This is a genomic window from Vibrio sp. 10N.222.52.B12 (assembly GCF_002875385.1).
Lineage (GTDB): Bacteria > Pseudomonadota > Gammaproteobacteria > Enterobacterales > Vibrionaceae > Vibrio > Vibrio jasicida.
Map to the genome: position 1 here is coordinate 1 of NZ_MDAW01000112.1, position 57,671 is coordinate 57,671.

The 57,671-nt window shown below is 44.6% G+C and carries 47 protein-coding genes and 1 riboswitch (1 of these 48 running past the window's edge); of the genes, 27 read left to right on the forward strand and 20 right to left on the reverse strand.

Annotated elements, in window-relative coordinates; all coding sequences use genetic code 11:
• Positions 1–50: 50 nt before the first annotated feature.
• Together aroA and BCT11_RS09920 are read right to left on the reverse strand one after the other, a co-directional pair.
• The gene (aroA, locus tag BCT11_RS09915) at positions 51–1,331 is read right to left on the reverse strand and encodes a 3-phosphoshikimate 1-carboxyvinyltransferase (protein WP_102388257.1); all 1,281 of its coding nucleotides are present in this window, start codon (positions 1,329–1,331) and stop codon (positions 51–53) included.
• Between the two features lie 160 nt (positions 1,332–1,491).
• The gene (locus BCT11_RS09920; RefSeq protein WP_038866750.1) at positions 1,492–1,968 is read right to left on the reverse strand and encodes a glycine zipper 2TM domain-containing protein; all 477 of its coding nucleotides are present in this window, start codon (positions 1,966–1,968) and stop codon (positions 1,492–1,494) included.
• Between the two features lie 41 nt (positions 1,969–2,009).
• Between BCT11_RS09920 and aat the strand changes: the two genes are divergently transcribed.
• From aat to infA, 3 genes are all read left to right on the forward strand, one after another.
• Positions 2,010–2,720, forward strand: a complete 711-nt coding sequence (gene aat, locus BCT11_RS09925; RefSeq protein ID WP_102388258.1) for a leucyl/phenylalanyl-tRNA--protein transferase — start codon at positions 2,010–2,012, stop codon at positions 2,718–2,720.
• Positions 2,717–3,418: an arginyltransferase gene (locus BCT11_RS09930; RefSeq protein ID WP_038866745.1), complete on the forward strand. Its 702-nt coding sequence runs from the start codon at positions 2,717–2,719 to the stop codon at positions 3,416–3,418. The genes aat and BCT11_RS09930 overlap by 4 nt, the downstream gene beginning before the upstream one ends.
• A gap of 80 nt (positions 3,419–3,498) precedes the next feature.
• Complete coding sequence (gene infA / locus BCT11_RS09935) at positions 3,499–3,717, forward strand: translation initiation factor IF-1 (protein WP_001040192.1); 219 nt, start codon at positions 3,499–3,501, stop codon at positions 3,715–3,717.
• Between the two features lie 186 nt (positions 3,718–3,903).
• Here the strand turns inward: infA and clpA are convergent, their stop codons facing one another.
• Both clpA and clpS read right to left on the reverse strand, forming a co-directional pair.
• On the reverse strand, positions 3,904–6,174 hold the full coding sequence (gene clpA, locus BCT11_RS09940; RefSeq protein WP_038866743.1) for an ATP-dependent Clp protease ATP-binding subunit ClpA: 2,271 nt from the start codon (positions 6,172–6,174) through the stop codon (positions 3,904–3,906).
• 48 nt (positions 6,175–6,222) lie between these two features.
• Complete coding sequence (gene clpS / locus BCT11_RS09945; protein ID WP_005427554.1) at positions 6,223–6,543, reverse strand: ATP-dependent Clp protease adapter ClpS; 321 nt, start codon at positions 6,541–6,543, stop codon at positions 6,223–6,225.
• A gap of 698 nt (positions 6,544–7,241) precedes the next feature.
• Between clpS and cspD the strand changes: the two genes are divergently transcribed.
• The gene (gene cspD, locus BCT11_RS09950) at positions 7,242–7,460 is read left to right on the forward strand and encodes a cold shock domain-containing protein CspD (RefSeq protein WP_038866741.1); all 219 of its coding nucleotides are present in this window, start codon (positions 7,242–7,244) and stop codon (positions 7,458–7,460) included.
• Positions 7,461–7,629: 169 nt separating this feature from the next.
• Here cspD and BCT11_RS09955 read toward each other — a convergent pair whose 3' ends face one another.
• Positions 7,630–9,855: an NADP-dependent isocitrate dehydrogenase gene (locus BCT11_RS09955; RefSeq protein ID WP_102388259.1), complete on the reverse strand. Its 2,226-nt coding sequence runs from the start codon at positions 9,853–9,855 to the stop codon at positions 7,630–7,632.
• A 370-nt stretch (positions 9,856–10,225) separates the two neighbouring features.
• Here BCT11_RS09955 and BCT11_RS09960 point away from each other — a divergent pair, with 370 nt between their 5' ends.
• Positions 10,226–10,936, forward strand: a complete 711-nt coding sequence (locus tag BCT11_RS09960) for a pseudouridine synthase (RefSeq protein ID WP_042603725.1) — start codon at positions 10,226–10,228, stop codon at positions 10,934–10,936.
• A gap of 64 nt (positions 10,937–11,000) precedes the next feature.
• Here BCT11_RS09960 and BCT11_RS09965 read toward each other — a convergent pair whose 3' ends face one another.
• Positions 11,001–11,678, reverse strand: coding sequence for a DUF2057 family protein (locus BCT11_RS09965; protein WP_102388260.1), 678 nt, complete (start codon positions 11,676–11,678; stop codon positions 11,001–11,003).
• A gap of 76 nt (positions 11,679–11,754) precedes the next feature.
• Positions 11,755–12,780 carry a porin gene (locus tag BCT11_RS09970; RefSeq protein WP_020195015.1) on the reverse strand — a complete coding sequence of 342 codons (1,026 nt, stop codon included), beginning with the start codon at positions 12,778–12,780 and terminating at the stop codon, positions 11,755–11,757.
• A gap of 516 nt (positions 12,781–13,296) precedes the next feature.
• Between BCT11_RS09970 and dinG the strand changes: the two genes are divergently transcribed.
• The 8 genes from dinG (at position 13,297) to BCT11_RS10010 (ending at position 24,068) form a co-directional block, all read left to right on the forward strand.
• Positions 13,297–15,372: an ATP-dependent DNA helicase DinG gene (gene dinG, locus BCT11_RS09975; protein WP_102388261.1), complete on the forward strand. Its 2,076-nt coding sequence runs from the start codon at positions 13,297–13,299 to the stop codon at positions 15,370–15,372.
• 14 nt (positions 15,373–15,386) lie between these two features.
• Entirely contained in the window at positions 15,387–16,172 is a 786-nt protein-coding gene (locus tag BCT11_RS09980; protein ID WP_038866730.1) for a TSUP family transporter, read from the forward strand.
• Entirely contained in the window at positions 16,169–16,714 is a 546-nt protein-coding gene (locus tag BCT11_RS09985; protein WP_038866728.1) for a primosomal replication protein, read from the forward strand. The genes BCT11_RS09980 and BCT11_RS09985 overlap by 4 nt, the downstream gene beginning before the upstream one ends.
• On the forward strand, positions 16,714–16,878 hold the full coding sequence (rsmS, locus tag BCT11_RS09990) for a pleiotropic regulatory protein RsmS (protein ID WP_102388262.1): 165 nt from the start codon (positions 16,714–16,716) through the stop codon (positions 16,876–16,878). The genes BCT11_RS09985 and rsmS overlap by 1 nt, the downstream gene beginning before the upstream one ends.
• 84 nt (positions 16,879–16,962) lie before the next feature.
• Entirely contained in the window at positions 16,963–17,769 is an 807-nt protein-coding gene (gene xthA, locus BCT11_RS09995; RefSeq protein WP_038875944.1) for an exodeoxyribonuclease III, read from the forward strand.
• Between the two features lie 168 nt (positions 17,770–17,937).
• Positions 17,938–19,638, forward strand: a complete 1,701-nt coding sequence (locus tag BCT11_RS10000) for an ATP-binding cassette domain-containing protein (RefSeq protein WP_054755738.1) — start codon at positions 17,938–17,940, stop codon at positions 19,636–19,638.
• Positions 19,631–20,974: an HlyD family type I secretion periplasmic adaptor subunit gene (locus tag BCT11_RS10005; protein WP_061035602.1), complete on the forward strand. Its 1,344-nt coding sequence runs from the start codon at positions 19,631–19,633 to the stop codon at positions 20,972–20,974. The genes BCT11_RS10000 and BCT11_RS10005 overlap by 8 nt, the downstream gene beginning before the upstream one ends.
• Before the next feature lie 63 nt (positions 20,975–21,037).
• Positions 21,038–21,119, forward strand: a riboswitch (cyclic di-GMP riboswitch).
• Between the two features lie 30 nt (positions 21,120–21,149).
• Complete coding sequence (locus tag BCT11_RS10010; RefSeq protein ID WP_102388263.1) at positions 21,150–24,068, forward strand: hypothetical protein; 2,919 nt, start codon at positions 21,150–21,152, stop codon at positions 24,066–24,068.
• 77 nt (positions 24,069–24,145) lie between these two features.
• Here the strand turns inward: BCT11_RS10010 and BCT11_RS10015 are convergent, their stop codons facing one another.
• The 5 genes from BCT11_RS10015 to BCT11_RS10035 form a co-directional block, all read right to left on the reverse strand.
• Positions 24,146–24,823, reverse strand: coding sequence for an ABC transporter permease (locus BCT11_RS10015; RefSeq protein WP_038866714.1), 678 nt, complete (start codon positions 24,821–24,823; stop codon positions 24,146–24,148).
• A gap of 3 nt (positions 24,824–24,826) precedes the next feature.
• Positions 24,827–25,567 (reverse strand): ABC transporter permease, encoded by a 741-nt coding sequence (locus tag BCT11_RS10020; RefSeq protein WP_038866711.1) that lies wholly within the window; start codon positions 25,565–25,567, stop codon positions 24,827–24,829.
• Positions 25,568–25,648: 81 nt separating this feature from the next.
• Complete coding sequence (locus tag BCT11_RS10025; RefSeq protein ID WP_038866708.1) at positions 25,649–26,419, reverse strand: ABC transporter substrate-binding protein; 771 nt, start codon at positions 26,417–26,419, stop codon at positions 25,649–25,651.
• 84 nt (positions 26,420–26,503) lie between these two features.
• Positions 26,504–27,274, reverse strand: a complete 771-nt coding sequence (locus BCT11_RS10030) for an ABC transporter ATP-binding protein (protein ID WP_038866706.1) — start codon at positions 27,272–27,274, stop codon at positions 26,504–26,506.
• Between the two features lie 233 nt (positions 27,275–27,507).
• Positions 27,508–28,962, reverse strand: a complete 1,455-nt coding sequence (locus tag BCT11_RS10035) for a flagellar sheath protein A (RefSeq protein ID WP_102388264.1) — start codon at positions 28,960–28,962, stop codon at positions 27,508–27,510.
• A 457-nt stretch (positions 28,963–29,419) separates the two neighbouring features.
• On the opposite strand from BCT11_RS10035, the gene BCT11_RS10040 reads away from it, so the two are divergent.
• The 9 genes from BCT11_RS10040 to BCT11_RS10085 all read left to right on the forward strand — a co-directional run bounded on the left by BCT11_RS10040 (position 29,420) and on the right by BCT11_RS10085 (position 42,396).
• The gene (locus BCT11_RS10040) at positions 29,420–30,967 is read left to right on the forward strand and encodes a DUF3360 family protein (RefSeq protein ID WP_038866702.1); all 1,548 of its coding nucleotides are present in this window, start codon (positions 29,420–29,422) and stop codon (positions 30,965–30,967) included.
• A 306-nt stretch (positions 30,968–31,273) separates the two neighbouring features.
• Positions 31,274–33,550 carry a formate C-acetyltransferase gene (gene pflB / locus BCT11_RS10045; protein WP_038866700.1) on the forward strand — a complete coding sequence of 759 codons (2,277 nt, stop codon included), beginning with the start codon at positions 31,274–31,276 and terminating at the stop codon, positions 33,548–33,550.
• 152 nt (positions 33,551–33,702) lie between these two features.
• Positions 33,703–34,680, forward strand: a complete 978-nt coding sequence (locus tag BCT11_RS10050) for a lipid A deacylase LpxR family protein (protein ID WP_038866698.1) — start codon at positions 33,703–33,705, stop codon at positions 34,678–34,680.
• A 144-nt stretch (positions 34,681–34,824) separates the two neighbouring features.
• A complete protein-coding gene (pflA, locus tag BCT11_RS10055) occupies positions 34,825–35,565 on the forward strand; it encodes a pyruvate formate lyase 1-activating protein (protein WP_038866696.1) in 741 nt (246 codons plus the stop codon).
• Between the two features lie 195 nt (positions 35,566–35,760).
• Entirely contained in the window at positions 35,761–36,426 is a 666-nt protein-coding gene (locus tag BCT11_RS10060; protein WP_042603732.1) for an energy-coupling factor ABC transporter permease, read from the forward strand.
• Positions 36,427–36,584: 158 nt separating this feature from the next.
• Entirely contained in the window at positions 36,585–37,085 is a 501-nt protein-coding gene (locus BCT11_RS10065; RefSeq protein ID WP_038866692.1) for a YfbU family protein, read from the forward strand.
• 488 nt (positions 37,086–37,573) lie between these two features.
• The gene (locus BCT11_RS10075) at positions 37,574–39,508 is read left to right on the forward strand and encodes a PrkA family serine protein kinase (protein ID WP_102388265.1); all 1,935 of its coding nucleotides are present in this window, start codon (positions 37,574–37,576) and stop codon (positions 39,506–39,508) included.
• Positions 39,509–39,553: 45 nt separating this feature from the next.
• A complete protein-coding gene (locus BCT11_RS10080) occupies positions 39,554–40,825 on the forward strand; it encodes a YeaH/YhbH family protein (protein ID WP_038866690.1) in 1,272 nt (423 codons plus the stop codon).
• A gap of 11 nt (positions 40,826–40,836) precedes the next feature.
• The gene (locus BCT11_RS10085; RefSeq protein WP_038866687.1) at positions 40,837–42,396 is read left to right on the forward strand and encodes a SpoVR family protein; all 1,560 of its coding nucleotides are present in this window, start codon (positions 40,837–40,839) and stop codon (positions 42,394–42,396) included.
• A gap of 81 nt (positions 42,397–42,477) precedes the next feature.
• On the opposite strand, the gene kdsB is transcribed toward BCT11_RS10085, so the two are convergent.
• Genes kdsB through BCT11_RS10110 form a run of 5 tightly spaced genes read right to left on the reverse strand, consistent with a single transcriptional unit; the run spans position 42,478 to position 48,444 of the window.
• Positions 42,478–43,233 carry a 3-deoxy-manno-octulosonate cytidylyltransferase gene (gene kdsB / locus BCT11_RS10090; protein ID WP_045424747.1) on the reverse strand — a complete coding sequence of 252 codons (756 nt, stop codon included), beginning with the start codon at positions 43,231–43,233 and terminating at the stop codon, positions 42,478–42,480.
• Positions 43,233–43,412, reverse strand: a complete 180-nt coding sequence (locus BCT11_RS10095; protein ID WP_005378451.1) for a Trm112 family protein — start codon at positions 43,410–43,412, stop codon at positions 43,233–43,235. The genes kdsB and BCT11_RS10095 overlap by 1 nt, the downstream gene beginning before the upstream one ends.
• On the reverse strand, positions 43,393–44,400 hold the full coding sequence (gene lpxK / locus BCT11_RS10100; protein WP_102388266.1) for a tetraacyldisaccharide 4'-kinase: 1,008 nt from the start codon (positions 44,398–44,400) through the stop codon (positions 43,393–43,395). The genes BCT11_RS10095 and lpxK overlap by 20 nt, the downstream gene beginning before the upstream one ends.
• Before the next feature lie 5 nt (positions 44,401–44,405).
• Positions 44,406–46,154 (reverse strand): lipid A ABC transporter ATP-binding protein/permease MsbA, encoded by a 1,749-nt coding sequence (gene msbA, locus BCT11_RS10105; protein WP_038866683.1) that lies wholly within the window; start codon positions 46,152–46,154, stop codon positions 44,406–44,408.
• Positions 46,155–46,185: 31 nt separating this feature from the next.
• Positions 46,186–48,444 carry a DNA internalization-related competence protein ComEC/Rec2 gene (locus tag BCT11_RS10110; protein ID WP_039976264.1) on the reverse strand — a complete coding sequence of 753 codons (2,259 nt, stop codon included), beginning with the start codon at positions 48,442–48,444 and terminating at the stop codon, positions 46,186–46,188.
• An 8-nt stretch (positions 48,445–48,452) separates the two neighbouring features.
• On the opposite strand from BCT11_RS10110, the gene BCT11_RS10115 reads away from it, so the two are divergent.
• Positions 48,453–48,962, forward strand: coding sequence for a DUF2062 domain-containing protein (locus tag BCT11_RS10115; protein ID WP_005431694.1), 510 nt, complete (start codon positions 48,453–48,455; stop codon positions 48,960–48,962).
• A 199-nt stretch (positions 48,963–49,161) separates the two neighbouring features.
• Here the strand turns inward: BCT11_RS10115 and lolE are convergent, their stop codons facing one another.
• From lolE to lolC, 3 genes are read right to left on the reverse strand one after another with little or no spacing between them, the layout of a single operon-like run.
• Positions 49,162–50,406 (reverse strand): lipoprotein-releasing ABC transporter permease subunit LolE, encoded by a 1,245-nt coding sequence (gene lolE / locus BCT11_RS10120; protein ID WP_038866676.1) that lies wholly within the window; start codon positions 50,404–50,406, stop codon positions 49,162–49,164.
• Positions 50,407–50,408: 2 nt separating this feature from the next.
• Complete coding sequence (gene lolD / locus BCT11_RS10125) at positions 50,409–51,116, reverse strand: lipoprotein-releasing ABC transporter ATP-binding protein LolD (RefSeq protein WP_038875924.1); 708 nt, start codon at positions 51,114–51,116, stop codon at positions 50,409–50,411.
• On the reverse strand, positions 51,109–52,317 hold the full coding sequence (gene lolC, locus BCT11_RS10130) for a lipoprotein-releasing ABC transporter permease subunit LolC (protein ID WP_038875923.1): 1,209 nt from the start codon (positions 52,315–52,317) through the stop codon (positions 51,109–51,111). Before lolC ends, lolD begins: the two co-directional genes overlap by 8 nt.
• 251 nt (positions 52,318–52,568) lie before the next feature.
• Between lolC and BCT11_RS10135 the strand changes: the two genes are divergently transcribed.
• The 4 genes from BCT11_RS10135 to BCT11_RS10150 form a co-directional block, all read left to right on the forward strand.
• Positions 52,569–53,138 carry a PilZ domain-containing protein gene (locus BCT11_RS10135; protein WP_038866671.1) on the forward strand — a complete coding sequence of 190 codons (570 nt, stop codon included), beginning with the start codon at positions 52,569–52,571 and terminating at the stop codon, positions 53,136–53,138.
• 5 nt (positions 53,139–53,143) lie between these two features.
• Entirely contained in the window at positions 53,144–56,605 is a 3,462-nt protein-coding gene (gene mfd, locus BCT11_RS10140; protein WP_102388267.1) for a transcription-repair coupling factor, read from the forward strand.
• Positions 56,606–56,612: 7 nt separating this feature from the next.
• Positions 56,613–57,383, forward strand: a complete 771-nt coding sequence (locus tag BCT11_RS10145; protein WP_082037695.1) for a peptidoglycan binding protein CsiV — start codon at positions 56,613–56,615, stop codon at positions 57,381–57,383.
• Positions 57,384–57,461: 78 nt separating this feature from the next.
• Positions 57,462–57,671, forward strand: partial view of a GNAT family protein gene (locus tag BCT11_RS10150; protein WP_038875917.1) — the 5' portion only. 336 nt of this gene lie beyond the right edge of the window; 210 of the gene's 546 nt are visible here — the first part of the coding sequence; the start codon lies at positions 57,462–57,464; its stop codon lies off the right edge, out of view.

The following is a 57,671-nucleotide window of genomic DNA, read 5'->3' on the forward strand; positions in this document are numbered from 1 at the left end:
AACTTTACGGGGTCACTTCACACTCTGGCTTTTTTCTTTCAATAAGTGAGTTAACAACTCAGTGCTTTCAACTTATCAAAGTAGTCAGGGAATGTCTTTGACGTACACTTAGGATCGTTAATCGTCACAGGTGTATCGCTTAGCGCCACCAGAGAAAAACACATCGCCATACGGTGATCATCGTAGGTGTCAATCGCCGCATGCGTAAGCTGTGGTACGGGCTTAACGATGATGTAATCCTCACCCTCTTCCACTTCTGCACCGACTTTACGAAGTTCAGTTGCCATTGCAGATAGACGGTCAGTTTCTTTTACGCGCCAGTTGTACACGTTACGAATCGCGGTTGTACCTTCAGCGAATAATGCAGTCGTTGCGATTGTCATTGCTGCATCTGGGATATGATTGTAGTCCATATCGATGCCTTTCAATTGACCAACACGAGAAATGACGTAGTCTTCACCCCACTCGACTTCAGCACCCATTTTCTCCAGTGCGTCAGCGAATTGGATATCGCCTTGAATGCTGTTTTTACCAATGCCAGTGACTTTGACCTCACCACCTTTTATCGCTGCTGCAGCCAAGAAATAAGAAGCCGATGATGCATCACCTTCTACCAAAAAGTCACCCGGCGCAATGTATTGCTGACCAGCAGGAATAACAAACTCTTGGTAGTCGTTATTGATCACTTCTACACCAAACTGCTTCATGATATGCAGCGTGATATCGATGTAAGGCTTTGAAACCAATTCGCCTTCAATATTGATGCGAATTTCGCCCTCAGCCAAAGGCGCTGACATTAAAAATGCCGTTAAAAATTGGCTAGAAATCGAACCATCAATCGATACAGAACCAGATTTAAGACCAGTGCCGACGATTTTCAATGGTGGGTAGTTTTCGTTTTCTAGGTAAGTAACGTCTGCACCAGCCGTTTGAAGGGCTGTCACTAGGTGACCGATCGGACGCTCTTTCATACGAGGTTCACCAGTCAGAATATACTCACCATGTCCAAGGCACAATGCTGCGGCAAGCGGGCGCATCGCTGTCCCCGCGTTACCAAGAAATAGCTCTACTGGTTCAGAAACTGAAAATGGACGACCAAGACCTTCTACAACACATTCTGTTTTGTCTTCAGACAGTTGGTACTGCACACCAAGCTTGGTCAGCGCATTCAACATATGGCGAATATCATCGCTATCTAGAAGGTTGGTCAAACGAGTCGTGCCTTTTGCAAGGGCAGCGAGAAGCAGAGCTCGGTTAGAAACGCTTTTCGATCCAGGAAGATTCACTTCCCCTTGAATTTTGTTGATAGGTTGTAACGTTAGGCTTTCCATTGAAAGTAGATAATCCTTTGTGCCCTCTTTCGATTTTATTAGAGAGCTAAACAATTCTTCGTGAATTCAGACTAACGAAAAAACCAACACAAAACCAGAGTAAATCCATGCTAATTTTTGAATAATTAGTCAGCTCAAAAATTAGTATGCTAACGTCAGCTTAATAAGCGATATCGACCCTTACACCGTCGTCAAAATATAGGATTCGCACATCGTCACCACGGTTAAACAACATACTATTGTCCACATCTTGAATCACATTAATTAGCTTGTTGCCGTCTACCTTGACCAGTAATTCAACCAATTTATATTCAACCGTATATTCGTAGTTATTACGGTTTTTGACCACGGCCGCACCTGCCAACGCGCCAACTGCGGTTGCGACTTCTTTACCTGTACCACCACCAAACTGGTTACCAACTAAGCCACCAATGGTCGCACCGAGTAGTGTTTCCCAACCGTTGCTTTGCGACTGTTTAACTTCTTGTTGAGTAATGTATCGCACAGAATCAACCTTGCCATACACCACTTGATTCACTGGTTTTGCGACATTTCTTTCATAAGCTGCATTGGCGAAAAATGGTAAAAACAGTATGATCCATGCCCATCGTTTTGCGCTAAGTATTGCTCTGCTCATATTTCATTCCTATAGGCTTTGATGTTGGTAAACTCTTCTTTATGGCTATTTATTTAACTGAACTTGATGACTCTTTTGCCTTCCCTTCTCCCTATGAGGCCCTACACGACCCAAATGGCTTGTTAGCATTTGGGGGCGATCTCAATCCTCAAAGGATCCTAACGGGTTACCATCAAGGAATCTTCCCTTGGTATGGGCCTGGAGAACCAATCTTATGGTGGAGTCCATCTCCGAGAGCGGTTTTTGACCCAGCAACTTTCACTCCATCAAAGAGCCTTAAAAAGTTTCAGCGTAAACAACAGTATAAAGTAACGCTAAACAATGCAACCGAGCACGTAATTGAATTGTGCGCTTCTACCCGTCCAGCGGAAGAAACATGGCTCAATCCGGAGATGCAAGCTTCCTATATTGCGCTTGCCAAGCAAGGACACTGCCACTCAGTAGAAGTATGGCACGATGATCAATTGGTCGGGGGGTTGTATGGTATCAGCGTCGGCCAACTTTTCTGTGGTGAGTCGATGTTCAGTCTCAAAGACAACGCTTCTAAAGTTGCATTGTGGTATTTATGCGAACATTTGGCGTCAAACCAAGGCCAATTAATCGATTGTCAGGTGATGAACCCTCACCTGCGATCCCTTGGAGCCTTTGAACTTGAGCGTGACGATTTCGTACAAAAACTACTATATTTAAGGGATAAGAAAATTAATTTGGAAACGTTCGAACCACAAACTTTGCAAGGCGCTGAATCATGAGCACGGATCTTCAACAAATTCGTATCGGGTTGACCAACAATCACCCATGCAGCTACCTACCGGAGCGCCAAGAGCGCGTCGCAGTTGCGCTAGATCCTAGTTTGCACAGCGCCCAGAACTACCAAATACTCATGGCCAATGGGTTTCGTCGCAGTGGCGACACGATTTACAAACCTCACTGTGAGCAGTGTAATGCTTGTCAGCCGATAAGGATTGCTGTGCCCGATTTCATCCATTCTAAAAGCCAAAAGCGTTTATTGAACAAAGCGAAGACCATTCAATGGGAAATGAAATCTGAGCTCGATGATGCATGGTTCGATTTATACAGTCGATATATTTGTAAACGCCACAAAGATGGCACTATGTATCCACCGAAAGAAGATGAGTTCGCAAGATTTGCGCAAACGACTTGGTTGAAGACGGGTTTTCTCCATTTATACACGGATTCTGGGCAATTAATCGCCGTCGCAGTTACCGACATAATGGAGAATTGTTCAAGCGCCTTTTACACCTTCTATGACCCTGATTTTTCCTTATCTCTCGGTACGTTAGCTGTGTTGTATCAAATTGAGTTTTGCCAGCAACAGAACAAACATTGGCTTTATTTGGGCTATCAAATCGATGAATGTCCGGCAATGAACTACAAAACTCGCTTTCAACGACACCAAAGGCTAGTAAATCAGCGTTGGCAAGGGTAGAATACGCCCCAACTTTACATAATTACTGTTTAGCGGCAAAATAAGCGCGCTAATACCGCCTAATTTCTAAAGAGGATTAAATGGCTAAAGAAGACGTAATTGAGATGCAAGGCACTGTGCTTGACACTCTACCAAACACTATGTTCCGCGTTGAACTTGAAAACGGTCACGTTGTGACTGCACATATCTCTGGCAAGATGCGTAAGAACTACATCCGTATCCTTACTGGTGATAAAGTAACTGTAGAGATGACTCCATACGACCTATCTAAAGGCCGCATCGTCTTCCGTGCTCGTTAATCTCTGATTTTCGAATACAATAAAAAACGGAGCTCAAGGCTCCGTTTTTTATTGTCTGTTTTTTTGCTCTCAATACCAAGCTTACTTTTGGGAGTTTCAATACACTCCACAGGCTTACTCCATTCTTGCAAACACAAAAAAGCGCACACCTAGGTGCACGCTTTTAAAATAGATTTCAACAGAGAATTAGTGAAGTGCTGCTTCTTTCTCGCTTAGGTATTCAAACTTAAGTTCGTCTTTCACAAGCGTTACTCTCACTGTTCCGCCATCTACAAGTGAACCAAACAACAGTTCATTTGCCAGAGGTTTCTTAAGCTGCTCTTGGATAACACGCCCCATAGGACGAGCTCCCATCGCTTTGTCATAACCTCTATCCGCCAACCAATGGCGAGCGTCTTGAGACACTTCCATTGATACGCCGCGAGCATCCAATTGTACTTGAAGCTCAACAATGAACTTATCAACAACTTGATGGATGACTGTTTCGTCCAGGCTATTGAACCAAATGATATTATCTAGACGGTTACGGAATTCAGGTGTGAACACCTTCTTAATTTCCGCCATCGCGTCATGACTGTGGTCCTGTTGGATCAGACCGATCGATTTCTTCTCAGTTTCAGCTACACCAGCATTGGTTGTCATAACAAGGATCACGTTACGGAAATCCGCTTTGCGACCGTTATTATCCGTTAGCGTACCGTTATCCATGACTTGCAGCAGCAAATTAAAGATATCTGGGTGTGCTTTTTCGATTTCATCAAGCAGAACCACTGAGTGCGGGTGTTTTAGCACCGCATCAGTCAGCAAACCACCTTGATCGTAACCAACATAACCTGGGGGTGCACCAATCAGACGACTCACAGAATGACGTTCACCATACTCAGACATATCAAAACGAAGAAGCTCAATGCCTAATAGTTTAGAAAGCTGAACCGTCACTTCTGTTTTACCTACCCCAGTTGGACCGGCAAACAAGAATGAACCAACAGGCTTGTTATCAACGCCTAAACCAGCACGAGATAGCTTGATCGCCTCTGACAGTGCGTCAATCGCATTGTCTTGGCCAAAGACCAGCATCTTCATCTTGTCATCAAGGTTCTTCAGAATGTCTTTGTCAGACGACGACACAGATTTCTCTGGAATACGCGCCATCTTCGCAACCATGGATTCGATGTCTGCAACGCCAACCGTCTTCTTACGACGACTCGCCGGCGCTAAACGGCTGCGTGCACCCGCTTCATCAATCACGTCGATCGCTTTATCTGGCAAATGACGTTCATTGATGTATTTTGCCGATAACTCAACCGCTGCACGTAGCGCTTTGTTGGTGTAACGGACTTCATGGTGCGCTTCGTATTTTGGTTTCAAACCAATTAGGATCTTCGTCGTATCGTCCAGCGATGGCTCTACGACATCTATCTTTTGGAAACGGCGAGACAACGCGCGCTCTTTTTCAAAGATGTTGCTGTACTCTTGGTAAGTTGTCGAACCGATACAACGCAGTTTACCGCTACTCAGCAGAGGTTTGATTAGGTTCGCTGCATCAACTTGACCACCAGAAGCTGCACCTGCACCAATGATGGTGTGAATTTCATCAATAAACAGAATCGCGTCTTCTTCTTTCTCAAGCTGCTTCAAGACTGACTTAAAGCGTTTCTCGAAATCACCACGATATTTTGTACCAGCAAGCAAAGAGCCGATATCTAGAGAATAGATAACACTGTTTTGAATCACTTCTGGTACTTGGCCTTCAACAATTCTCCAAGCTAGACCCTCAGCGATTGCTGTTTTACCAACGCCTGCTTCACCAACTAGCAACGGGTTGTTTTTACGTCGGCGACAAAGAACTTGAATAGTACGTTCTAGCTCTTTATCTCGCCCGATGAGTGGATCGATATTACCAGCTTTCGCGACTTGGTTTAGGTTAGTCGCAAAGCTTTCCAATCGTTCTTCTGGATTCGTTTCTTCTGGCGCTTCTGAGCCAAAGGAGTCAGACGAAGATGGGTCTTCATTAGAACCCGAAGCTTTTGTGATGCCGTGGGAAATGAAGTTAACGATGTCTAAACGAGAGATGTCGTTCTTCTTCAATAGATAAGCAGCGTGAGATTCTTGCTCACTAAAGATAGCAACAAGTACATTTGCACCGGTTACTTCACTACGACCAGACGACTGTACATGGAAAACGGCGCGCTGAAGTACACGCTGAAAGCTCAATGTCGGCTGGGTTTCGCGCGTCTCGTCACTTTCTGGGATGAGTGGCGTTGTTTGGTCGATAAAAATATCGAGTTCATTGCGCAAAGCATCAAGATCCGCTTTGCAGGCTAGTAGGGCTTCCTTAGCTGCATCATTCTCCAATAATGCAAGTAGGAGGTGTTCGACAGTCATAAACTCGTGGCGTTTATCACGTGCACGAGCGAATGCACCGTTAAGGCTTGATTCTAGTTCTTTATTTAGCATAAGTACCTCCCGAAAGAACAACTTTGGTTGCTCGAGCAAGTCTTCTTATTACGCTTGCTCCATAGTACATAGTAGCGGATGCTCATTTTCCCTTGAGTACATCGTCACTTGCGCTACTTTTGTCTCAGCAATCTCTGCGCTATATGTGCCACAGATTGCCTTTCCTTCATAGTGGATCTTGAGCATGATTTGCGTTGCTTTATCAATATCATGCGAGAAGAATCGCTCAAGTACCTCTATGACGAAATCCATAGGTGTGTAGTCATCATTGTTTAGAACTACGTTGTACAGCTTAGGTGGCTGAACTTTCGTACTTTCTCGCTCCAGAAGATCAGAGTCTGGAGTCACCCATTCAAAATTTTTACTCATGGCAATTCAAAGATATCGTATCAAAGGGTTGATGTTTTTAACCTATAAAAACAATCTACCATAAGCATGCCATGCGGTGTAGTGAGATGTGGCACCTAATTGGACTTTGATAGATAAAATTTGTGTCCTTACATAGAGACTAATGCACCTCTGGCAGGGGCGCAAATAAAAGATTTTTATCCCAACACATGCTTATTTTTGCGGTTGTGTTTACCAAATTTCGACTCACTTCACTTATATTAATTAGTGCTCCGATAAGAAAGAAGATCACATTTAATGGTTGATAATCGGTTATTTATCACGAAAACGTCATTTTTTATTCATTCGGTAGAATCTTCTAATGTAATCAACTTGGTTAGTATGCCTCCCCCCTATATCAACACCTTGCAGTCCTTTTAACTAAAAGCTTACGCATGCGGCAGAAACACTTTGCAAAATTGTTAATCTCAAAAGTGATTTGTTTTCAATAATGTTTCCGATTGTTGCCTTTGACTATTGACTGTCAGAATTCATTGACTACAGTGGAAAGTGTTGATGCATAAATCCTCATTTTGAATTTGTTGGATTTCTAACAATTTGATGAATATGGAAGTGCCCAACTCGACGTGTGTTAGTGAACGCTAGCAATGAGACCAAGCTAAAGGTATGGCTTGGTGTTGTAACAACATCAGTAAAAAATGCATGAGGGATGTAAAAGCATGGCTACAGGTACAGTAAAGTGGTTTAACAATGCCAAAGGATTTGGGTTTATCTGTTCAGATGAAGAGGAAGGAGACATCTTTGCCCACTACTCAACTATCCAAATGGACGGTTATCGTACACTGAAAGCAGGCCAACAAGTCTCATACGAGATTGAAAAAGGTCCAAAGGGCTCACACGCTAGCAGCGTTGTTCCAATAGAAGCCCAAGCTAAATAACTAGAGCGCTGTCGGAAAGACAAAACCATTTGCTCTCATAACACTGGCTTTACCTTCTAGTGTTATGAAGAGAAAAATAAACCCGCCTATGAGCGGGTTTATTACGTTTGCAAGAGCACTAAACTAAGTAACATACAAACGCGCTACCGAAATAGCGCGAAATCAATGCTTACTTGTTAATGATGCCGTTCAACGTCGTACTTGGACGCATTAGTGTTGATGCAAGAGCATCATCTAGCGCGTAGTAACCACCGAGTTCACCTCTTACACCTTGTGCGTTGTTCAGCTCAGCAACAATCGCTTCTTCTTGTTCTGCAAGGGCTTTAGCAACTGGTGCGAATTCAGCAGCCAGTTCTGCATCTGCACTTTGTTCAGCCAAAGCTTTCGCCCAATACGTCGCAAGGTAGTAGTGGCTGCCGCGGTTATCCAACTCACCCACTTTACGTGACGGTGATTTATTCTCGTCTAGGAATTCACCTGTCGCTTTGTCCAATGCCTCAGCCAGAACCTGAGCTTTCGCATTACCAGCAACTGTACTTAGGTGCTCCAATGATGCAGCTAGAGCAAGGAACTCACCCAGAGAATCCCAACGCAAGTGGTTTTCTTTCTCAACTTGTTGGACGTGTTTTGGCGCAGAGCCACCAGCACCAGTTTCAAATAAACCACCGCCGTTCATTAGTGGAACAATTGACAGCATTTTCGCAGAAGTACCCAGTTCCAAAATCGGGAATAGATCCGTTAGGTAGTCACGAAGTACGTTACCTGTTACAGAAATGGTGTCTAGCCCCTCTTTAATGCGCTCTAGAGAGAATTGACATGCATCGATTGGCGCTAGAACCTTGATCTCTAAACCTGAAGTGTCGTGCTCAGGAAGGTATGCATTCACTTTCTTGATCAGTTCAGCATCGTGTGCACGCGCTTCGTCTAACCAAAACACCGCTGGTACACCTGTTGCACGTGCGCGACTGACGGCAAGTTTCACCCAATCTTGGATTGGCGCGTCTTTCACCTGACACATACGGAAGATGTCACCTGCTTCGACAGTTTGCTCAAGAAGAACCGCACCAGAAGTGTCGACAACACGTACAGTACCAGCAGCGTCTAGGATAAATGTCTTATCATGCGAGCCGTATTCTTCTGCTTTCTGAGCCATTAGACCCACGTTTGGCACGCTGCCCATTGTAGTTGGGTCAAATGCACCGTGTTCTTTACAGAAATCGATAACCGCTTGGTAGATACCCGCATAGCTACGATCTGGGATCATCGCTTTCGTGTCTTTTTGCTTACCATCTGGTCCCCACATCTGGCCAGAAGCACGAAGCATTGCTGGCATAGAAGCATCAACGATAATGTCACTCGGTACGTGGAGATTAGTAATACCACGATCAGAGTCAACCATCGCAAGCGCTGGTTGAGTCTCGTATACCGCTAAAATAGCTGCTTCAATTTCTGCTTTTTGTTCAGCAGGTAGAGATTCAATCTTAGTATAAACATCACCAAGACCGTTGTTTACATCTACACCAAGTTCTTCAAATAGCTTGCCGTATTTTGCGAAAACGTCTTTGTAGTACACTTTAACTGCATGGCCAAAGATAACTGGGTCCGATACCTTCATCATGGTTGCTTTCATGTGAAGAGACAGAAGGACGTCTTGCTGTTTTGCTTCTGCAATTTCTTTCTCGAAGAACTCAACAAGCGCTTTCTTGTTCATGACTGAACAATCGATCACTTCTTTGTCTTGCAGAGGGAATGCTGATTTAAGTTCTTTTGCCGAACCGTCAGCAGCGACGAATTCAATTTTAACGTCGGTAGCACCAGTAATGGTCGTCGATTTTTCGCTACCGAAGAAGTCATCTCCTGTCATGCTTGATACATGAGATTGAGACTCAGCTGACCATGCACCCATTGAGTGTGGGTTTTTCTTCGCGTAATTCTTAACTGATAATGGAGCACGACGGTCAGAGTTACCTTCACGAAGCACCGGGTTTACCGCACTACCTTTGATTTTGTCGTAAGTCGCTTTAATTGCTTCTTCTTCGTAAGTGGTCGGTTCTTCAGGGTAGTTTGGAAGCGCATACCCTTTCGCTTGCAACTCTTTGATTGCGGCTTTTAGTTGAGGAATTGAAGCCGAAATGTTTGGAAGCTTAATGATGTTCGCTTCCGGTGTTTTCGCTAACTCGCCAAGTTCTGCTAGAGCATCACCAATACGTTGTTCTTCTTTTAAATGCTCTGGGAAGTTAGCGATAATGCGTCCCGCTAGCGAAATATCACGAGTGTCTACGTTGATGCCAGACGATGCGGTAAACGATTGAATGATTGGTAGTAATGAATAGGTTGCTAACGCCGGGGCTTCATCAGTGATTGTGTAGATAATTGTAGGTTTTTCTGTAGGCATGAAATTTCCCTATTTTTTACTCAACTTAGCTGAACTTCTCAGCAACTGAGTTCGTTGAATTGACGCATTGCTTAACGTTAGTAGTGCATTCCTCCTCACCAACGCGACATGCGGTTTGCACTCTTTCTTATAGTTTGAAGCTCTATGGCTCTATATCCATGAGTGCACTTGGTGCCAAGCTTACTTTGGTGTCCATTTCCGTTAGAAATGTCTCACTAAAGCAACTTAGCTATATCATTAAACAAATAACACGAAATAGTCTATTATTCTCTGCGCTTTTGTTAGTTTTAGGCGCGCAAATGATAGCCGATAACAAGAAAACATAAAACTTTCAAACACAGTTCATTTACATTTTTGCAAGGTAGTTAACATGTCATCTCGCTCGGGTCATGAAAAAGGTCGCGGTACTCACCAATCAAAAACAAGTCATTTTAAACGCTCTGGAAAAGCAAACCACTCAAATGGACAAGCGAAAAATCGAAAAAGTCGCCCTGCCCGCGCTTCAAAAACATCTAAGCCACGCATTGCCCTAGAAGATCGCAAAGTGATCATTTTTAATAAGCCGTATGACACGTTGAGCCAGTTCACTGATGGAGATGGTCGCAAAACGCTAGCCGACTTTATTCCAGTGAAAGATGTGTATGCCGCAGGCCGCTTAGATCGAGACAGCGAAGGATTGATGGTCTTAACAAACGATGGCATTTTGCAAGCGAAGTTGACGCAGCCCCAATCAAAATCACCAAAAAGTTACTGGGTACAAGTGGATGGAGCCCCTAAAGAAGAAGACTTGGAGATGCTACGTAAAGGCGTAGAGCTAAAAGATGGCGTAACCTTACCAGCAAAAGTAGAAGTGATGCCTGAACCAGAGATCTGGGATAGGACTCCACCTGTCCGATTCCGAGCAAACATTCCAACAACGTGGTTAGCGATTACTATCATAGAAGGAAGAAACCGTCAGGTAAGACGTATGACTGCACATATCGGTTTTCCGACACTGCGACTCGTACGCTACTCGATGGGAGGGATTGAGTTACACAACCTCAAACCTGGCGAGTGGAAAGAAATAACGCTCCAACAATAAACATCAAAAAACATAAAAGCAGACTTTCGTCTGCTTTTTTAGTTTTTATCGTCACTAATAACGATTATTGTTGAGCAACCCACTTTTTAAAGGTTTCTTTTTCTTGTGGAGTGGCCTTTTGGTACATCGTCTTAAGTAGATCAACCATTTGGCTGTCTTGTGCAGTCGCAGATTTCGTGTCGACTACCGCAACCGCTTTAGGCTCTACGCCTGTAACAGCTTGGCTGTGTTGGTTTACTGTCACATATGTCACAGCAACCCCAGCGACACCGCCTGCAATATTATAGTTGCGAGCTTCCTGAGCATAGTTACGACCAATTTGAACGCCATCGGACTCAAGAACGTCTTCAACAAGGTCGATTGGCTGGCCTTTAGAGTCTAGTAGTTGCCACTCTAAAGGAGAGATGTTGGTTTGTGCTTGGCGGTAGGTTTTGAACTTTGGTAGTTCAAATTTCAGTTCTTCGTCTTTTACATCAAACTTGGCAATAATGGCGTCGCCATAAACCCCTTTGATATCATCACCAATCTTAAATTCTGGTTGATACTTGAAGACAATTTGGTTGGTACCGTCAGGAATCTCTATTGTTTTCTCATCCGAAAACAAACCACCCTCCAACTTTGGCTTCTCCATATTTACCGCAAGTAATTTTACGTCTTCAGGAACCACCAAGGTCGTTGCAGCATATAAGTTTGTACTGGCTAGAACAGAAAGTGTGATTGCCACTTTTAATGATAACTGCATAGAAATTAAATCCTTATCTCCAATAGTAAAAGACCCAGCATAAAGCTGGGTCTTACAATATCAAACTGGGTTTTGATTACCAGTAGAAACGTGCACCAACACCGAAGTCAGTTTTGCTGTCTGTCTTCACGTTGTCAGTTGAAGTTTCTTCAAATACGTATGCGCCTTCAACGAATACGCGAGCCCATTTAGAGAACTTGTACTCAACACCAGCGTAGAAACGTGAATCATCACCGTCTACAGTACCAGCTTGGTCAGAAGAAGACATTACTAGCTCGTAACCAGAGTAAAGAGTTGTCTTAGGAGCTACTGCAAACATACCTGCTAGAGAGATACCGTGAGAATCAACAGTCTCGTCTGAGATCTTGTTCTCGTCTTCGTTGTAGTAGTATGTTGCACCAAGAGTGTGCTCACCTAGAGCGTACTCACCAGTTACTTCAAAAGATAGGTTTTCTGAATCGTGAGCAACCTTGTTTACCGCAATCTTGTTTACAGAAGAAAGGATACCAGCGTGCATAGATAGGTCACCGAAAGACTTACCTACGAATACTTCACGAACTTCTTCGTTCTTGTCTTTCTCGCCTAGAGCGTAACCCGCTTTTAGCCAGAATGCGTCGTTTTCGAATGCGTATTTAATTTGAGAGTCGTTGTTCCACTCGTGTCCGTAAAGTAGAGCAGAGCCACCGAAGAAGTAAGAGTAATCCGCACCGTAAACGTCATCTGCGAAAGTACCTTCTTTACCGAAGCGGATAGTACCCATTTCGCCCATGTCGAAACCGAAGATGTGGCGACGAACGAATACAGTGTCGTCAGTACGCTCACTTGAATCAGCACCAGCGCCGTAGTTATCACCTAGAGCTACACCGATTTCAACTTCACCTAGAACTTTTAGGCTATCGTTTACAACGTAAACACCGTTTACACCCATACGTGAAGAGCTAGTGTTTAGCTCTGCAGTGTGGTCTGTGCTGTCTAGGAATAGAAGAGTTGGACGTAGCTGACCGTAGAAATCTACAGAACCTTCGTCAGATTTGAATACTTCAGCCGCATTCACAGTAGTTGCTGTAGCAGCAACCGCTAGTGCTAAAAGAGTCTTTTTCATATTTAATCCACTGCCTTTTCTTAGTTCGGGATATCCTTGTCCGATTCCCTTTTTTTATATTTTTGAGGTAGCTTGTTATCGAAACGTAACAATGCTTTACCTACAAAATCTGGGCACTAGAGTGCAAAAGATTATTCTGACTGTCAAATTTTCTAAATAGTTTTATCAAAAAACAAAAATAACCTTTAAATACAAAGTCTTGTGCATTTACATTTAAAATATTCGATGAAGTTCTAAACAATGAACTTGATTTTTCTTAATTTAGTAATTCATTAATAACAAATAGAAAACACCTTTCAATTGCCATGCAACAATAAACTTTAGAATAAAACACTACAAAGGTATCATTTTTGAAGTTTTATATTTTTCGACTAATGAAATTATTTTCATTTAGTTTAGGTTCAATATTTTTTTGTGAACAAGATCGATATTTATCATAAAAGCATTCCGTTTTGTGAACTACAGTACAACTAGTGATGTGTGCTACTATGCGCCTCCAACGCATTTGAGGCCCGTATGCTAACCAGTAACATTCAAAAATCGATTCGCACCAGTTACCAAAACTTACAAGCGCAGCTTGATAATTTTGTTCCACGAAGAGCACAAAACTACTTAGTTGCAGAAATTGCGAAAACACTATGCGGGCAATACCACAAGTCAAATCGCATGTTGATTGCAGAAGCTGGTACTGGCATCGGTAAATCACTCTCTTATCTGATGGCAGCGATTCCTGTGGCGGTTTATAACAATCGTAAAGTAGTGATCTCAACAGCCACCGTCGCTCTACAAGAACAGTTGGTGAATAAAGACCTGCCTCTTTTTCGTCGTATCACCGATCGAGAGTTTTCTTTTATTCTTGCAAAAGGCCGACAGCGTTATTGTTGTGCTGAAAAACTCGCGACGGCAAGTGGTGTCGATGGCGGCCAGTTAGCGATGTTTGAAACTAAACCGAAGAAGAAAGATATTGAGCTACTGGAAACCATGTATCGCTCCCTCGCTCAAGGGAAGTGGGATGGCGACCGAGACTCTTGGCCGAAACCAATAGATGATCAGTTATGGCAACTTATTGTCAGTGATAAGCACAGCTGTAACAACAGCTTACCAGCACACCGAGGCTGCCCTTTTCAAAAAGCTCGAACAGAGTTGGATAAAAATGACGTCATTATCGCCAATCATTCACTCGTAATGGCCGATGCAGATTTGGGTGGTGGAGTGATCCTCCCTGAGCCAGAAAACACAATTTACGTGTTTGACGAAGCTCATCATCTACCTCATGTCGCTCGCGATCACGCTTCTGCGTCAGCCAGTTTAAAAGGTGCAGCTGCTTGGTTAGAAAAGCTCAACCAGTCAATCACCAAATTTTCTTCGTTAACAGATGAAAAACGTGTTGGTCGATTCCGTAATGATCTACAAGAATCCGTACAGGAACTGATTCCTGCGTTGACCCAACTGACTAAACAGTTTGATCCAGCCCAGTTTGAGGAAGGGATATACCGTTTTGAACATGGTGAGCTACCGACTTGGTTGGAAAATCAATCAAAAGATTTAAAACAACTAAGCAAAAAGGCAAACCAAAGCGTCGCAAAGATCGCCGATCTAATAGCTGAGCGCGTTAAAGATGGCGAACTTTCATCAAGATTGGCGGAACCAGCTTTGGCTGAGTTAGGGTTTTACATCCAACGTTTGGAAAACCTAGCTCAAGTCTGGCGTTTAATGGCCGAGCCAAGCCGAGACAAAGGTGCACCTCTTGCGCGCTGGTTAGAAAAACACCCAGATCGTGAAGGCGATTTTATTGTCAGCGTTTCCCCGTTGGAAATTGGATGGCAACTAGACCAACAAATCTGGAGTCGTTGCATCGGCGCCGTATTGGTTTCTGCCACTATGCGAGCACTAAACTCATTTAATTACTTTTGCCATCAAGTGGGCGTTGACGCCAAACCGGACTCAGGAACACAGTTTTTGGCACTAGCGTCTCCTTTCGATTATCAAAATCAAGCCGAACTGCTGATACCAGCAATGAAGTATGAACCGCAGGCACCGCAGTTTACTGAATATCTTATTGAAATTTTGCCTAAGTATTTAGAAGACAATAAAGCGAACTTGGTATTATTCTCCTCTTATTGGCAGATGAACCAAGTTGCTGATGCACTCAATGCTGGTTTCATAAAACGAGGTTGGGCGTTGCAAGTTCAAGGCGAAAGTTCACGAACAGAAATTCTAAAAAAACATAAAAGGCTCATTGATAAGCAGAAAACCAGCATCCTTTTTGGTACAGGCAGCTTTTCTGAAGGCCTTGATTTACCTGGAGAACTATTGGAAAACCTCATTATCACAAAAATTCCATTTGGGGTCCCTACTTCTCCAGTTGAACAAGCACACTCGGAGTACATCGAGAAAAAGGGTGGTAACCCGTTTATGCAAATCACGGTTCCAGATGCAAGTAAAAAGCTGATCCAAAGCGTTGGTCGATTACTGCGCAAAGAACGAGATTCTGGTAGAGTGACCATCCTCGACAGACGCTTGATAACAAAACGCTACGGACAAGCTCTGATTGATTCGCTTCCTCCGTTTAAACGCAAAATAGAATATTAAAAGAATAACTATTTATGGAAATGATTGAGCCAACCATGCTGTTGGTGTTGGCGCTAGTCGCTTTTGTTGCTGGATTTATCGATGCTGTTGCTGGCGGTGGTGGTATGCTGACTGTTCCCGCGTTACTGTCGTTAGGGCTTCCTCCCCACATCGCATTGGGCACCAATAAGTTAGCTGCCTCTTTTGCCTCTTCGACGGCGGCCTATACTTACTATAAGAAACGTCTTTTTAAGCCCCAGTGCTGGGGCAGAGCGTTTGTTGCCACTCTTGTTGGTGCAACACTAGGAACGCTATTTGTTGATGCAATTAGTACAGAATGGTTAGAGAAAGCGCTGCCGCTGATCATTCTCGCTGCTGCGATGTATACTGTTTTCCATAAACCACCACAGTCGACTCATCAAAGCCCAACTCCCGAACCTTGTCCGATGCTAAATAAAAAGCAGTATATGCAAGGCTTATCGATAGGCTTTTATGATGGTTTAGCGGGGCCAGGAACTGGGGCTTTTTGGACGGTGAGTTCCATGGCCTTATACCGACTCAATATCTTGCTTGCGTCTGGTTTGGCTAAAGCAATGAACTTTACCAGTAACTTTACTTCATTGGTTACATTTGCCGTATTAGGACACATCAACTGGGTACTAGGCTTAACAATGGGCGTCTGTTTAATGGCTGGTGCTTTTGTTGGCGCGCATTCAGCAATCCACTTTGGTGCTAAGTTCATACGTCCGGTCTTTGTTACCGTTGTTAGCGTGCTTGCCATTAAACTCGCTTACGATGCATGGTTTGTAGGATTAACATGAACATCAGCCAGCTTTCAGAACATCTAGAACAAATGTCTAAACAGGCTGCAATGCTTGACCGTCAGCGTGGAGAACACCATGTTCCTTTGTTTGATGAGCGTTTGTTCCACTGCCGCTCTCGGCTACTCGTACCCTGTGTAAAAGAAGCAACAGCAACACTTGATTCGATTGTACGCGAGCAAAAGGAGCAAAAGCTCACGGCATTACGAGCAGAGTACTTAACTGAAAGATTAGTCGCGCAAATTGGCGCAATTCAGCGTGAAATTTCCACCACAAAAATTCGCAAAAACGAAGTAAAACACAGCAGTCACTTTAGAAAGCCAATTAATGTCTTGTATCAAGAACTAGCTCAACACCAAGAGTGGGCTCGTCGATTACGAGAAATGGTGCTGGAGAAAGAGAGAGCTGTTGAGTTTTCCCCAAGCTTTGCTCGTGCTGAAGCGCAGAAAGTACTTTTAGCAACAGAACAACGATTAGAACGATGCGAAGCAGCGCTGCTTAAGTTAGAAAATCAAATCACTCACAGGGAAAAGAACCAGTAATGACTGACCAACCAAAATCTCCGCTCGATGATGCCCCAGAAGAGGTGAAGTTAGCCGTCGATTTGATTTACTTGTTAGAGTCGAATGAAATCAAACCTGAAACTGCATTAAAAGCAATTAAAATCGTACAGAATGACCTAGAGAACAAACTCAGTAACAAATAACTGTTCTTATTTACTTTCGACGTTTCCAGCCTATACCGCCAATGGTAAAATCAAGCACAAATACGCCCTTCAGAAGGATAGAAAATGAAAGTAATTAGCTTTAACATCAATGGACTTCGTGCTCGTCTGCATCAGCTCCAAGCCATTATCGATAAGCACCAACCCGATGTCATTGGTCTTCAAGAAATCAAAGTGCACGACGAAGCTTTTCCAATCGAAGATGTCGAAGCCATGGGTTATAAAGTTTACTTTCATGGGCAAAAAGCACACTACGGTGTCGCGATGCTATGTAAACAAGAACCAATCAATGTGCAAAAAGGGTTCCCTACCGATAACGAAGAACACCAAAAGCGCATGATCATGGCGACGTTTGAAGATGAGAGTGGTGAAAAGGTCACTGTGTTAAACGGTTACTTCCCTCAAGGCGACAACATCGCTCATGAGACCAAATATCCATACAAACGCCAGTTCTACAAAGATCTGATGACCTACCTAAATGATCACCATACAAATGATGAACAACTGATTGTAATGGGAGACATCAACATCAGTCCGATTGATGCAGATATCGGCATCGGCGAACCAAACCGTAAACGCTGGTTGAAGACTGGTAAATGCTCATTCCAACCGGAAGAACGCGAGTGGTTGAAGACGCTAATGGATTGGGGATTCGAAGATACTTTCCGTAACCTGCACCCAGAAGTGGATGACCGTTTCTCTTGGTTTGATTATCGATCTCGCGGCTTTGACGATAATCGAGGTCTACGTATTGATGTGATTCTTGCGACGCCATCACTTGCACAAAAATGTGTTGAGTCCGATGTTGATTACGAACTGCGTGGCATCGAGAAACCGTCAGACCATGCTCCTATTTGGTCTACTTTCAAATAGATAGCTTTAAAGGGCTAATCATCTTGCCAACTTATCGTGATTAGCCCCGACTTACCCTCCTCTTAGTTCATTTTTCGCTTTCCTTCCTCGTCTCAATTTTGAGGCATTTCTCGAACATTCACTTTCTATACTCATTACTACTTCTTTAGTTCATGGAGTAAGGGAAGTATGGTTCAAAAAAGTTGGAGCAACTTGTCTCCTTTTACATTTAAAGCATTAGGCCCAATGACACTAGTGAGCGCCGTAATTAATGCTTTGATGCTAGTTGTTCCAATCTACAGTCTTCAATTGTTCGACCGTGTATTGTCGAGTAGAAGTACAGATACACTATTGCTACTTACTGCTATCGCTCTGTTTCTGTTGATTTCACAGGCATTGCTTGAAACCTTAAGACAAAAATACACCCAAAGAAAAGCCCTTCAGTTTGAATCGGAAAGTGCTCAATGGTTATACCAACTGTGCGGTCAACATTACGACACGAAGACACGTTACGTGTTTAACGACATAAATGAGATACGAGCTCTTCTCATGTCACCCGGTTTTTTTGTTGCTTTCGATCTGCCTTGGACGCCATTGTTCCTTCTGGTCATGTTTATGCTCCACCCTATTATCGGATTGGTTGGTTTGATTGCTGTTATCTGTGTATTAATGGTCGCACTACTCTCTTTCTACGCGAAAAAGAAATCATTTGAAGCATCTTACGCTACCCAAATTGCTGCAAATCGAAAAGTCGATGAGCTATTCAACAAACAAGAAACCCTGTTCTCTCAGCAAGCAGCCGATGGAACATTTAACAAATTTCAGCCTGTCCTTGCTGAAAAGTTGTGGTTCAGAAACAAAGTAGACCTCGCATCTATTAACCTGACGTCTCTCGCCAAACTTGTCCGCATGACGCTACAAATTGGCATTATGGGAACAGGCGCGTTTCTTGTGATTCAAAATTCAATGAGTGCGGGCGGAATGATTGCTGGGTCAATTCTTATGGCGAGAGCGCTCCAACCAATAGAGCAGCTAACCTCTGGGTTTCAAGGCTGGAAGACGGGGTTAGCCGCAGCCAAGCGCATAAAAGCGGTTGTCAGCCAATCAAAAATAGAGCTTGAACGTACAACGCTCCCCCAAATCACCGGTGAATTACGCTTTGAAAACGTGACTTGGTCACCTGAGAATCACAAAAGCGAAGCTATCCTCAAACAGCTGAAACTTAGGCTAGAGGCTGGAAACCGTGTTGCAATCATCGGGGCAAGTGGCTCTGGAAAAACCAGCCTTTGCAAATTAATAATGGGAATACACAAACCGACATCAGGCAAGGTGTCTATCGATGGCTTAGATGTCACCCACTGGGAGAAGACACAATTCAAACATACCGTAGGTTACCTCCCACAGAATATTCAGTTTGTCCAAGGCAGCGTGAAAGAAAATATTGCCCATTTCGACACTGAGATCAGTGACTCTCAAATCATTAAAGCCGCCATTCGCGCTGGTGTACACGAGACGATTCTTCAATTTCCAAACAGTTATGAAACCTTGATTGGTGATGGTGGACATCAATTATCTGGCGGGCAAGCCCAAAAGCTCGCCTTAGCACGAGCATTGTGCTTTAAACCCAAACTCTTGGTCTTAGACGAACCCAACTCTCACATGGATAAAGAAGGGGAAGAGTACCTCACAACCCTCCTCGCAACATGCAGAGAAGAAGGCATTTCCGTCGTAATGATCACCCACCAGCCACACTTGCTGCGCCATGTCGATTGGGTGGTTGAAATCAATAAAGGTCAGATTGCGAGAGCCGGAGAAGCAAGCAAGGTTCTCCGCTCGATGATGGATGTGCGTTCAAGAACGCAAACTCAATCAGAGGCTTCCAATGAGTAAGACCACACTTAACGAACATGGCATCGATTTCGAAGATGGTCGTAAACTCTCTTTTACTACCAAGCCCGTGGTCATCACTTCTCTGCTCGTATTACTCATCATGATCGGCGGCTTCATTGCATGGGCAAGTTTGTCACCTCTGAGTTCGGCAGCGATAGCTCCCGGCGTTGTTATCGTCGAATCAAAGCGAAAACCCGTTCAGCACCTAGAAGGTGGGATTATCGAGAGCGTTCATGTAAAAGATGGGGATAAGGTCAGAACAAATGATTTGTTGATTACTTTGAGTGCGACACAGGCTCAAGCCAGCTTGAATCGACTAAGAGCTCAGTGGGAAAGCGATCTTGCTCGCTTAAACCGACTTCAGTCCGAGCTCGCTGATCATCCTGAAATTCAATTCGATACACGCTTACTTTCTCGAAATCACTCCAAAGAAATTCAATCAATCATTCGTACTCAGCAAGCTTTATACGAAAAACGCCGCTCATTAAGGGATGGAGAAAATAACATTCTGGCAGAAAAGATTGAGCAAGCTAGATTAGACATGTTCGGCCTACAAAAGCGATATCAAGCCGGCAAAGAAAGTTTGCGCTATCTTGCAGAACAGGTCGCTATGCATAAAAAGCTGCTCACCTCCGGCAATACATCAAAATCACGTTACCTCGATCTCCAACGAGAGCACTCACAACTTGAAGGACAAATTGCCGACCTCAGTGCCCAAATTGGACGAGCAAAAGGCTTTGTTGCGGAAGCGAAAATGGAATTAGCCAATGCGGAGTTCAATTACGCCAAAACCTTAGGCGAAGAAGTTCAGGAGCTTGAACGAAAACTCAATGAGACAAGAGAGGCAATGATAAACGCGAATGATGTACTCAAACGTGTCGAAATCAGAGCGCCACAAGGCGGTGTTGTCGTTGGCCTCAATGTTGTCGGTCAACATGCGATTATTGCTCCAGGCGACACGCTCATGGAAATCGTCCCACAAGAGGACGAACTCATTGTGGAAGCCTTGGTAAAACCCGAAGATATTGAAGCGCTTCATATTGGACAAGCGACTCAAGTACGCTTAACCGCATTCAGCTTTAGAAAAACGCCACCTATAGAAGGCAAGCTTATACATATTTCTGCTGACCGCATCAGCGACCAAGCAACAGGCTCTTCAGCCTACCTCGCTCGCGTGTCACTAGATGCAAACATGTTAGCTGAATTAGGGGAATCAGTTTCGCTTTACCCAGGCATGCCTGCGGAAGTCATGATTCTAATTGATGAACAAACCCCACTCGATTATTTGCTCAATCCTCTCGCCATTGCCTCATATAAGGCAATGCGAGAAATGTAAGACTTATTTATAAAATCATAATCCCTCGACGTTACTGGCTAATTAATTGATTAATAACATAACGGATGACAAAGCCAAACCCACTGCGAAGTGGGGACGGAAAGCTACAGATCTCAAACGGGACTGAGATGGCTGGGCTGCCTCTATGTATCTCGCGATATATGAGGATGAAACAATGGCGGAAGAAGTTTCTGTAACAGAGACCAATGCACAGGTTGGTACCTTAGTTGATGGCCCTACTCAAGATGGAGTGTCAAGGGATGTAGATAATCACCTTGAAGACAATTCAGGTGCAGACCTAGAAGTGCGTGCAGGTAAAGGTGATGATATCGTTAAAACGGGTGATGGTGATGACTTTATCGCTGGTGGTAGAGGTTCAGAGGCGATCAAATCTGGAGATGGCAATGATGTCATTGAATCGTGGAATCACACCATAAATGCAAAAGACGAAGCCGGAGAAAACCCTAACATTAACTTAGCGCGCGAAGGCGATGTTGAAAAAGTGGGCTGCGTTGACGACATCATTGTTGCTGGTTCTGGTAACGACTATGTCGAAGGCGGTGGCAACAACGATATTATTTATGGTGATCGTCGAGCTAAAACGGATGATACCAATTTATTAGCCGATGGCAATTTTGATGATGATGTAGGTGATAGTCCTGTCGTCGATCATGGCGGCTGGCAAACCTACTCTAGCTACGGTGGATGGGAAGCGACCGAAGGTCTAATCGAAATCCAAAATGGTGGTGGCTACGGAGATAACAAAGATCCCGCACGAGGAAACGTGTTAGAACTTGATTCTCACAAAGACGGGGACAATACCGTTACCAACTCTACCGTTAGTCAAACCTTCACTGTTGATACTGCAGGTACATTCAAACTCTCTTTTGATCACACCAACCGTACTGATAATACAGATACAAATGGGCTAAAAGTCCTCATTGACGGTGAAGTTGTTGGAACATACAACAACGATGGCTGGGAAACGGTCAATCTAGATCTAGATCTAGGCGCTGGCGAGCATACCATTTCGTTTATGGCCGATGGTAATGAAGATTCTCTTGGTTCCCTGCTCGATAACGTCGCTCTTCATCAATACCAGGCCAACGATGTGTTGATTGGTGATGGTACTCCTAGAGACGGAGACAACGTCGATAATAGCTCGATGCCGGGAGATGATCTTATTCGCGGTAACAAAGGGGCTGATGTGCTCATTGGTGACAATTTCGATGCCCTCTCTTTCAATGAGCAAACAGGTAACTTTGAACTCGATCTTGACTCAGCACAGACTCCTGAGGGAGAGGATTTAGGTCTTGATAACGCCACAGCATACAACCCTGATGGCTCTGAAGGAAACACGACCCAACAAGGCAGTAAGTATGGAGTCGAAGGCACGGATGAAAGTGGTAAAGATGCACAAATTGGGTATAGCTACGATGACGGAGATTCGGAACCTGGCGATGCAGTTGGCTCCGAAATGCTTTCTGTTTGCTTAGATGAACATACTATGGCCGCCACCGTCGGGATCTCAAATCTTTATGCCAATGAAGGTCGTGGAGAAGATGATGATGTGGACGAAATTGGTATCTGGACTGCATTTCGAGATGGCATTGAAGTCGCAAGTGGATTTTTTAGCGCAAATGAACCTGACGCAGATACCCTAGCCCACTACGCCGCTGCGGGCATGACACTAGAAAATACTAAAGTGCTTTCTACTGATAGCAACAATAGCGGTGAGTTTAGTATTGGTCCAAACGATACTGGCTTCAAAGCCTTTGATGAAATTCAGTTCTCTGCCGCAGGTGAACAATTCAGTAAAGGGGGAGAGAAAGAAGACTCAAGTGACTATTTTGTCACATCAGTAGAAACACTTGGGCTCACTGGCGACGGTACCGACATGCTATATGGCGGGCGTGGTGATGATGTCTTACTCGGCGGTGACAATAACGAAATACTGCCGACGCCATCTGATGGTATGTATGATATCAGCCAGTTCAACGGAACGTTCGACGTTGAACTCATCGGGTCCAATGCAGGGTTCAATAACTCCCTTGGTTTCTACACCGCAGACTCAAGCGGTGAAGTCGTGAATGTCGGCATTCTTTGGTCAAATGTAAAACAGCCTGATGAAATGAACACCTCAATATCGAAAGAAATGATGGGTGGAGATGCTTGTAAGCTGGGGTTCTTCGTGGTCCCTGACGGTGCCGATAACGGCATTGAATCTGAGGGATTTATTGATGTTTCAGAATTCGATCTAGATGCGCAATTACTCGGTGAAGCTGCATTTGAATTGGGTCTCCCAGTCCATGCGCAAGTCACTCCTATGGGGGATGGAACCTCCTTATTCGAATGGAATGATAACACTGACCTTTCAACTAACGATGATGACTTCAACGACGTGATCCATAACGTCACTACCATAGCAGAACCTGAACTTCTCAAAGGCGGTCGTGGTGACGACTGGCTAGACGGTGGTGCAGGCGTTGATGCACTTAAAGGCGGCAAAGGCGATGATGTGATCATCGGTGGTAGTGGTGCCGACGAAGTTCGAGGTGGTAAAGGCAACGATACGATCGCTTACGACGCAGATGATACACTAATCAGAGGCGGAAAAGGGTTCGATGTTCTTGTCGCCAATGAGAAAGACGGCCCTATCGATATCGATATGTCTAAAGGTCAAGATGCAGACAACATTAAAGGTATTGAAGCGGTAATAGGTACAAGTAGTGACCAAGATTCTGTTACCTTGACCCTTGGCAAGGCGTACCATCAAGGTGGAGCTAGCGACAATAGTAAGAGTAAAGATGATGGTCAATCAGAGTTCTTTGCCCTTGGCGTTGAAAACATCAAGTTGGACGAAAGCAATAATTGGAGCCTAGAAAGCGATACTCAAGGCGATCCCGATGATGGTGTGACTATGACGGTGGCGGACCTTATGGCGTCATCAGATTACAAGCTAGACCAAGGCATGATTGATTCCTTAGGGTTATCAGGCTCAGATGTCTTAACGGCCTATACCTTTACAAAAGGAGGTAAAGAAGTCGTCATTTATACCGACGCAGCCTTTGACGGTGATTTCCAATTTGTATAGGTAAACTCACTCGCCCTTCATCTACCCAAAAAGAGCGCCAATCGGCGCTCTTTCTTTTAAATATCTATAAAAATGCCTTAGCTCAATGGCCTTAGATATGCCAAGAAGCGCTTCTCTGCGATTTTGAAACACCACAAAATAATGAACGTTAATCCCATGTAGAAGAGACCAGCCGTCAGGAATGACTCAAATGGTGCATAGTAACGAGAGTTCACAAGGCGAGCTGCGCCTGTCAAATCCATAATAGTGATGATCCCAGCGACTGCACTGCCGTGCAGCATAAAGATCACTTCATTCGAATATGCAGGTAAAGCACGGCGTAATGCGCTTGGCAAGATGATGCGACGATAAGTCATAAACTTGCTCATGCCGTATGCTTTTGCTGCTTCTACTTCGCCCTTTGGTAAACCATTGATCGCACCACGAATAATTTCCGCCGTGTAAGCCGAAGTATTAAGAACGAAAGCCACCAAGGCACAGAACCAAGCATGTTCCCAAAGTGTGTCTTTCACAGGAAAGAATTGGTCCATGCCGTAGTAAATGAGATAAAGCTGCACCAACAACGGCGTACCGCGGAAAAAGTAAATGAACGCCCATGACGGCAAACTTAATGCGTAATTCGTGCTATTGCGCGCTATAGCTAAGGGAATCGATACACAGAGCCCGATCACCAGAGCTAATGCAACCAGCCATACCGTTGTCCACAATCCATCTAAGTAGACAGGGAAGCTTTCAATGATCAATGAAAAGTCCATTATCTACCTCGCATGAATACTGAATTTGCGTTCAACAAGCTTAAGTAGACCGGTTGATACACTGGTGAAGAATAAGAAGATGATCGCGACAGCCATGTAAAAAGTGAATGGCATCTTTGTTGTACCAGCGGCAAGTGAACTAATACGCACCATATCTTCCAATCCAATGATTGAAACAAGAGCGGTAGTCTTGAGTAATACCAACCAGTTATTACCAAACCCGGGTAACGCGTGTCGAATCATTTGAGGTAATAGAATTCTTCTAAACGACATAAAAGAACTCATTCCGTAGGCTTTTGCCGCTTCCAACTCACCTTTATCGACGGCCATGATCGCACCACGGAAAGTTTCCGCCATATACGCACCAAAGATAAAACCGATGGTCAGTACACCAGCAATAAATGGGCTCACATCGATGTAATCAGGGAGGTAAGCAGTCCATTCATGTTCAGGGTTGCTTGCGGTAAACCACTCGTTGAGCGTTTCATTGATCGAATAAAGGCTGTTATTCAGTAGAATTTGGCCACCAAAGAAGATAAGCATCATCAAGACTAAGTCAGGAATGCCACGAATAATGGTGGTGTAGAGTGTTGCAATAGCTCTTGCCCATTTATAGGGCGCTAATTTCGCAAGTGCCCCAAGCATGCCTAAAATGACAGCAAGCAACAATGAGAGTATTGCGACTTCGATGGTTACTAGAGCCCCTTTTAGTATCGAGGCTTCATATCCTTGTAAATCCAGCATAGGTGAGTTCCTAATCCCTAAACTCAAAAAATCGGCCGTTGGTTACTTCTAGGAACAAGCCAACGGCCGCTTAGTTACGGCTTATTTACCGTAAACATCGTAGTTGAAGTACTTACCTGCGATTTCTTGATAAACACCTTTTTCACGCAGAGATAAGATTGCCGCATCTAACTTTTTAGTGAGATCTTTGTCTTGCTTACGAACCGCAATCCCAAAGCCATCACCAAACCATTTAGGGTCAGTTAGAGAAGGACCAACAAACTCGTAAGCCTCACCACCCGCCTTGTTTAGTACACCTTCTTCAAGAGCTGAAGCATCACCAAGTACTGCAGCGACACGGCCATTTGCAAGATCTAGGTATGCTTCATCAAACGAACCGTAACGTACGATTTCAACTTTATCGCCGTAGTTATCTGTCAGATACTTGTCATGCGTTGTCGCGCGTTGTACCGCAATTTTTTGACCATCAAGGTTGTCGAAGTCTAAACCCGCACCTTTTTTAGCAATGAATTTGTTTGGAATGAGTGCGTACTTACCCGTAAAGTCGACTTTCTTCTTACGCTCTTCGGTGATAGACATTGCAGCAATGATCGCGTCGTACTTACGAGCAAGTAACGAAGGAATGATGCCATCCCAATCTTGAGCAACGATTTGACACTTCACTTGCATCTCTTCACAAAGCGCATTCGCCATATCAACATCGAACCCCTTTAAGGAGCCATCCGTTTCAGTCCAGCTAAACGGAGGATAAGCACCCTCAATCCCAAAACGAACTGTTTTCCATTCTTTCGCTTGGGCGACACCAGACACTGCTGTTGCAGCAAGCGTTGCTGCCAATAACCACTTTTTCATTTCCATACTCCTGTGATTGCTATTTTATTTGGTTTTGTTTGTTGTGCTTGTTTAGGAGGCAAAAAGCTGCCACCCAAAGAAATATTAGTAGATAGAAGAGATAAATTGCTGTAATCGCTCCGAATCTGGATTCGTAAAAAGCTTAGCTGGATCTCCCTGTTCTTCCACTAAACCTTGATGCAAAAACATCACATGGTTAGATACATCACGCGCAAAAGCCATTTCATGCGTGACAACTAACATGGTGCGTCCTTCCTCGGCCAAGTCTCTCATTACCCCTAACACTTCACCAACGAGTTCAGGGTCAAGTGCAGAGGTAGGTTCATCAAACAACATAACCTCTGGATCAACGGCCAAAGCACGAGCGATTGCAGCGCGTTGTTGCTGACCTCCGGACAGGTGTCCTGGGTAGTAGTCTTTGCGTTCGTATAACCCAACTTTCTTCAACAGTACTTCCGCATTTTCAATCGCTTGCGCCTTAGGTACACCAAGTACGTGCACGGGCGCTTCAATCACATTTTCTAAAACCGTTAAATGCGACCATAAGTTAAAGCCCTGAAATACCATAGCTAAACGTGAACGAATACGCTGAACTTGCTTTTCATTTGCTGGGACAGACTCCCCTGCGCGGTTGTTCTTCATTTGGATAAGTTCGCCGTTTACCCAAATTTCACCCGCAGTTGGTGTCTCTAATAAGTTGATACATCTTAGGAAGGTACTCTTACCTGAACCGGAAGAGCCAATGATGGAGATAACATCGCCTTTATGGGCAGAAAGTGAAATGCCCTTTAATACTTCATTTTGTCCGAAGGTTTTGTGCAGGTCTTTAATATCTAGCGCTGGTACATCATTCATGCGCCCTACTCCCTGTGTTTTAGTCACTGCAATAAAGGGACTCCGCCCTCTTTGAATTGGAACAAACTATCACCACCCAAGAGAAGTTGCAACAAATTATTAACCTAAATAAATCGAATAGATAGATACAACAATCAAATGAATATGCACTTTCTAGCAATATATTCTTTTAATGCTGAATAACTGACATAAAAAAGCCCCTCAAGAGAGGGGCTCATTAAGATACAAAAGTGTTAATTAGTTCTCTCTAAAAGCAGAGTCTTCGTTTGGGCTACTCGATTCGCCATATCGCGGACTTGCTTCTCATTCATAACAATACCGAGCACATCTTCTTTAGTGTCTGTACCATTGCCATTAGCAAAAGCTGTCAAGAAGTCTGCAACTTCTACATCACCTTCATCTTGGGTGAAAACATAGCTTTGTGTAATCTGGGAGCTATCAGAGATCACAAGGTCACCTTCAGCACCTGCCGGTACACTTGAGTAGTCCAAGTCTGGTACAACAATACTGCGTTCGATCAGAGAGTAAACAGAGTGTCTTACCACGTATGGCGTAGACCCTACGATTGTACCTTCTTGGTAGCTGACTCGTTGTAATCCGTTTTCGCTACCTAGACCAATGCTATCTGATAGATCAACAACGCTATTCGATACACCTGGTTTAGTATTCTCTGTGTTGTTTACAGCGAACAGTGAAGCATCATCGACTACGATACTAAAGTTGTCAGAAACTTTGTCCGTGTATGCAGCTTCCCACCCCGGAGTTGCGATAGTGCCATCAACGCTGAATGTCCACACATCACCTTTTAAAGCATCAGGGTGATAAAAAGCACTCGTTTTAGGCACTTCAGCTAGACGATAAGAGAAGTTTTTATAAATTGTATCAATATCAATAGTAGAAAAATTGATACCGGAAGAACTCACCATTGGAGTAGAAGGTGTACCAGCAAATACCATGCGATCGTCCGCCCAATCCTCAAAACCATATTGGTATAGGGAAGAACGAGTATCTGTACGGTACTGGGCAATCATTGTTCTTTCTGTATTCACTGCTGGCAACACTTCACCCTTAGTGAAGCGTGATTCATTCGCCGTTACCGTTTCTAGCTGAGAGTCAAAGTAGAACGTTGAATATGGATTACCTACGGCATCTTCGGCCGCTTTGTAATCAAGGTTTGCTTTATTAACGATCGAATCATTGTTTCCTGTTAAACAAGTCGTGTTACTCACATTAGCATCGGCTGAAAGGTAGACATTTCGTAGCGAAGAATCAGCTTCCAACAAATCTTTTGAGAATGTGATTGCATTAATGATGGTGCCATTCACTTCTTGCACCGTCACACTGCCGTCATCAGGAATCGACTGAAGAATGATAGTCAATTTGTCGTTACTCGCGGTTACTAAGTCACCTTTGCGGTTTCCTGCAGCGTCTGAGTAATAAGCGGTTAGCTGTGTATCAAGAACACCACCCAGACGATGGTAGTTCAATACTTGTTCTTCATTGTTCGAGTCAAAACGATCATAAATCGTACACGAGCCATTACTTGCCAGCGCTTGCGTCTTCGCTGCAACAAATGTGAAGTTAAAAGGGGTTTTCGGGGCACCGCCACCACCGCCACCACCGCCGCCACAACCGACCATTAATCCCGAAATAATTGCCACTAGCGGCAGTACTTTAAGCTGTTTCATGTCTTCTTCCTAAACTGAGCGGCAATGATTAGCCAAAAAATCGTCTCTGCTCGGTACTAAGCAAGAATGAAGCCAGCTTTATATACAATTCATGAATGACGTAAATAAATCGCATTGGACATTATTTCTGCAAAATAACGTCTAATTTTATGCAACTTGTGTAATCGAATTACACACTAAACAACCAAGTCATTCGCATGCCAGACACTTTCTGTAGTTTTCTTTCACATCTATTCTTAAAGTGATCTAAATCAATCACCCCAAAGGGCTATCTTGCTAGACTCCGCCACAATGATGAGGAATTTTTTGTGCCTCAACACAATGAGTTATTAGCTATGCTTAGGCACGTGGTATTCGTGCAACAAAATCTAATAATAGCTAGCATAGGAAGTGCCGCAGGAAGCGGAAAAACACAATTCAATTTAGAATTCATAACTTTTAAATATATGAGGAATCTATGTCAGACGCAGTGAATAAAGCGCACTCTGATTCGGATATCGAGACTAAAAGCTACCGCGAGCTTCATCGTCCATCATCTGAGTTCGCAAGCCGTTCAGACTACCTAGACCACGAACTACAAATCATGAAGCCACGCCGTTTTGGCTTAAACTTGCCAGGTCGTGACTTCCGCTTTGAGCTTGAAGACCTTGTTCCAGCGCTTGCTGGTACGATCGGTATTATCGCAATGTACTCTGCGGTAATGATGTCTTGGGCTGAAGGTCTTACTGCTGCATGGGACCACGTTAACTTAGGCAAAGATTTTGCTATCGAAGTTGCTCGTGTAGAAATGCTAATCCCTGCACTCCTTTTCTGTATTCTTGCTTCTGGCTTTATTAACCCTAAAGCCAACCTAGCAGGTAACCACGGTCCAATGATCCCTCTTATTGGTACCATCGCTCTTGCGGGTGCCCATCCTCTTGCATTGGCAATCCTAATTGGTGTGTTTGGTTTGATTTTGAGCTTACTAAAAGGTGGTTCAAAACTCGTAAACCTCACTTCAGAGGGCACAGCTGGGGGCCTACTCATCTTCTTAGGCCTAACTGGTACCATGAGCCAAATCAACTCAATCCAAGCTTGGGCAGTTGGTTTGCAATCGGACACGGTTGCCGCTGGCAGCATGGGTTACATTGGCCTAATCGTTCTCGCGGTTACTATCGGCCTATATGCTTTCCTTGCTAAAGTGAATAAACGTTGGCTAGCCATCCCAGTATGTGCTTTCACGGGTCTCGTCATTGCACTTGTACTTGGTGCTGGCTTCGACATCAAATTCGTTACTGAAACAGGTCTTCCGAACCTAAACCCAATCTACTGGTGGGGTAGCACAGAAGAAGGTTGGATGCTTGGTCTACCAAATGTAGAACACTTCATTGCTTCACTACCGTTTGCAATTCTTGCTGTAGCTATGTGGTCTCCAGACTTCCTTGGTCACCGTATTTTCCAAGAACTGAACTACCCTAAAAAGACTGAAAAAGTTCTGATGGACGTTGATGACACAATGACTATGTGTTCGGTTCGTCAAATGGTTGGTACTGCTGTAGGTGGTGGTAACATTACGTCATCTTGGGGTACGTACATGATCCCAGCAGCAATTGCGAAACGCCCTATCCCTGGCGGTGCAATCCTGCTCGGCTCTCTATGTATCATCGTCGCGATTCTTGGCTTCCCAATGGATGTAGCAGTATGGCCACCAGTAATGCGTGTTGCTCTTCTAGTAGGCGTATCTCTACCTCTACTTGAAGCAGGTATGCAGATGGTGAAAGACTCTAAAGACTCTCAAGCAGCAGGTATCTGTATCTTCGGTTCTGCTGTAGTTAACCCAGTACTGGCTTGGGCATTGACTATGCTTCTAGACAACAACGGTCTGATTGGTGACAAAGAGCGTGCATCACGTCTGTCATTTGTAGATAAGATTGTGATCCCTGTAGGTGTACTTGTCGTCTGTTTAGTCGCTATGCTTGCAGTTGGTATGCTAGAAGGACAATATGGCATTAAAGCTTGGCTATAATGACATTCGTTCAAAAATTGTGTGGGTAGCGCTCGTCGCTACCCCATTTTTATCGCTATTTTTTAGTATTTATTGATTTAGTTTAAGGTTTGCAAAAATTTTTTAGTGTAGCCTTGAATTGTGGTTGGGAAGAACCCACATTAGTAACAGTGACAATATTTATAGTTTTATCGCCCTATTCTTCTTATTTAAGACTATAAATATTGTTATTCATTAAGAGTGTACTGTTCTCCATGTGGAAGTGGAGATAGCTGGCTCAACGGCGAACCAGTACGTATTTTTTTCTACTACAAAGGTAGGTATGTCATGGCAGAGCAATTTGCTAAAGCTTGGGAAGGTTTTGCTGCAGGCGACTGGCAAAACGAAGTAAACGTTCGTGATTTCATTCAGAAGAACTACACTCCGTACGAAGGCGACGAATCTTTCCTAGTTTCTGAAGGTACTGAAGCGACTAACAAGCTTTGGGCTAAAGTAATGGAAGGTATCAAGCAGGAAAACGCGACTCACGCACCTGTTGATTTCGATACTTCTGTTATCTCTACCATCACTTCACATGATGCTGGTTACATTAACAAAGACCTAGAAACTATCGTAGGCCTACAAACTGAAGCTCCGCTTAAGCGTGCAATCATGCCTAACGGCGGCGTACGTATGATCGAAGGTTCTTGTAAAGCATACGGCCGTACGCTTGATCCACAAGTTTCTAAAATCTACTCTGAGTACCGCAAAACACACAACCAAGGTGTTTTCGATGTTTACTCTCCTGACATCCTGAAATGTCGTAAGTCTGGTGTTCTAACTGGTCTTCCAGATGCATACGGTCGTGGTCGTATCATCGGTGACTACCGTCGTGTAGCTCTATACGGTGTAGATTTCCTAATCAAAGACAAAGTAGCTCAATTCCACTCTACTCAAGAGAAGCTAGAGTCTGGTGAAGATCTACAAATGACGATGCAACTTCGTGAAGAGATTCAAGAACAGCACCGTGCACTAGGTCAAATGAAAGAAATGGCAGCATCTTACGGCTACGACATTTCTGCTCCTGCGACTACAGCTCAAGAAGCTATCCAATGGACTTACTTCGGCTACCTAGCTGCTGTTAAATCTCAAAACGGCGCAGCAATGTCTCTAGGTCGTACTTCGACTTTCCTTGACGTATACGTTGAGCGTGACATCGCAGCTGGCATCATCACTGAAGAACAAGCTCAGGAAATGATCGACCACTTCGTAATGAAACTACGCATGGTTCGCTTCCTACGTACTCCTGAGTACGATGAGCTATTCTCTGGCGACCCAATCTGGGCAACAGAATCTATGGGTGGTATGGGTGTTGACGGTCGTACACTAGTTACACGTACTAACTTCCGTTTCCTAAACACACTATACACAATGGGTCCTTCTCCAGAGCCAAACATCACTGTACTTTGGTCTGAGCAGCTACCTGACGGCTTCAAGAAGTTCTGTGCGAAAGTATCTATCGATACTTCTTCTATCCAGTACGAAAACGACGACCTAATGCGTCCAGATTTCGACAACGATGACTACGCTATCGCTTGTTGTGTATCGCCAATGGTTATCGGTAAGCACATGCAATTCTTCGGCGCTCGTGCAAACCTAGCGAAAACTCTACTTTACGTTATCAACGGCGGTGTAGATGAGAAGCTTAAAATGCAAGTGGGTCCTAAGACTGCACCAATGACTGACGAAGTTCTAGACTTCGACAAAGTTTGGGCTGGCCTAGACAACCTAATGGATTGGCTAGCTAAGCAGTACGTAACTGCACTAAACGCTATCCACTACTCACACGACAAATACAGCTACGAAGCAGCTCTAATGGCTCTTCATGATCGTGACGTTCGTCGTACTATGGCTTGTGGTATCGCTGGTCTTTCTGTTGCAGCTGATTCTCTATCTGCAATCAAATACGGTAAAGTTAAACCAATCCGTGACGAAGATGGCATTGCAATCGACTTCGAAATCGAAGGTGATTACCCTAAATTTGGTAACAACGATGCACGTGTTGATGACATGGCATGTGAACTTGTTTCTAACTTCATGGCTAAAATCCGTAAGCTTAAGACTTACCGTGATGCAATCCCAACTCAGTCTATTCTTACTATCACTTCAAACGTGGTATACGGTAAGAAAACTGGTACTACACCAGATGGTCGTAAAGCAGGCGCTCCTTTTGCACCTGGTGCTAACCCAATGCACGGCCGCGATGAGAAAGGTGCGGTAGCATCTCTAACATCTGTAGGTAAACTACCGTTTGCTGATGCAAAAGATGGTATCTCTTACACCTTCTCTATCGTGCCAAACGCACTAGGTAAAGAAGAAGTTAGCCAACGTGCTAACCTAGCGGGTCTGATGGATGGTTACTTCCACCACGAAGCTGGCATTGAAGGTGGTCAACACCTTAACGTGAACGTACTTAACCGCGAAACTCTAGAAGACGCTGTTAAGCACCCAGAGAAATACCCTCAGCTAACAATCCGTGTATCTGGTTACGCTGTACGCTTCAACTCTCTAACTGCAGAGCAACAAGCTGACGTAATCGCACGTACATTCACTGAGTCTCTATAAGACTGATTGAATTAGCACTTTGAGTGATGAAATAGAGGCCGATGCTGTAAAGCATCGGCCTTTTTTTGTGTCTTGAACTAAAGTTGTGACATTGCCTAAGACTTTGTTCTCGATCTTACGTATGATGCCGAAAACGCTAGCAAACGAAGTATATGAAACTCAGTAAATTATTTATCCTTGCCTTGTTGTCGCCTGCTGCGATTGCATCAACAAAATCTACCGTCTCTTTCACTTTAGATAACGATGGCATATTTGGTGTCGACCAAGACTACACCAACGGTATTTTCCTTTCTTACGCGACCGATAAACTGCGTGAAGACAGCGAATGGAAATGGTTCAGTTTAAACGGTAATGGGCAAGCCAACGTCGATAAAGTAGAACTTGTACTAGGCCACAAAATGTGGACGCCGAGTGATATTGAAGCCGACTACCCTCTTGTTAATGATCGTCCTTACGCAGGCTACCTACATACCGAAATCAACTATATCTCGATCACAGCAGACCAAGCCGTTCGATACAATTTTACTATCGGGGCAACAGGTGAAAGCTCACTATCAGATAAAGCCCAAGATATCGTTCACGGCATCACTGGCTCAACCGACCCACAAGGTTGGGAATACCAAATTGATGACGAAGTCGCATTCAGTGTTGGTTACCGAGCATTCAACAAACTGATGCGCAGCGAAGGTAAAAGCACACAATGGGAAATTACTAACGTAAACGACATCAACGCAGGTAACTTCCGTAGTGATGTATCTCAAGGTGTCATGTTCCGTTGGGGTACCAACTTAGCGAACAGTATCGGTGCGGCAAACATCAGTGTTGAAAGCCCATTCCACGCGAGTATGCTAGCGCAAAGTACATCCAGTTGGTTCTTGTTCACCGGCTTTGAAGGACGTTACCGCTTTAACGACATTACCATCGAAGGCGATCGTTCAGGCATTCCTGAGCCATCCGATCAATACGATGTTACGTTACAAAACTGGCAAGCAAGTGCGGTTGCTGGTGCAGCTTGGTATAACCGAAACTACGGCGCGAGCTTAACCTTTACCGTTAAAACGCCGGATTATGAAGAAGCACAAACTGATGTTTATGGTACAGGCTCTCTGTCACTGTTTGCGTTCTTCTAAATATAAGTCCCTGTGCGGCGTGTGAGTTTTCATTCGCCGCTTTCTTTGCTTAATATCTCGCCAACGTCCCTCTCCAAGACTGTTTTAACCCTGCAATTTGTAATAAAATAACGGGTAGAATTTATTAAAAAATGAGAGCAAAAGATGTCAACAGCTGGTCGTATTCACTCGTTTGAGTCATGTGGTACCGTAGACGGACCCGGTATTCGATTTATCGTCTTCTTGCAAGGTTGTTTAATGCGTTGTAAGTATTGCCATAACCGCGATACTTGGGATACGCATGACGGCAAAGAAGTGACGGTTGAAGAAATTATTGCTGAAGCAAAAACCTACCGTCATTTCATGAATGCATCAGGTGGTGGCATTACTTGTTCTGGTGGCGAAGCGATGCTTCAACCAGAATTTGTGCGAGACTTCTTCCGCGCAGCTCAAGCGGAAGGTATTCATACTTGTCTTGATACCAATGGTTACATCCGTAAACATACCGATGTTATCGATGAAGTGCTTGAAGCGACAGACCTTGTAATGCTTGACCTTAAGCACATGAAAGACGAAATTCACCAAGATTTCATCGGCGTTTCGAACCGTCGAGTTTTAGACTTCGCTCGCTATCTACATAAAATCGGTCAAAAAACGTGGATCCGCTACGTGGTTGTTCCGGGCTATACAGATGAACCTGAAGCGGCACATATGCTTGGTGAATTCATCAAAGATATGGACAACATTGAGAAAGTGGAACTTCTTCCGTACCACAAACTTGGTGCGCATAAATGGGAAGCATTAGGGCTTGATTACCCATTAGATGGTGTAAACCCTCCATCGAAAGAAACGATGGATGAAATCCAATCGATCCTTTCCCAATACCATCCAAATGTGAAATACTAAGTCATATTAGGTTATTGAATAAATTAAAAATACCAGCAATTCGCTGGTATTTTTTTACTCATATTACCGTCGAGAGTACCAAACAAATCAAAACATTTGGTGCCCTATCCTCGACACATTAAACGTATACAAACCTACTACACACTTAAAACGGTAAGTAAAGCTCGTAAGGAATCAAAAGTCAGGATATCAAACATGGATTGGTTTAATTTCGTATCGGTCATTATTGTTGGTTGGGTTGTAATCATACATTGCCTACCCGATTGGCGATCAGTCGTTTGGCCTAAAATGGAACAAGAAAAACCATTTCAACATTTGATCTTCGCAACGCTCTTCTTGCTTAGCATTTTGTGGTCTGCACAGGCCGGTGTGAAAGAAGGGTTGCAAATCCACTTTCTTGCTTTGACAACGCTAACCATGATGTTCGGCTGGCGAATGGCTTTTCTGCTCTGTATCCCTGCCATGATCATCAATCACTTGATTCACGGTATTCCTCTATTAATGCTGCCAAGTGCGCTCGTACTTTCTGCACTGGTACCAATACTAATAAGCTACCTCGTTTTTCTACTCAGCTATCAATATTTGCCACGCAATATTTTTGTCTTCATTTTTGTGGCGGGATTCTTCAATGGAGCACTAACCGGTAGCTTACACCTACTCATTAACTCGGTTTATCATCTATCAGTCGGTCATTACGACTGGCAAACCATCCAGCACAACTACTTTGTTTTTGTACCATTACTCGCTTTCCCCGAGGGGCTTCTTAATGGGATGTCATTGGCGGTCCTAACCGTATTCAAACCAGAATGGTTAAGAGTATTCTCGGATCGAGATTACATATACAACCACTACCACAAATAGCATGTCACAACGCATTCATACGCTGTTTGTAAACTGGCTAAATTTGATAATTCTTGCCATTTTTCATATTAAATATGTGTTGAGATCATGTTTCAGTAACGTCTGAAACGTTAACCTAAGCACATTAAAAATGTATTAGATTATTTAGTGAGGTCATCATGGAAATGTCAAACGCTCAACGTTTGATCTTATCAAACCAGTACAACCTAATGTCTCAGATGGACCCTAGCAGCGCAGCAAAATACAAGCGTCTACAGACCATCGTAGAACGTGGTTACGAGCTGCAAATGCGCGAACTGAACAAAGATTTTGGCTGCATTACTGAATCTGAATGTCGTGAAATCATCGACATCATGGAGATGTACCATGCGATGCAAGAATCCAACAAGATGCTGGATGACGAAGAGCGCAGCAAAGTCGATCAACGCCGTCTGCAATTCCTTGGTTTTGATATCGCAACAGAAGCCCAACAAGTGCATTACGTTCGTTTCCTTGTGGATTCTGAAGGTCTATATCCGCAATTTGATAAGGCTGATCACCACTTCAACAGCCAAATGCCAATGCAGGAAAAATACCAGCGCATGTTGAAAACATGGCGCAACTGCCCTCGTCAGTACCATTTGTGTGCAAACGAATTAGCGCAAATTTTCAGTGCATAACGCACTAAGCATTTGAAAAGGAGAGTAAACGCTCTCCTTTTTCCATCTCCCCTGTCACGATTTTATCAAATCTCACCTGTCAGCTTTCTCTACGCTTTCCCAAACACCACCTAGAATTCACTGATATCGACGATTTATCGCCAAATAATTGATTTCTTATACTGTCATTCACAACACAAATTCTTCTCTCATTAAACAGTGATTCAAATGTCACTTTTGCAATAAATTCATAATTGTTAAGCAAAATTGGAAATCCCCGACTAGGCTTAAAATGAGAAAGGGAGTGATTGAAAGGTACCTATCCACCGTCCTCCGTTGCAGTGAAAAATTGTCCATAAAGCAAAGCCTTTGGCGTGACCTAACTGGGGTTCGGTACAAACCAAATGCGATAACAGGGCGTATAAGTTCATACAACGAAGGACATATCAAAGGTGGGTAAGCCTGCGTCAACGTTCGTCGGTAGACTGACTATTAAAGGGGAAAGCGACATGAGTATTTTCGACCACTATCAATCAAGATATGAAGCTTCAAAAGATGAAGAGATGTCGTTGCAGGATTTCTTAGCCCTGTGCAAGGACGATAAAAGCGCTTATGCCAATGCAGCAGAACGACTTCTCATAGCGATTGGGGAACCAGAAGTCATTGATACTGCGCAAGATCCAAGACTGAGCCGCATCTTCTCAAACCGAGTGATCTCTCGTTATGAAACCTTCAAAGACTTCTACGGCATGGAAGACGCTATCGAACAGATCGTGTCTTATCTCAAACACGCCGCGCAAGGTTTGGAAGAACGAAAACAAATTCTTTACCTTCTTGGCCCAGTAGGTGGTGGTAAATCATCACTGGCTGAGAAGTTAAAAGCACTGATGGAAAAAATGCCGGTTTACGTGCTCAGCGCCAATGGTGAGCGTAGCCCCGTAAATGATCATCCTTTCTGCTTATTTAATGCTTCGGAAGACGGCGAAATCCTTAAGAAAGAATACGGTATTGAGCATCGCTACCTACGCTCTATCATGTCACCTTGGGCTGCAAAACGCCTGCACGAGTTTGGCGGTGATATCACCAAGTTCAAGGTGCTTAAGGTACGTCCTTCTATTCTAGACCAAGTTGCAATTGCGAAGACTGAACCCGGCGATGAAAACAACCAAGACATCTCATCATTGGTTGGTAAAGTTGATATTCGCCAGCTTGAACACTTTTCACAAGATGACCCAGATGCCTACAGCTACTCGGGCGCGCTATGTAAAGCAAACCAAGGTTTGATGGAGTTCGTTGAGATGTTCAAAGCGCCAATCAAGGTGCTACACCCTCTCTTGACGGCAACTCAAGAAGGTAACTTTAACGGTACGGAAGGGTTATCTGCTATCCCATTCGACGGCATGATTTTGGCCCACTCAAATGAATCAGAGTGGCAAACGTTCCGTAATAACAAGAACAACGAAGCATTCTTAGACCGTGTATACATCGTGAAAGTCCCTTACTGTTTACGTGTATCGGAAGAAGTGAAGATCTACCAGAAACTACTTGAAAACAGTGAACTTTCTAAAGCACCTTGTTCACCAAGCACACTCGAAACTCTGGCACAGTTCAGTATTCTGTCTCGACTCAAAGAGCCTGAGAACTCGTCCATTTTCTCGAAGATGCGTGTCTACGATGGTGAAACACTGAAAGATACCGATCCGAAAGCGAAGAGTTACCAAGAGTACCGCGACTTTGCCGGTGTCGATGAAGGTATGAACGGTCTTTCCACCCGTTTCGCGTTCAAGATTCTATCGCGTGTGTTTAACTTCGACCAAACCGAAGTAGCGGCAAACCCTGTCCACCTATTCTACGTGATTGAGCAGCAAGTTGAGCGTGAGCAGTTCCCTTCTGAAATGGCAGAAAAGTACTTCGAGTTCTTGAAGGGTTACCTTGTACCACGTTACGTCGAGTTCATCGGCAAAGAAGTACAAACGGCCTACCTAGAGTCTTATTCTGAATATGGCCAGAACATCTTTGACCGCTACGTGACTTACGCAGATTTCTGGATTCAAGATCAAGAATACCGCGATCCAGAAACAGGTCAGCTGTTTGACCGTGCCTCTCTGAATGCTGAACTAGAGAAGATCGAGAAAACCGCTGGCATTTCAAACCCGAAAGATTTCCGAAACGAAATCGTCAACTTTGTGCTTCGTGCGAAAGCCAATAACAATGGTCTGAATCCAGTTTGGACCAGCTACGAAAAACTGCGCACGGTAATCGAGAAGAAAATGTTCTCCAATACCGAAGAGCTACTTCCGGTTATTTCATTCAATGCGAAAACGTCTTCTGAAGATCAGAAGAAACACGACGACTTTGTCGCTCGCATGATGGAAAAAGGCTATACCGAGAAACAGGTTCGCCTACTTTCTGAGTGGTACCTACGAGTACGTAAGTCATCCTAACCAGTTTGAGTTAGGTCGCTTGTGAAACATGAAGAGGGCTATTTCATGGCGCAATTTATAGACCGAAGGCTCAATGGTAAAAACAAGAGCGCTGTTAATCGACAGCGCTTCTTGAAACGCCATAAAGAGCAGATTAAAGAGTCGGTAGCTGACGCAGTGAATCGACGCTCGATCACAAACACGGAAACGGGCGAAGACGTTGCAATACCGCACAAAGACATCAACGAACCTATGTTTCATCAGGGTAAAGGGGGCGTACGTGAGCGTGTGCACCCTGGCAACGACCAATTTATTACTGGTGACAAAATCGAGCGCCCGAAAGGTGGAGGTCAAGGTGGTGGCGCAGGAGAAGGCAATGCGAGTCCTGATGGCGAAGGCCAAGACGAGTTTGTTTTCCAGATATCCAAAGATGAATATCTCGATATCTTGTTCGAGGATTTGGAGTTACCCAATCTTGAAAAAAATCAGATTGCTAAAATAACTGAATGGAAGACCCATCGTGCGGGTTACCAAACTGCAGGCATTCCGTCCAACATTGCCATTGTGCGTTCGTTGCAGCAATCACTTGCTCGACGTACCGCAATGACAGCAGGTAAAAAGCGTCTTCTTAATGAACTAGAGGATGAGCTTACTCGCATCAAAAACATCGAGCCAGCTCAGCAGCTCGAGGAAAATCGTCTGAAGAAGGAAATTGAGGATCTGCGCAAGAAAATCGAAAGCGTGCCCTTCATTGATACCTTCGACTTACGTTTCAAGAACTATGAGAAGCGCCCTGTGCCATCGAGCCAAGCGGTCATGTTTTGTCTGATGGACGTTTCCGGTTCTATGGACCAAGCCACCAAAGATATCGCAAAACGCTTCTATGTTCTTTTATACCTGTTCTTGACGCGCACCTACGAAAATGTAGAGGTCGTATTCATTCGTCACCATACTCAAGCAAAAGAGGTCGATGAACATGAGTTCTTCTACTCGCAAGAAACGGGTGGAACAATTGTGTCGAGCGCTCTCAAGCTAATGAACGAAATCGTGCAAGACCGATATCCTGTAGGCCAATGGAACATCTACGCCGCACAGGCATCCGATGGGGATAATTGGGCTGACGATTCTCCGCGTTGCCGTGAACTCCTAGTGAATAAACTGCTTCCTAACTGTCAGTACTATTCATACATTGAGATCACCCGACGCTCACACCAAACGCTATGGCATGAATACGAGAAGCTTGCTGAAGCCTTCCCGAACTTTGCCATGAAAAACATCCGCTCTGTGGAGGATATCTTCCCAGTCTTCCGTGAACTATTCCAAAAAGAAACGGCGTAAGGAGGCTAGCGATGAATACCGCAACGAAAAACCTTTCGGGGGAAGCTTCGAAGAAGCGCAGAGAGAATATGCTTCCAGACGGCCCAGACTGGACGTTTGAATTGTTGGAGCGTTATCACAAAGAAATCAAGCGTGTCGCGGAGCATTATCGCCTCGACACTTACCCAAACCAAATCGAGGTGATTACCTCCGAACAAATGATGGATGCATACTCAAGTATCGGTATGCCCATCAACTACAATCATTGGTCGTTTGGCAAAAAGTTCATCCAAACTGAGCAAAACTACAAACACGGTCAAATGGGCTTGGCTTACGAGATCGTGATTAACTCCAACCCATGTATCGCTTATTTGATGGAAGAGAACACCATCACGATGCAGGCGCTTGTTATCGCTCACGCTTGTTATGGACACAACTCGTTCTTCAAGGGCAATTATCTGTTCCAAACGTGGACCGACGCCAGCTCGATCATTGACTATCTCTTGTTTGCGAAGAACTACATTGCGGAATGTGAAGAGCGATACGGGGTGCATGAAGTTGAGCAACTACTTGACTCATGCCATGCATTAATGAACTTCGGTGTAGACCGCTATAAGCGTCCCGAAAAAATCTCTATTAATGAAGAGAAAGCACGTCAAGAAGAGCGCGAAGCCTATCTTCAATCTCAAGTGAACGAACTTTGGCGTACCGTTCCACAGGCAAAAACTAAAGAAGAAGATATCAAGATTCGTTTCCCAAGTGAGCCACAGGAAAACCTGCTTTATTTCTTCGAGAAACATGCGCCATTGCTGGAGCCTTGGCAGCGTGAAATCGTCCGAATTGTCCGTAAAGTTAGCCAGTACTTTTACCCTCAGAAACAAACCCAAGTTATGAATGAAGGGTGGGCAACATTTTGGCACTACACGATTCTGAATCACCTTTACGATGAAGGCTTAGTATCAGAGAAGTTTATTCTCGAATTTCTACATAGTCACACCAGCGTTGTTGCTCAACCTGCTTATAACAGTCCGTACTTTAGCGGCATTAACCCTTATGCGCTTGGCTTTGCGATGTTCAGAGACATAAAACGTATCTGTGAAGAGCCAACCGATGAGGATAAAGAGTGGTTCCCAGAAATTGCCGGAGCCGATTGGTTAGACACGCTTCACTTTGCGATGCATAACTTCAAAGATGAAAGTTTTATCAGCCAATACTTGTCACCAAAGCTAATGCGAGATTTTAAACTTTTCGCCATTAATGATGATGATCGTAAGAACTTCGTTGAGGTTGCCGCCATTCACGATGAGATGGGTTACAAACGCATCCGAGAGGCGCTAGCCGCACAATATAACTTAGCCAATCTAGAGCCAAACATTCAGGTATTTAACGTGGATGTGAGAGGCGATCGTTCGTTAACACTTCAATACGTCCCTCATAACCGAATTCCATTGGATAACAGTTATGAAGAGGTGTTGAAACATGTTTATCGCTTATGGGGCTTCGATGTGATTTTGGAGGAAGTAAAAGACACTGGACACCGAGAGATTCTCTCTACCTGTCCGAAACGCAATCAGTACGACACAAATATCTAGAACTCCCTTTCTACTAATGAATAAAAGAAAAGGCTCCTAACTTAGGAGCCTTTATCTATCTAAATCAGTCAGTGCTGTGTACTAAGCTTGCTTTGCAATAATTGTTCTTACCGCTTCAAGGTCGGCTTGCGTATCCACACCTGCTGCTGGCGCTTCTTTTGCAACCGCAACATGAATCTTTTCACCGTACCAAAGCACGCGAAGTTGCTCTAGACACTCGATTTGCTCAAGTGCGCTTGGCTGCCAATTCACATAAGTATTGATGAAGCCAGCACGGTAAGCGTAGATGCCAATGTGACGCATCAATGGATTTACGATGGTTTTTTCTTGCTTGGCAAAGTTGTCACGATCCCAAGGGATCGTCGCACGACTAAAGTACATAGCGTAACCACGCTCGTCCGCGACCACTTTTACCGCATTCGGGTTAAAGACTTCTTCTTCCGATTCGATTTCAACCGCAAGCGTTGCCATTGGTGCATCGCAACCTGCTAGGTTATCAGCCACTTGGCGAATAATAGACGGCGGAATCAATGGTTCATCACCCTGAACATTAACCACAATGTGGTCTGCAGGAATCGCCATTTTTTCTACCACTTCTGCTAGTCGCTCAGTGCCAGATTCATGGTTTGGCGAGGTCATACAAACCTTGCCACCAAACTGCTCTGCAGCCGCCGATACGCGCTCATCGTCAGTCGCAATAATCACGTCTTCAGCGCCCGCTTGTAACGCTTGCTCATAAACCCATTGGATCATTGGTTTACCACCAATGTCTGCCAACGGCTTACCCGGTAAGCGGCTTGACGCGTAACGCGCAGGAATGACAACCGTAAAAGACATTAGCGTCCCTCGTCCATGCTCATGGTTCTTGCTTCTGGTTCAAGGAGAACAGGAATACCCTCTTTGATTGGGTAAGCAAGGCGATCTAATTTGCAGATCAACTCTTGATTATCTTTATCGTACGTCAGCTTACCTTTGCACACAGGGCAAGCTACAATCTCAAGCAGACGGTGATCCATAAGTCGCTTTAACCTCTTTTATTCGATTTAAAATTCGTTCTGCATCATGTTGTTCAAACTGAGCAGAAACAGGAAGATACCACCAATTGTCTTGCGCATAGCGGTCGCATTTAACGGCATCTTTTTCTGTCATAATCACATTCGCTCCTTGTTGAGCCAATGCATCTAATTCTTGTTGGTCAAAGTCCTGATGATCGGCAAACCCTTTCGTGACTTTGACATCCGCATTCATTGCGTTAAGTGTATTAAAAAAACGAGGTGGATGCCCAATACCAGCAAATGCGACTAATTCTTTCAACTCACTCACATCCACTTGCTGCTTCGTCTTCAAATTGATCGCCTTTGATGGCGCTAAAGACATTGGCATTTCGCCATGCTGAGCTTGACCACCATTAGTGATGATAAAGTCGACTTCAGCAAGACGCTCTACCCCTTCACGTAGTGGGCCAAGTGGAATAAGGCTTTCATTGCCAAAGCGGCGATTACCATCAACGATAACGAACTCGATATCTCGCTCTAAAGCGTAATGCTGGAGGCCATCGTCAGTAATAATGATGTCAACGCCAGTTTCAAGCAATGCTTTCACCGCATTAGCACGAATCGGGTCTACGGCTACTGGCGCACCAGTACGACGATGAATTAGCTTAGGCTCATCACCACAGTGTTTCGCTGGTGTATTATCATCAAGAACAAGCGGATACTGAGGTGCTTTTGCGCCATAACCACGCGATACCACTCCGGGTTTATAACCCAGTCGTTGCAATTGCTCCACCAGCCACACTACCACTGGCGTTTTACCATTGCCACCAGCGGTAATGTTACCAACGACCACAACAGGCAAGGGTGCTTTGTAGGCTTCTTTCTTGCCGACTTGGTATTGACGGCGTTTCGATTGGCTTATCGCACCAAACAGCAAGCTTAATGGCCACAAAAGCGGCCATAGCAAGTATTTAAGCGGATGGTTTTCGAACCAGATCTTTTCAATCACAGCGCTTAGGCACCAAATTGAATTCGATGAAGCTGGGCATAAGCGCCATCTTTAGCGATCAAATCAGCATGACTACCACGCTCAACGATAGCGCCTTCATCGACTACAAGGATTTCATCAGCGTTTTCGATGGTCGACAAACGGTGAGCAATCACCAGTACCGTCTTGTCTTTTTGCAGTTCATCCAGCGCCGATTGAATAGCACGTTCCGATTCCGTATCCAGAGCTGACGTTGCCTCATCAAGTACCAGCACAGGTGCATCACGTAGAAGTGCACGTGCAATTGCGACACGCTGGCGCTGGCCACCTGACAAACTCGCACCATTTTCGCCAATCATCGCGTCTAAGCCACCGTCCATTTTACCAATGAACTCCATCGCATGAGCCAGTTTGGCTGCACGCTCAATGTCTTCACGTGAGTATTGTTCTTCTGTCGCGTAAGCAATGTTGTTTGCAATCGTGTCGTTGAACAAATGTACGTTTTGCGAAACAAGCGCAAACTGCTCACGAAGATTCTTAAGCTCATAATCACGAATGTCATGACCATCAAGCGTAATTGAACCACTGCTTACGTCATAGAAACGGTTGAACAAATTAGCAATGGTACTCTTTCCTGAACCTGAGCGCCCAACGAGAGCAACCGTCTTACCTTTTGGAATGTCAAAACTGACATTCTCAAGCGCTGGTTTCTCTGCACCTTCATAAGTAAAGCTGACATCTTTGACAGTTACATCGCCTTGCGCACGCTCTACTTTGAATTTACCTTCGTTCTTTTCTGGTTCTAGATCGACCAGTGCAAACAAGGTTTGGCTTGCCGCCATACCGCGTTGGAACTGTGACGTAACATTCGTCAGAGCTTTCAATGGACGCATCAAACCAAACATCGCAGAGAATACAACCGTAAATGTACCCGGAGTTAACTGGTCTTTGATTGAGTCGATACTAGCAAGGTAAAGCACGACAACAATCGCGATAGATGCAATCATTTGAATGATCGGGTTCGCGGCTGCTTGAGCTGTCACTAGCTTCATGCTTTGCTGGCGCATCTGATTGCTGACTTTCTCGAAGCGTTTACCTTCGATGTCTTGACCACCATAACTTAGTACGACTTTATGACCTTTCAGCATTTGCTCCGCGGAAGCCGTCACATGACCCATCATGGTTTGCATGTTCTTTGAAATTTTTCTGAATCGTTTAGAAACGATACCAATACCCCAAGCAACAACGGGAGCAACAGCAAACAGTACCAAAGACAATTGCCAGCTGTTGTAGAACATCAAAACCAACAAGCCAATGATACTTGCACCTTCACGAACGATACTGACCAATGCTTGGCTAGTTGCAGCAGATACTTGCTCTGAGTCGTAAGTGATACGTGACAATAAGTTGCCTGTTTTTTCTTTATCAAAATAAGAAACTGGCATATGCATAAAGTGGTTGAACACCATTCGTCGAATTTGCATCACGACGTTGCCGGAAACCCAGCTCAAACAATAGGTCGAGACAAACCCACTCACACCACGGATAAACATCATGGCGAAAACAATTAATGGGAGTGTGCGTAGAAAGTCTGACTCTGCATTGCCAAAACCTTCATCAAGAAGTGGTTTAAGCAGGGAAATCATGTAGGTATCTGAAACAGCATTAACGACTAATGCAATGACAGCAACGATCAAACCGGCCTTATAAAGGCGAATAAATTGCCATAGACGCTTAAACGTCTGCCAGGTCGTTTCATCAGTATTTATCGACATAGAAGTGCTTTATTTTCTTACATTAAGACTCTTATTCTACTCCCTTACGCAGCATCTGCCTATACCAAGGGTCAAATGTCTCACTTCGTTTAACTTCGAAGTGCCAATTGTCTTGCTCAATAAACACCGATACTTGACCATCACTGCCTGTGTCTAACCAAAGCGCCTTGTTCTCTTCATAAGCTGATACCACATTTTCAGCAGGCATCCCCCATTGATTACTTTTTGCGAGAGAAGCAATGGCTAATTTGGGGGAAACGGCTTGAACAAATTGGGGGTTCGAAGAACTCTTGCTGCCATGGTGAGGAACCAACATCACATCACTTTCTAGTTTCTCAGGCTCACGCATGAGTATCCATTCACTTATGGCTTCAATATCTCCCGTCAGCAGCAGACGGAAACCAGATTGAGAGTCGACTACCCTAATCACACAAGAGTGGGGATTGTAGGCACGCTGAACCAACTTCGGTGGCCACAACACTTCCATATTCAAGGATTGCCACGACCAGTACTCCCCAGCAACGCACGCTCTGTAGTCAGTGTAATTCTGGCTGCTGAACTTATAGGTCGGATTGAAAGCACTTTCGATGTATTGACGACCTCCTGCATGGTCAGAGTCCGCATGGCTAATGATGAACCCATTGATGGAACCGTAACCTCGACGATGCAAAGTCGGGGCGATAACCTGCTCAGCAATGCTACCGCTCCCCCATCCTTTCCCTGTGTCATAAAGCAATACCTTGCCACCTTTTTCGATTAATACTGCAAGCCCATGCCCAACATCGAGAACATCCACTCGCCATCGGTCTCTAGTTGAATCATGAAAGAACACCACACAAGTCGTGACCAAAAGTAATAAAAGCAGTCCGTTCGCCCGAAAAAAGCGACCAAGCAAAAGACAAGCACTTGCCACACCGACAAGAAGCGTTGCTTTCAAACTGAGAAACTGCCAACTCCCTGTGGCAAAGGGTAAAGACCAACTCAATGGCCATAGCGCCCAGTCCATGCCTTGCCAAAACCACGCCGAAATGAAATAAGAGCAAAGCGAAAACATGAGTGCAAGAAACATCAGAGGAACCACAATCATCCCAAACCAAGGTATAAATACTAGGTTATAAATAATTGAGGTTAGACTGGTGCCAGAGAAGAAATACCCACTGATCGGCACGATCAACAAAGTAAGTACTAACTGTACTTTCAACAACAAGATCAACTTGTCCTTCCAATCCCCCTTGTGGCTCTGAACGGCATTCACCGCAAGCAGTACCGCAACAACAGAGAGATACGACAACCAAAAACTCAGACTAAGAGAAGCAAAAGGTTCAATGCAAAGCTGAATAGCGACTGCTAACAGCAATACACGCCAAGCGCTCCAATACACCAGCCAAAACTTTAATGACACATAAATAACACAGACAGAAAAAGCTCTTATCGTCGGCAAAGAAAAATCTGCAAGCCAAGCGTACAAAAACGCGGTGATAATCCCAATGATAGGTGGTAACAGCTGGAGATTGAAAAAAACGTACCGAAGTGCAACCCCAGCGAAAATACCAAAACTGAATGCCATCCCAATATGCAAACCGGAAATAGAGACCAGGTGCAATAACCCACTATCCCGTAGCTGCTGCCAATCTTGATACGTTAAAAGTGAGCGGTCACTAAAGGCGAGCGCATTGATGAGTGGATAATGTTTGAGGCGCGAGATGCTTCCAGAAACCGACTGAATGATTTGCTGACGAACAGAGTAAGAAGAACGAATCTGCCACTTGGCATTACGTGACGACGTTGCCCTTGCAACAATTCCCTGCCCAATGGCTTGTTGCTCAGAATCAAAACCCGCTTCATTTCTCAACCCTAGAATGGGTTTAAGTGAAACTTGAGTAGTAAAGTCACTGTTAACAGGCAGTGGGAAAGGGGTTATCAGACGGATTTTCGGTTTAAGAAAAGGTAACAGGTTTTGAGAATTCACCCCGCGAACCACCGCAATTCCTTCATATCCGTGACTTATTTGCGTAAAAGGGCTGTCAACTTTACCAATTATGGTAATATTCACCCCTGCTTGAAACAGGGCTTGTCTTTGATGTTCCATAACATTGCCGTGGACAATAACAACCATACAGCCCGAAATTACGCCTATGCTAATTAAGCCTCGACGTAATTTGATTATTGAGCCAATGGCAATTATTCCCAGCAGCAACCATCGCCAATCTGGCATCGTCGGCCACCATGCAGACGAAATAACGCTCGCGACAAATAATGCCAAGGTCCAACTTTTTTCTAAGAGAGTCATGTCGTCCTATGCCTAGAAAGCTGATAAAACGCTTCATGCCAGATCATGAAATGATCAAACGCCAAAAAGCACTAAAGGTCTTCGGCAACGTGTTATACAACCCAAACTTGTGGTGTTTAAACCGTCGCTCTGCATCTGGTGCTTTTGCTGTTGGCTTATTTATGGCGTTTGTTCCGCTTCCGAGTCAGATGATCATGGCCGCAGGTCTCGCCATCATGCTTGGCGTTAACTTACCGCTTTCTGTTGCATTGGTATGGATCAGCAACCCTATCACGATGCCAGTTCTGTTCTACTTTGCGTACAAACTTGGCGCTTTGGTTATGCACGTTCCTCCACAGCCATTCCATTTTGAGTTGTCGTGGGAATTCATCATGCAACAAATGAACACTATTGGACCACCGTTCCTACTAGGCTGCGCAATATGCGGCGTTGTATCAGCCATCATTGGCTATTTTGGTATTCGGGGGCTTTGGCGTTATTCAGTCGTGAGAAGCTGGCAAAAACGTAAGATAAGATAAGTACTTATTCTTCAATTAGCAGGTTGTAGAGCATCGAATGGAGAACAGTTAACGTTCGACATGAAAGGCGCTGTAACTCAAGTATGAAGTCTACCGAGCCATGACAGAGATAAGCTGAACATAGATAAAAGAAAGGACCGAGATTCGGTCCTTTTTTGTGCCTGCCGCTTGAGAGCGGCGGCTAAAGTCTTTCTTTCGATTACTTGGAACTCAATACCGCAGCAGGATTGAGCTTCGCTGCGCGAGAAGCAGGGTACCAAGTTGCTAACAAGCTCAACATGATTGCCGTTCCCGAAACCAAAGCCACATCAGGCCAATGCAACTGGGAAGGTAAGAAGTCAACAAAGTAGATGTCACCCGATAAGAACTGATGTCCGATTAAACTCTCTAACGCTTTAATGATGGGGGTTAAGTTTAGCGCGACAAACACACCAACAATACTGCCTGCAATACTTCCGAATACGCCCGAGAACACACCTTGCCATACAAAGATACGTTTAATTAACCCATCTTTTGCGCCCATGGTGCGTAATATCGCAATTTCTGCAGCGCGATCTTTTACGGCCATCATCAATGTAGAAACGATGTTGAAGCTTGCTACACCAATCACCAGAACCATCACCAAGTACATAATGGTGCGAACCAGTTGGATGTCGCGATACAAGAAACCAAATTGTTGTTGCCAGCTCTTGAGGTAGACATACACATCAATCAGACTACCGACTTCACGCACGATCGAAGGTGCGTTAAGTACATCATCTGTCTTCAATGAAATCCCTGTAACACCATCACCTAAACGCGCATACGCCTGTGCATCTTTTAATGGAACCAGAGCGAGTGAATGATCGATCTGGCCGTTAAGCGTTAAAAAACCTGAGACTTTGACTCGCACACGTTTTGGTGCTTGAACTTTGCTGGTGCTTCCCGTTTGCGGAATCATTAACGTAACGTAGTCACCAACCTCAACATTTAATTCGTTGGCAACTCCACGCCCCAAAATGACTTGCTGCTGACCAGCATAAAAATTCTGCCATGCTTGGGGATCAATAAAATCAGACATGCTTGATACGGCCTGCTCAAAAGCCGGATCGACACCTCGTACTTCAACGGCTTTAAGCTTGCTACCTTTTTCCGCCAAACCAGTAAAGCGAACATAAGGCGCCGCCGCGACAACATGTTCATGACTCAATGCCTGATTCATGGTTTTGGTGTAATTGTGCAGTGGTCCATTGACCCCTTCTAACTCACCATGCGGAATAACTGATAACACGCGCGATTGCAGCTCACGTTCAAAACCATTCATTGCAGAAAGACCAATAATGATAACCGCAACGCCAACCGCAATACCAATCGTGGAAGAAAGCGAAATGAACGACACCATTTTGTTACGCTTTTTAGCGCGACTGAATCGGCCCCCGATCATCAGTGCTAGAGATGAAAACAAAATTAGCCCTCCGCAACCGCTGTTTCAGTGATAAAGCGATCCACCAGCAAGCCATCTTGCATATGCATTTGGCGATCCATTTTCGCGGCTAACTCGTTATCATGAGTAACCACTAAAAAGGCAATGTTCGACTCTTGGTTTAATTCACGCATCAAATCGTAAATCGCCAGAGCAGTGTTGTGGTCTAAGTTACCCGTTGGCTCATCCGCCAATACCAGATCAGGCTTGTTCACCAAAGCTCGTGCAATGGCTACGCGCTGACGCTCACCACCAGAAAGTTCGGACGGACGATGATCCATGCGATGACCTAACCCCACCTTTTCGAGTAGAGTTTGAGCAGCTTCTTTTGCTTCCGATACTTTCGTTCCACCGATCAGCAGGGGCATTGCCACATTCTCTACTGCTGTAAAATCCGCCAACAAATGATGGAATTGATACACAAAACCAAGGTGTTTGTTACGCAACGCGGCTTGTTTATTTGAACTCAATGCAGATAGGTCTTGGCCAAGAAAGTCGACCTCACCTTGTGATGCGTCGTCCAACGCACCAAGGATGTGCAGTAAAGTACTTTTCCCTGAGCCCGATGAGCCAACAATTGACACTAACTCACCTTTATCAATATCAAAGCTCACGCCTTTCAACACTTCTGTATCTAACGATCCCTCTCGGTAGACTTTACGAATATCACGACATTCTAATAGCTTATTCATAGCGAAGTGCCTCAGCAGGTTTAACAGAAGATGCTCGATAAGATGGATATACAGTTGCAGCAAGACTCAGAGCAATCGCCAGCACTACCACTAATAAAATTTGGAATGAATCGATAACAATTGGCAGATGGCCACCAAAGCTAAATAGCGCCACACCAGCCGCTTCCAGAATCGCATTGAGGTTAAGCGACAAAGCCACGCCTACCACTCCACCAACAATCGCGCCAATTACGCCACTGCTAGCACCTTGAACCATAAAAATAGCCATCACCTGAGATTGCTTCATCCCCTGGGTTTTGAGAATTGCGACTTCAGATTGCTTCTCCATCACCACCATGATCAAAGCAGAAATGATGTTAAACGCGGCAACACCGACTATTAAACCGAGCATCAAGCCCATCATGTTCTTTTCCATTTTAACCGCTTGGAAAAGTTCACCGCGTTGCGCGCGCCAGTCACTCCACTGCCAACCTTCAGGCATAGGTTTATCTGCAAACTCAGTCACCATAAACGGGTCGGAGAAAAAGACACGCCAACCAGAGACCGTCTCTTTAGGTAAGCGCATCAACTTTGCCGCATCCGTCATGTTCACAATCATCAATTGTCCATCAACGTCCGAGCCAGTATTAAACAACCCCGCAACGGTAAAGTTACGCTGACTAGGAATACGCCCTAACGGAGTAAATTGTGATGCATTCGTTACCATTAAACGCACTTTATCGCCCATTGAGACTTTTAACGATCGCGCCAAGCTGTGTCCTAAGAAGACCTTATACTCACCCGCTTTTAAAGAAGACAATCGACCTGCGATTAAATGGTTTGAAATAGGGTCGCCTTGTTTTGGTTCAATCCCAATCAAGTAGCCCGCGGTCAATTGTGCAGAACTTTGAATAACCGCTTCTCCACGAACGATCGGTTCAGGCTTTGCCGTCGTAGACATCTTCTGGATAAATTCAGGCGCCGTCGCTGTCATTGGCGTTTTGCCATCATGCTGTGAAATTACGGCGTGAGGTAACACACCTAAAATGCGCTCTTTTAGTTGCGCTTCAAAACCGTTCATGACAGAGAGTACGGTCACAAGCGCCATCACACCGATCGTAATGCCTGCGGTCGACATATAAGACACGAATCGACTGAACCTATCTCCGGAACGACCCCGAAGATATCTCAAGCCAATAAACAAAGAGATAGGATGATACATATAGGACAAACCAACTGGTTTTCTAATAGTGCTAAATAATAAGAGTTATCTTACCTTACTCTTACAATGAAGAAGACAAGATAATCGCTAAATTTGTCAACGACATGCAATAAGTCCATTTTTAAGCGAGAAAGTTCACCCAGACAAAACATGGAAACTTGATAACTTATTTCAGTTAGCGATAATCAGTGCCCTATCCCTCTCTTTCTTCAATGAAATGAGAGTGCTCGTTGGCAGAAAAGGACCGATTAATGACAGAGCAAGAATACTTCACCGTACACCACAACCTCACTCTTAATGTCGAAACATTAGGAGCGGACTTCGTTCTGCCTGATGAGGAAACCTTTGTCTCGGAAATTCCAACGCCTTTTATTGTCGCAAGCGAATTTAGCCATTTAGATATGCTGGCAGATAATGCACGCCTTGAACTACAAACTAAAGAGCTGAAACACGTCATCAGCCTGTTGGATACACAGAATTCAAAGCTCAACCTTTTACTTAGTTTTATGCTCTCTCAACAAGACGATGCAACACTGCGCTTTCAAACCACTCAGTTTGGAGCAAGCCAGCTCAGCTATCGCTCAGAAACTGAAATTGAGACTCAACAATTAGTGCGAGTAAAACTGTTCTTAGATCACCCTGCGGCAGCCATTTACTGCTACGCTCAGGTAGTGGCATGCGAGCCTTGTGACCGTGGTTTCATCACCACTCTGAGGTATAAATTGCTCAGAGAAGCCGACCAAGATTTATTGATCAAAGCCGCTTTGTACCAACAACAGAAACTACTGCGTCAGCGTTCACTAGAGCGAGATAACAAATAACGACCATGACAAAAGCAACGATTCTTTCCGTCACTAATCCGTCTGAACGTGGCGATAAAAAACAGCTAGGGAATTTACCTGGCGCGGCATTACCAATGGCCATTGCGGAACTGGCAAAACAACACTCAAGCCATTCAGTCCTTGTGGTGCCCGATCCACAAATCGCGCTAAAACTACAAGCTGAAATTGAGCAGTTTACAAACCAAACCGTGAGCCTGTTCCCGGATTGGGAAACCTTGCCATACGATAATTTTTCACCGCACCAAGAAATTATCTCAGACCGAATTGCACGTTTATATCAGTTGCCTCATCAACGTAATGGTGTGACGATCGTACCAGTCAGCACAATCTTACAACGTCAGTCTCCGAGAGACTTTTTGCTGCAACACACTTTGATGGTTAAGACGGGCGACCAGTTCTCACTCGAAAAGCTACGTACTCAGCTAGAAAACTCGGGATACCGTCACGTCGATCAAGTGTTTGGACCGGGTGAATACGCCAGTCGCGGTTCGATCTTAGATTTGTTCCCTATGGGCAGCTCCGACCCTTATCGTATTGATTTCTTCGATGATGAGATCGACACGATACGAACTTTCGACCCAGAGAACCAACGTTCGATCGAAGACATCCAGCAGATCCAATTACTGCCTGCGCACGAATTTCCAACGACCAAGGTAGCAATCGAAGACTTCCGTACCCGTTGGCGTACACAGTTTGAAGCACGCCGAGAGCCTGAATCGATTTATATGCAGGTCACTAAAGGAACATGGCCTGCCGGTATCGAATATTGGCAACCATTGTTCTTCGATCACACAGAGACTCTGTTCGATTACTTACCAGAAGATTCGCAACTGATCATTTATGGAGACATCGAAGCAGCGGTCGATACTTTCTTAAATGACGTTGACTACCGTTACGATCAAAAGAAAATCGACCCACTTCGTCCGCTATTGGCCCCTCATGAACTGTGGCTAAAGAAAGACGAACTATTTAAGCACATCAAACAATTGCCTCAGGCCCTATTAAGCCTAGAGAAAATTGTTAAACGTGCTGGTCGTCAGAACCTAGCGGTACAGTCTTTGGCAGAGCTTGGTGTCCAGCAACAAAACAAAGAGCCATTGTCTCGCCTTCGCCAATTTAGTGAACAATTTACGGGAAAAATCGTCTTTTCTGTCGAATCAGAAGGCCGTCGTGAAGCGCTGACAGAACTGTTGCAAGGCATCAAAGTACGTCCCGTGGTTCATGGCTCAATATACCAAGCACTAGATTCAAATGACCGATTCAGCCTGATACTTGGCGCTGCAGAACATGGCTTTATCCATGATGAGCTGAACTTTGCACTAATTTGTGAAAGCGACCTACTCGGCGACCGCGTTATCCAACGCCGTCGCAAAGACAAAAAAACCGTCAATAGTGACACCGTCATTCGCCACCTTGCCGAGCTAAAACCGGGGCAACCTGTCGTACACATTGACCACGGTATCGGACGCTACATCGGCCTGCAAACGCTTGAAGCCGGTGGTATGAAAACGGAATACGTTACCCTTGAGTATCAAAACGATGCCAAACTTTACGTTCCGGTTTCTTCCCTGAACTTAATCAGCCGTTATTCTGGCGGTGCAGAAGAGAGTGCACCACTGCATAAACTCGGCGGTGAAGCGTGGGCAAAAGCACGTCGTAAAGCGGCAGAAAAAGTACGTGACGTCGCAGCAGAACTTCTGGATGTTTACGCAAAACGCGAGCTAAAACCGGGTTACAAATTCGAGTTGGATCGTGGCCAATACGCCACATTCAAAGCGACATTCCCATTTGAAGAAACGGACGACCAATCCACCGCCATCAATGCGGTACTTTCGGACATGTGCCAAGCAAAAGCGATGGACCGACTCGTATGTGGTGACGTTGGCTTTGGTAAAACCGAAGTTGCAATGCGAGCAGCCTTCGTGGCAACAGACAACAGCAAGCAGGTGGCTGTATTGGTGCCGACTACTCTGCTCGCTCAGCAGCACTTTGAAAACTTCCGTGATCGTTTTGCTAACTTACCAATTCGTGTAGAGGTCCTTTCGCGCTTTAAATCAGCGAAAGAGCAGAAAGTGATCCTTCAAGACGTCGCGGACGGTAAAGTGGACATCGTTGTTGGTACACATAAGCTGCTTTCAAGCGACATTAAATTCAAAGATCTTGGCTTGTTGATCGTCGACGAAGAACACCGTTTTGGTGTACGCCAGAAAGAGAAAGTAAAAGCAATGCGTGCCGATGTCGACATCCTAACGCTGACGGCAACGCCAATCCCTCGTACGCTGAATATGGCGATGAGTGGTATGCGTGATTTATCGATCATCGCAACGCCACCAGCGCGTCGTTTAGCGATCAAGACGTTTGTGCGCCAGCATGAAGATTCGGTCGTTCGTGAAGCCGCATTGCGAGAAATTATGCGCGGTGGTCAAGTGTACTTCCTGCATAACCAAGTCGAAACCATCGAGAAAACCGCTGAAGACTTGCAAAAGCTGATCCCAGAAGCTCGTGTGACGGTTGCCCACGGTCAAATGCGTGAACGCGAACTAGAACGCATCATGAACGACTTCTACCACCAGCGTTTCAACTTACTCGTTTGTACCACTATTATTGAAACAGGTATCGACGTTCCGACGGCAAACACCATTATCATGGATCGTGCCGATAACCTTGGTCTTGCGCAGCTTCACCAATTACGTGGTCGTGTAGGTCGTTCGCACCACCAAGCTTATGCTTACTTATTGACACCACATCCGAAAGCCATCACCAAAGACGCCATCAAACGTCTTGATGCTATTGCTTCGTTAGAAGATCTGGGCGCAGGTTTCACTCTTGCGACGCACGATCTTGAGATTCGTGGCGCAGGTGAGCTATTAGGTGACGAACAAAGTGGTCAAATTCAATCGGTTGGCTTTACACTGTATATGGAGATGCTTGAACAAGCGGTTGAAGCATTGAAAGAAGGTAAAGAACCATCGTTGGATGACTTGCTTCGTGAGCAAACGGAAATTGAAATGCGTATTCCAGCCTTGTTACCGGATGACTACATCCCTGACGTGAATACACGCCTATCAATGTACAAACGCATTGCAAGCGTCAGCGACAACGAAGGCTTGTCGGAATTGAAGGTAGAACTGATTGATCGCTTTGGCTTATTGCCAGATGCAACCAAAAACCTTCTCTCTGTCTCAGAACTGAAAATTGGGGCAGGAAGTCTCAAAGCGAAGAAAATTGAGGCACATGATAAGGGCGGATTCATCGAGTTTTACCCTGATGCTGACATAAACCCAGCGTATTTGGTTAAACTCCTGCAATCACAGCCGCAAAAATTTGCAATGGAAGGTCCAACTAAGTTCAAGTTTAGCGTACCATTAACGGACCGACGAAAACGCATTCAGTTTGTTCAAGACTTACTGAATGATTTTAAACAGAATTTATTACCAACGAGCTAATAGTCGAATGAGAATACTGATCCCATTATTGCTTCTTTGTGTCTCAATGCCTACTTGGGCTGCGCGTCAATTTGATATTGAAGTAATTATTTTCAAGCGAGCAGTTAACGCTGAAAGTACCAGTGAATCATGGCCAAATGAGCTGCCAAAAATCGAAATGAGCAACGTAGGCAGCTTAGACAATGAGTCTTACCGCCGTTCTAAAGGCGTCACTTTGCTACCACGTTCTTCTTTCCGTTTGAATGCACAAGAATCAGCATTGAACAATCACGCCGGCTTCAAAGTGCTTAAACACGTAGCCTGGCGTCAAGGCGACCGCGGCAAGGCAAGCGCGCCGATCTTCCATATCGTGGGTGGACGTGATTTCTCAGGCTCTTACAACGCTGACGGCAGCCAAATCAATGGCAATGCACAATCACTTTCAACCGATGGTTACAGTGAAGAAACCGTTAACGGTCCGCTCTACGAGTTAGACGGCAAACTTCAAATCTACGTTCAGCACTACTTGTTCGCAGAGACCACCATAGATTTACGTGAGCCCGCTGTACGTGAAGTTCGTATCGAGTCTCTGCCTTCTGAGCAAATGACGAATGAGTTAGGTGAAGTGGACGGCAACGTTCAAGTAGGCAACTTGGCAGAAGTTTCACCAACCATCACTGAAGAGAAGTTCTTGAAGAGCTTCCGCATGGATCAGAAGCGCCGTATGCGCAGTAGTGAAACTCACTACTTAGACAACCCTTTGATGGGAATGATCATTCAAGTTCGTCGCGTTCGATAAGAGCAACATAAACATAAAAGCGCAGCACTGGCTGCGCTTTGTTTTATCTAGCGCCCAACAAGGAAGTCGTATCTGTTCATGAGTCCAGATTTTGAAATCATCACCCCACGCTTGGCACTCAAGCTTATTCCCTCAGAACAAGCCCACTCACTACAACGCTTGTTAGTTGAATCCCCTTCCCTACATCAATGGTTAGATTGGTGTGACGAAAACGTCACCCTCAAAGACGCGCAGGACTTCCTTCTTGCCACTCGCTTAAATTGGGTAAAAACGGAGGCATTTGGATTT

Excerpts from the sequence above, each read along its gene's own strand:
- aroA (WP_102388257.1), bottom strand. The coding sequence starts at position 1,331 with ATGGAAAGCCTAACGTTACAACCTATCAACAAAATTCAAGGGGAAGTG.
- BCT11_RS09920 (WP_038866750.1), bottom strand. The coding sequence starts at position 1,968 with ATGAGCAGAGCAATACTTAGCGCAAAACGATGGGCATGGATCATACTG.
- aat (WP_102388258.1), top strand. The coding sequence starts at position 2,010 with ATGGCTATTTATTTAACTGAACTTGATGACTCTTTTGCCTTCCCTTCT.
- BCT11_RS09930 (WP_038866745.1), top strand. The coding sequence starts at position 2,717 with ATGAGCACGGATCTTCAACAAATTCGTATCGGGTTGACCAACAATCAC.
- infA (WP_001040192.1), top strand. The coding sequence starts at position 3,499 with ATGGCTAAAGAAGACGTAATTGAGATGCAAGGCACTGTGCTTGACACT.
- clpA (WP_038866743.1), bottom strand. The coding sequence starts at position 6,174 with ATGCTAAATAAAGAACTAGAATCAAGCCTTAACGGTGCATTCGCTCGT.
- clpS (WP_005427554.1), bottom strand. The coding sequence starts at position 6,543 with ATGAGTAAAAATTTTGAATGGGTGACTCCAGACTCTGATCTTCTGGAG.
- cspD (WP_038866741.1), top strand. The coding sequence starts at position 7,242 with ATGGCTACAGGTACAGTAAAGTGGTTTAACAATGCCAAAGGATTTGGG.
- BCT11_RS09955 (WP_102388259.1), bottom strand. The coding sequence starts at position 9,855 with ATGCCTACAGAAAAACCTACAATTATCTACACAATCACTGATGAAGCC.
- BCT11_RS09960 (WP_042603725.1), top strand. The coding sequence starts at position 10,226 with ATGTCATCTCGCTCGGGTCATGAAAAAGGTCGCGGTACTCACCAATCA.
- BCT11_RS09965 (WP_102388260.1), bottom strand. The coding sequence starts at position 11,678 with ATGCAGTTATCATTAAAAGTGGCAATCACACTTTCTGTTCTAGCCAGT.
- BCT11_RS09970 (WP_020195015.1), bottom strand. The coding sequence starts at position 12,780 with ATGAAAAAGACTCTTTTAGCACTAGCGGTTGCTGCTACAGCAACTACT.
- dinG (WP_102388261.1), top strand. The coding sequence starts at position 13,297 with ATGCTAACCAGTAACATTCAAAAATCGATTCGCACCAGTTACCAAAAC.
- BCT11_RS09980 (WP_038866730.1), top strand. The coding sequence starts at position 15,387 with ATGGAAATGATTGAGCCAACCATGCTGTTGGTGTTGGCGCTAGTCGCT.
- BCT11_RS09985 (WP_038866728.1), top strand. The coding sequence starts at position 16,169 with ATGAACATCAGCCAGCTTTCAGAACATCTAGAACAAATGTCTAAACAG.
- rsmS (WP_102388262.1), top strand. The coding sequence starts at position 16,714 with ATGACTGACCAACCAAAATCTCCGCTCGATGATGCCCCAGAAGAGGTG.
- xthA (WP_038875944.1), top strand. The coding sequence starts at position 16,963 with ATGAAAGTAATTAGCTTTAACATCAATGGACTTCGTGCTCGTCTGCAT.
- BCT11_RS10000 (WP_054755738.1), top strand. The coding sequence starts at position 17,938 with ATGGTTCAAAAAAGTTGGAGCAACTTGTCTCCTTTTACATTTAAAGCA.
- BCT11_RS10005 (WP_061035602.1), top strand. The coding sequence starts at position 19,631 with ATGAGTAAGACCACACTTAACGAACATGGCATCGATTTCGAAGATGGT.
- BCT11_RS10010 (WP_102388263.1), top strand. The coding sequence starts at position 21,150 with ATGGCGGAAGAAGTTTCTGTAACAGAGACCAATGCACAGGTTGGTACC.
- BCT11_RS10015 (WP_038866714.1), bottom strand. The coding sequence starts at position 24,823 with ATGGACTTTTCATTGATCATTGAAAGCTTCCCTGTCTACTTAGATGGA.
- BCT11_RS10020 (WP_038866711.1), bottom strand. The coding sequence starts at position 25,567 with ATGCTGGATTTACAAGGATATGAAGCCTCGATACTAAAAGGGGCTCTA.
- BCT11_RS10025 (WP_038866708.1), bottom strand. The coding sequence starts at position 26,419 with ATGAAAAAGTGGTTATTGGCAGCAACGCTTGCTGCAACAGCAGTGTCT.
- BCT11_RS10030 (WP_038866706.1), bottom strand. The coding sequence starts at position 27,274 with ATGAATGATGTACCAGCGCTAGATATTAAAGACCTGCACAAAACCTTC.
- BCT11_RS10035 (WP_102388264.1), bottom strand. The coding sequence starts at position 28,962 with ATGAAACAGCTTAAAGTACTGCCGCTAGTGGCAATTATTTCGGGATTA.
- BCT11_RS10040 (WP_038866702.1), top strand. The coding sequence starts at position 29,420 with ATGTCAGACGCAGTGAATAAAGCGCACTCTGATTCGGATATCGAGACT.
- pflB (WP_038866700.1), top strand. The coding sequence starts at position 31,274 with ATGGCAGAGCAATTTGCTAAAGCTTGGGAAGGTTTTGCTGCAGGCGAC.
- BCT11_RS10050 (WP_038866698.1), top strand. The coding sequence starts at position 33,703 with ATGAAACTCAGTAAATTATTTATCCTTGCCTTGTTGTCGCCTGCTGCG.
- pflA (WP_038866696.1), top strand. The coding sequence starts at position 34,825 with ATGTCAACAGCTGGTCGTATTCACTCGTTTGAGTCATGTGGTACCGTA.
- BCT11_RS10060 (WP_042603732.1), top strand. The coding sequence starts at position 35,761 with ATGGATTGGTTTAATTTCGTATCGGTCATTATTGTTGGTTGGGTTGTA.
- BCT11_RS10065 (WP_038866692.1), top strand. The coding sequence starts at position 36,585 with ATGGAAATGTCAAACGCTCAACGTTTGATCTTATCAAACCAGTACAAC.
- BCT11_RS10075 (WP_102388265.1), top strand. The coding sequence starts at position 37,574 with ATGAGTATTTTCGACCACTATCAATCAAGATATGAAGCTTCAAAAGAT.
- BCT11_RS10080 (WP_038866690.1), top strand. The coding sequence starts at position 39,554 with ATGGCGCAATTTATAGACCGAAGGCTCAATGGTAAAAACAAGAGCGCT.
- BCT11_RS10085 (WP_038866687.1), top strand. The coding sequence starts at position 40,837 with ATGAATACCGCAACGAAAAACCTTTCGGGGGAAGCTTCGAAGAAGCGC.
- kdsB (WP_045424747.1), bottom strand. The coding sequence starts at position 43,233 with ATGTCTTTTACGGTTGTCATTCCTGCGCGTTACGCGTCAAGCCGCTTA.
- BCT11_RS10095 (WP_005378451.1), bottom strand. The coding sequence starts at position 43,412 with ATGGATCACCGTCTGCTTGAGATTGTAGCTTGCCCTGTGTGCAAAGGT.
- msbA (WP_038866683.1), bottom strand. The coding sequence starts at position 46,154 with ATGTCGATAAATACTGATGAAACGACCTGGCAGACGTTTAAGCGTCTA.
- BCT11_RS10110 (WP_039976264.1), bottom strand. The coding sequence starts at position 48,444 with ATGACTCTCTTAGAAAAAAGTTGGACCTTGGCATTATTTGTCGCGAGC.
- BCT11_RS10115 (WP_005431694.1), top strand. The coding sequence starts at position 48,453 with ATGCCTAGAAAGCTGATAAAACGCTTCATGCCAGATCATGAAATGATC.
- lolD (WP_038875924.1), bottom strand. The coding sequence starts at position 51,116 with ATGAATAAGCTATTAGAATGTCGTGATATTCGTAAAGTCTACCGAGAG.
- lolC (WP_038875923.1), bottom strand. The coding sequence starts at position 52,317 with ATGTATCATCCTATCTCTTTGTTTATTGGCTTGAGATATCTTCGGGGT.
- BCT11_RS10135 (WP_038866671.1), top strand. The coding sequence starts at position 52,569 with ATGACAGAGCAAGAATACTTCACCGTACACCACAACCTCACTCTTAAT.
- mfd (WP_102388267.1), top strand. The coding sequence starts at position 53,144 with ATGACAAAAGCAACGATTCTTTCCGTCACTAATCCGTCTGAACGTGGC.
- BCT11_RS10145 (WP_082037695.1), top strand. The coding sequence starts at position 56,613 with ATGAGAATACTGATCCCATTATTGCTTCTTTGTGTCTCAATGCCTACT.